Raw genomic sequence first — 57,338 nt, 5'->3', positions numbered from 1 at the left:
CCTATTCGCACAATATGGTACGTTTGATCTGGTTCAGCTATTCGGTGATAACGGCTTGGTATCACGATCTGTTATCGAAAACGGAATATGGATAGCACCCACCGGACAACTACCTGCCGTATGGCAATACGTAGCCTTTGCGGGAATATTTTTAGGCATGGCGGCTAAGTCGGCACAGTTCCCGTTACATACCTGGCTGCCCGATGCCATGGAAGGGCCAACCTCGGTATCAGCATTGATCCATGCCGCTACGATGGTGGCGGCGGGCGTTTTCCTGCTTGGCAGAGCATATCCATTGTTTACGCCCGGAGAGTTAAGCGTGTTTGCCGTTATAGGCTGCTTTACAGCATTTATGGCGGCAAGCATCGCCCTCACGCAAAATGATCTGAAACGTATACTGGCTTACTCCACCATATCGCAACTAGGCTTTATGGTGCTGGCTATGGGGGTCGGTGCTTATGCTTCGTCACTATTTCATTTGGCAACGCACGCTTTTTTTAAATGCCTGCTGTTCTTGGTAGCCGGTATTGTGATCCACGAAATGCAGCACATCAAGCACGAAAACCATCTCGATATCGATCCGCAGAATATTTTATACATGGGCGGCCTGCGTAAAAAACTGCCGCTTACGTTTATTGCCGCCGTTGTGGGCAGCCTGGCATTAATTGGTTTATTGTTCACCTCAGGCTACTTATCCAAAGATGGTATACTGATACAAGCCTTTGAATGGGCAGAGGGTAAATCATGGTATTATCAACTGGTGCCCGTTGGTGCATTATTAACCAGTTTGTTAACCGCCTTTTATGTGAGCCGGTTAATAGTAAAGGTGTTTTTTGGTAAATTCCGTTTGTTGGATGTTCATCCCGGTATTAAGCTGCATATAAGCGATGGTGGCTGGAATTATAAATTGCCGCTAATTATGCTGGCGCTGTGCAGCTTGTTCCCGCTGTTTTCGCTGCATCCCTGGTTGTATGAACATGCTTGGCTGTACGAGGGCTTCATCCCGTCAAATCACCTGGCGCGCGAAAACATTTACCACACACTCATCCCCATAGGAGTTAATATTTTTAGTGTGATGGTGATCTACCTGGCATATGCGCTGTACGTAAAACGTAACTATGTTGCCCCGCAAGCGGGATGGCTGTTTAAGCTATCATACAACCAATGGTATATTGATGCATTTTACCATAAAGTTATTGTAAATGGTGTGCTGGCATTAAGTCGCCTGCTTTACTGGTTTGACCGTACGGTTATTGACGGATTGGTAAACCTGCTGCGTAATATAGTTGGCTTACTCTCCTCGCTGGCCGAGTGGACCGACCGTTACATTGTAAACGGTGTTATCTACCTGATCACTGTTTTGGTAAGGCGTATTGGCAATCTGGCCCGCCTGTTTCAGGGTGGCAAAGTGCAATACTACCTGTACAGTATGCTGGCGGTAGTGCTTTTAGTGTTTATTTTTAAATTACTCATCTGAGAAACTGATGAACCTTTTAACAATACTGATATTCATCCCCGTAGTGTTCGGCGCAATTATATTGCTGCTGCCGTCGTCGTTACGGGCGAGCTTTAAATATATTACCCTGCTTGCTACACTCATTCAGTTCGCGCTGAGTATATGGATTTACCTCGACTTTAAAACAGGTGCCGGTTTTGGCGGTATCAACCACGAAGATCAGTTTCAGTTTGTACAAAAGCTGCCCTGGATACACCTTGACCTGGGCGCCGCCGGGGCTATGCAGATAGATTATTTTGTAGGTATAGATGGCATTTCGCTTCCGTTACTGGTGATGACCACGCTGGTCATGGTGATCGCTACCGTTGCCTCATGGGAGATAAACAGCAACGTAAAAGGCTTCTTCGCTTTATTTTTGTTGTTGGATATGGCCGTAATAGGTGTATTCTGCGCGTTAGATTTCTTTTTGTTCTATCTGTTCTATGAGTTGATGTTGTTGCCATTGTATTTCCTGATAGGCATGTGGGGCGGCGTTCGGCGTGAGTACGCGGCTATAAAGTTTTTCCTGTATACCCTATTTGGTTCGGTATTTATGTTGCTGGTGATGGTAGGTCTGTACCTGTCAGTAACTGATCCGGCTACAGGCAATCATACCTTTAATATCATTCAAATGATGAACCCGGCCAACTACAGTGCCGACTCAATATTCTCTACCGCCGCGCAGCAAACCATATTAGGTGTACCTGCCCGTGTGCTGGGCTTTGTGGTGTTATTCATAGCCTTTGCCATTAAAGTGCCGGTTGTACCGCTGCATACCTGGCTGCCTGTAGCCCACGTGGAAGCGCCAACACCCGTATCGATCATACTGGCGGGGGTATTATTAAAGATCGGGGGTTACGGCATTATCCGTATCTGTTTAGGTATATTCCCCGAAGTTGCCGCATCCGGTGCGTTCTGGCTGGGCTTACTCGGTGTCGTTTCTATATTATATGGAGCACTAAATGCCCTTGCCCAGCGCGACCTGAAACGCATGATAGCCTACTCGTCCGTATCGCACATGGGTTTTGTACTGTTGGGCATCGCCTCGCAAACTGCCGAAGGCATAAGCGGTGCGGTGTTGCAGATGATTAGTCACGGCTTTTTATCATCCATGCTGTTTTACCTGGTAGGGGTGGTTTACAACCGAGTGCATGACAGGGATATATATAACTTCCGTGGCCTGGGGAGCATCATGCCAAAATATACCGCTTTTGTAATGATCGCCTTTTTTGCTTCATTGGGTCTACCCGGTTTTTCAGCTTTTGTGGCCGAAGCTTTTACCCTGGCCGGAACATTTAAATCGTCAACTACCAACGGATTATTACCTTACTGGATGGCCATTGGCGGTTCAATCGGGATATTATTAAGCGCGGCCTATTTTTTATGGACGCTGCAACGCATGTTCTTCGGCCAAACCCTGTTAAAGGGCGGCGAGGTGTGGCGCACAGCACTTACAGATATCAATATGCGCGAAGCTTTAACGCTTGTGCCTTTAGCTGTTATGGCATTGGCGTTGGGCATTTTCCCGTCGCTGGTATTGGACATAGCCAACGGTAGTGTATTGGCTTTGGTGGAGTTTTTAAAGAAATAAGATCAGCCCATGCACGACCTGTTACCTACCATACCCGAGCAGCTAAGCAAAATATTAAGCGATGTGCACTTTTTTGTACCCGAGCTGTATTTGAGCGGACTGTTTGTGCTGGTTTTATTGGCCGACCTGTTTATTGGTAAGGGAGCTGAAAAATATTGCCGGGCAATAGGTATAGCAGGTTTGATCATCGTTTTTTTCAAGGACTATGAGCAGTATTCTCTGGCTGATGAGGCAAGGGGCGCGATATCTTTATTCAACGGAATGCTTCTGCTGTATGACAAAGCTGTTTCATTTAAAGTAGTTATTGATCTGCTTACCGTGCTGCTCCTGATTTATTTCCCGTGGGACAATAAACTCTCCTCGCATAAAAAGGGATTGTCCGATCTGTATACCATCACTATAGGTTCGGTTTTAGGTTTGCATTTAATGACGATGGCTACCAACATGTTGTCCATTTACCTGGCTATCGAGATGGTGTCCATCGCGTCCTATCTCATGGTTGCTTACCGTTCCGAAAACGGCTTTAGTGCCGAAGCAGGTTTAAAATACGTGTTATTTGGCGCGGCGTCATCAGCGGTCTTGCTTTATGGCATATCGTTGTTATACGGTTTAACAGGTTCGCTGGATATTTGGGATCCGAAATTCATGGTCAACCTTACGGCTACTGGTAGTGCTGGTGTCGGGCTGGCCTTAACACTGGTGTTGATCGGCATAGGTTTCAAGCTATCATTTGTGCCCGTGCATTTTTGGGTGCCCGATGTTTATGAGGGAGCATCCACGCCTGTTACCGCCTACCTTTCAAGCGTACCCAAAATTGCCGCCTTCGCCTTGCTTATAAACTTTGTAAACGCCTTTGTATCGGTAGTACCGCATCCCGATTTTGATTTCAGGCTGGTGCTGTCCGTAATTGGCATCATCACCATGATAGCCGGTAACTTTGCCGCCGTAGCGCAACAAAATGTAAAGCGTATGTTGGCCTACTCCAGTATCGGGCATACCGGTTTTGCGTTGATGGCAGTTGTTACCTACTCGCCACAAGGGCTAAACTCTCTGATCTATTACCTTGCAGTGTACGCGGTTGCCAACATAGCCGCGTTGCTGCTGGCAAGTTACTATACCAACCAAACCGGTGCCGAAAACGTGACCGAATATAAAGGATTGGGTTTTAAATACCCAATTGTGTCGGTTTGTTTTGTTGTTATACTGATTTCACTGACCGGATTACCTATTTCGGCTGGATTTACCGGTAAGCTATTTGTATTTTCTTCTGTTTATGCCGTCTATCAGCAAAATCATGATGTATGGTTGCTTGCTTTAATGATTACCGGAGCTATTATTACCGTGGTGTCGCTGTTTTATTATATTAAAATACCGCTTAACCTATTTCTTCGCAAAGGTTCCACATCGTTTGAGCATGATTATTCGGATAAAAAAATCATCGCATTATCCGTATTGTTGTCCGTATTGCTGTTTTTGTTCGGATTATTCCCTGATTTACTGTATAAAGTGCTTTAAGTTGAGTATGCGGTTGGTTAATTTTATAAATAATCTAAATTTAGTGGCGATTTCATAATAAAAATCATATTTTCACGCCATTCTAAATTTAATTATCTAAAAAGTTGATGAAACGGTACTTTCCTTTCCTTTTAATCCTGATTGCTTTAGTACTTACTTTTGTTTTTCCTTCCGTTGAGCTGAACACCACTGAAAAATCACAATTCAACGGTGCCGATATCGCCTGGATGCTGATGTCAACCGCGTTGGTGCTGATCATGACACCTGGTCTTGCCTTTTTTTACGGTGGTATGGTCAATAAAAAGAATGTGATTTCCACTATGCTGCAAAGCATCGTTTGTATGGTAATCATTACCGTGATATGGGGCATATTCGGTTTTAGTTTAGCCTTTGGCGATAGTGTAGGCGGGGTTATAGGCAATCCATCAACTTTTTTTATGATGAAAGGTATGCTGGGTACCGCTACCTGGCCGGCGGCGCCAACCATTCCGTTGTTGCTGTTTGCTATGTACCAGCTTAAGTTTGCTATTATCACACCTGCGCTTATCACCGGCGCTTTTGCCGAGCGGATTCGCTTCAACTCATACATCATTTTCCTGATTCTTTTTTCTATCTGCATATTCTCGCCGCTGGCGCACAGCACCTGGCATCCGGGTGGTATTTTAGCTAAAATGGGTGTATTGGATTTTGCCGGTGGTACGGTTGTCCATATGTCAGCAGGCTGGGCGGCTTTGGCATCAGCCATCTACCTAAAACGCCGTAATGAGGCTACGCATTCGCCTGCCCGTATCACTTATGTAATTATCGGCACAGGCTTGTTGTGGTTCGGTTGGTTCGGTTTTAATGCAGGTTCTGCGCTGGGTGCCAACCCACTTGCGGTAACGGCGCTGGCAACCAGTACTACCGCTTCTGCCGCCGCGGGTATCACCTGGATATTTTTTGATATGCTGCGCGGGCGCAAACCATCAGCCATGGGCACCTGTATCGGTGCCGTTGTAGGCCTTGTAGCTATTACACCGGCGGCCGGTTTTGTATCGGTACCACACTCATTAGCCATCGGTATCATATCAGCCATTGTAAGTAACCTGGTGGTTGAGTGGCGTACCCGTACTTCAATTGATGATACATTAGATGTTTTTCCCTGCCATGGCGTAGGTGGTATGGTAGGCATGCTGCTCACCGGTGTGTTTGCCCATCACAATGTTAACGCAGGTATGGCAAACGGTAACGGCCTGTTTTTTGGCGAAACTAAATTGTTCCTGATACAACTGGTGGCATTGGTCGGCACTTCAATATTCGCATTCTTCGGTTCGTTGTTATTGTTAAAGATTACCGATATGATATCACCATTGCGTGTATCTATGGAAGAGGAAATTGTAGGTTTGGACGTTAGCCAGCACGGCGAAAAATTGTAACAAACCGCCCACATACTACAATATTTAAATGCTTATGACTACTTTACAACGTCATAAGCATTTTTTATTTGATGAAACCCCATTACCCAATACTCGATGGATTGCGCGGTACAGCCGCCATACTTGTAGTTATTTTTCATATACTGGAAGTAAACTTTCCACCCGAAACACACCCCATGAACCATGGTTACCTGGCGGTTGATTTTTTCTATCTGCTGTCCGGCTTCGTAGTGGGCTATGCTTATGATGACCGCTGGAGCAACATGAGTGTTGGCCAGTTTCTGAAAATAAGGTTTGCGCGCCTGCATCCGATGGTGATATTTAGCATTACCGTTGGCGCGATAGCTTTTTGGTTCGATCCTTATCACGACAGCTCATTTAACATGAGCTTATTAAAACTGGTTGGTATTATGCTGATCGGTTATACCATTCTGCCGCATCCGGACGTTCGGGCATGGGGTGAAACCCATTCGCTGAACGGGCCGTGCTGGTCGTTATTGCAGGAATATGTCGCCAATATTATTTACGCGCTGATAGGCCGCAAATTAAATAAAGCCGCTTTAGTAATAGTGCTTGTTGTTGCCGGGTCAGCTTTGATCGTGATGGCCCTTAAACAAAACTATATGGGTTTGGGCTGGAGTTACGAAACCTTGTGGGCTGCACCCATACGTATGCTATTCCCGTTTTTTGCAGGTTTACTGTTGTTTCGTACAGGTAAGCTGATCAAAATGCCGATGGCCTATCCGCTGCTTTCATTACTGCTATTCGTAGTATTCTTTATGCCGAGGTTTCAATATAATGGGTTGTATGATGTGACCTGTGTTATTCTGCTTTTTCCGTTGGTGGTAGCTGCCGGTGCAGGAGGGCAGGTAAGCGGTACCTGGACAAAGGTTTGCAAGTTCGCCGGAGAGTTGTCATACCCGCTCTATCTCATCCATTACCCTTTCATCTACATTTACGGTTACTGGATAAGTGTGAAAAAGCCGGCTGTAGATCAGAATCTGCCCATTGCTGTTGGCCTTTTCGTTTTCTTTATCGTGTTTGCTTTCGCAACTTTAAAAGTGTATGATGAGCCGGTGCGCAAATGGCTAAAGCAAAAGCTGGTTCCCGTTCGTGCCATATAAAAGTTAAGGGAGTGTTAAATTTATATCAATATTAATGCTTTTTTAATGACAATAGGATAGGGGATTATCTCCGGCAAAAGTTTACCTTTGCAACCTCATTCCAAATCATGAGCGATCAGATTAAACATGAATGCGGTGTGGCATTTATCCGCCTAAGAAAGCCACTCTCTTATTATCAGCAAAAGTACGGCACTGCACTGTACGGCTTAAACAAACTGTACCTTTTAATGGAAAAACAACACAACCGCGGCCAGGATGGCGCAGGTGTTGCTACCATTAAGCTGGACATTGATCCCGGTAAACGCTACATCAGCCGTCACCGCTCAATGGCCTCAAATGCCGTTGCTGATATTTTTGAGTACATCCAGAAAAAATTTGCTGACATCGAGAAGGAGTTTCCGGATAAGCTTACCGACGCTGATTGGCTTAAAGAACATGTTAGCTTTACCGGCGAAGTGCTTTTGGGCCACCTGCGTTACGGTACGCATGGCAAAAATAGTATCGAAAACTGCCACCCCTTTCTGCGTCAAAACAATTGGAAAACACGTAACCTGGTAATTGCCGGTAACTTCAACATGACTAATGTTGACGAGTTACTGCAACAGCTTTATGATTTAGGGCAGCACCCTAAAGAAAAGGCAGATACCGTTACCGTGCTTGAAAAGATAGGCCACTTTCTGGATACCGAAAATCAGGGCTTGTTTGACCAGTACAAACGTGAGGGTTTGGATGATAATGTTGAAATCAGCAAGTTAATCGCCAACGATTTGGATGTTGCCAAAATACTCCGTAAATCAGCCAAAAACTGGGATGGCGGTTATACCATTGCCGGTATTATGGGCCATGGTGACGCATTCGTGATGCGCGATCCAAGTGGTATACGCCCGGCATTTTATTATTATAACGATGAAATTGTGGTGGCGGCCTCAGAGCGCCCGGCTATTCAAACGGCTTTTAACATTCCGCTTGAAGAGATCAACGAGATCAAACCCGGCCATGCCCTTATCGTTAAAAAGAACGGCGATGTATCTGAAGATATGTTTAGCGAACCGCTGGAAAAGAAATCATGTTCTTTCGAGCGTATTTACTTCTCCCGTGGCAGCGACTCATCTATTTACCGCGAACGTAAACAGTTAGGCCGTTTATTGTGCCCGCAAATACTCAACTCCGTTGATCACGACATCAAAAACACCGTATTCTCTTATATTCCTAACACTGCCGAGGTTGCTTTTTACGGCATGGTTGAAGGGGTGCATAAATACATCAAGAAATACCAGCGCGACAGGTTGCTTAACCGCGACGACAAAATAAGCGATGAGGAACTGACCGAGGTGCTGCAATTAGCTCCGCGTGTAGAGAAGATCGCGATAAAGGATGTGAAGCTGCGTACCTTTATTACACAGGATGCCGACCGTAGCGAAATGGTAGCCCACGTTTACGATACCACGTACGGTTTAATTAACCGTGGTACCGATAAACTGGTGGTGTTGGATGATTCAATCGTTCGGGGTACCACACTTAAGCAAAGCATCCTGAAAATACTCGATCGTTTAGGGCCTAAAAAAATCGTGGTAGTATCGTCAGCCCCGCAAATACGTTACCCGGATTGCTATGGCATCGATATGTCGCGCATGGGTGAGTTTGTGGCTTTTGAGGCAGCGGTAAGCTTGCTTAAGGATGCCGGTAAAGAGGAAATATTATTGAAGGTTTACCAGCAATGTAAAGATAGCGCCAAACTGCCTAAAGAGCAGGTGTTAAATTATGTTAAGGCTATTTACGAGCCATTTACCGATCAGGAAATTTCTGACCGTATCGCACAGATAATTACGCCAAAAAATACAAATGCAGAAGTTCAGGTGATTTATCAAACTTTAGATAACCTGCACATTGCCTGCCCTGACCATACCGGCGATTGGTATTTCTCAGGCAATTACCCAACTCCGGGTGGCAATAAGGTAGTTAACCGCGCTTTTGTTAACTGGATGGAAGGCAAAAACCAACGTGCTTACATGTAAGCTATGGCGTTAACCTGCACACAATTTACAAAACGCTCCGAAAATGGGGCGTTTTTTATTTATGAGCGGCTTCGAAGTTAATATTATTTGAGTTTTACGAATAATGCTTATGCGTAGATAAATGAAGAGCGCTTTGAATTTTATTTTAATCGCTATTCTGAATGTTTTGCTTTTTGCCTTAATGCAAATAACTGCCGTATTTGTTCATTTTTTTATTTACGGTGATGGGGCAGTAGGTGATAGTTATGGTTATCGGGTGCCAACATTTTTTGTGTTACTTCAATTGATTATACTGCTTGCACTGTTTTTGAAAAAAGCAGTCATCAAAACACATACAACGCTGATTGTAAATATATTAATTGTTGTTGGGCTGTACATTTGCTATCGCCTGTTACCGGAGGTATTAAATAATAATTAGTTAGATTATTTCAATTCAACCGTAATAATTAAGAAACCTTTTCCGGTGCGAAAACAAGGTGCGTAACCAGCCTGTCAAACAAAATAAACGAGGCAATTATAAGCGCGATGCCCGCTACCTGGTTAAGTTTATGCACCAGGGTAACCGATATACGGTCGCGTAATTTATTGGCATAAAAGGCCTTCAGCGTATCGAGCCCGAACTGAACGATCAGCACTGTTAAAAACATAATAGCGATCTTCAACTGGCGGTTGGGGATGCCCTCATGGTAGGTTGTGCTGGCTGTACCTATCACCATCATCCAGTGAAAAAGGATGGTGGGGTTAAAAATGCACATAAAAAAGCCCTTCAAAAAATAGCCGGTACGCTTAAGCTTTGAGGGGGTTGAGTTTTTATAGTTTACATCAGCCTTTTTAAAGATGTAGTATATACCAACGCCCAGCAGTATAACGCTGCCTACAACGCCTGCGTAAATTTTGGTTTGCGGGGTGATATCAACCAGTTGAGAGCCGAAAAGTATAGCGCCTACAAAAACCACATCGGTTGATACAACGCCCAGGGCAAAGGCAACACCCGCCTGAAAGCCTCTTTCGATACTCACCTTTATCAGCGAGAAAAATACCGGTCCGGTTATAAAAGTCAGTATTAACCCTATACCGATTCCTGAAATAATGGCTCCTATCATTAACTATATCTTGAGCGGCATATTTTGGCCATGCGAATATGCAATTTTATCTCATAACCAAAAGAAAAATGCGTTAGCCGCGGTAACAAAATTTAATCTTATAACAGGAAATTATAAAAATTGATTTATGTTAGTGCTTTAAACAAAATTTGTACAACCAACTTATAAAATGGAACAAAACAAAACGAAAAGCTACGGATCGGCGCTGTATACGATTATTACAGTGTTCTTTTTCTGGGGCTTCCTGGCAGCGTCTAACGGGATTTTTATCCCATTCTGTAAAGCCCACTTTAATTTAACCCAGTTTGAATCGCAGTTGATCGACTTTACGTTTTACGGGGGATATTTTATCGGCTCACTTATTTTATACTTTGCTTCAGCGGCTTCACGTATTGATATATTAAATAAAATGGGCTATAAAAACGGTATCATCGTAGGCCTTATTATATCAGCTGTAGGCGCGCTTATCATGATTCCGGCTATTAATTCAGGTTCTTTCGCGTTTATATTGTTTACGTTTTTTATTATCGCCTTGGGCTTTTCGTTACAGCAAACGGCAGCCAACCCTTTTGTTATCGCGTTAGGCAGCCCGGAGACAGGTACTCACCGTCTTAATTTTGCGGGTAGTATTAACAACTTTGGCAGCATCATGGGGCCGGTTATAGTTAACATTGTACTATTCGGTTCGGCCGCGGCAAAAATTCCGGCTTCTGAGGTTAAAATAGGGTCTGTCAATAGTTTATATTTAATTCTTGCAGGCTTATTTATCGCGGTAGCCATCTTTTTCTGGATATCGAAATTGCCAAGTGTAACCAGCGATGAAAAAATGGAGCCGAGCAACAAAGCTAACAAGCCATTAGGAATTCTTTTTATTGCTTTCCTGCTAATCCTGGCGGCTGATCCGTTGAGCGTTGCAACCGGTGTGCCTCAACCTTACTTTGTTTACGCCTCATTAGCTATAATTTTAATAACGCTTGTCGGTTCGGTATCGGCATCAAGTAAAAGTAAAACCGGGTGGGGCGCAATGCAGTATCCGCAGCTTGTTTACGGTATGATTGCCATTTTTACCTACGTAGGCGTTGAGGTAACTATACAAAGCAATATGGGCGCTTTGTTAGAAAGCCCGAATTTTGGGGGTTATACTACTGACCAGGTTGCACCATTCATTTCCTTATACTGGGGCAGTTTGATGGTTGGCCGTTGGACAGGCGCTATCGCGGCTTTTAATCTTTCAAAAACAGCTAAATTGATTTTAACCATCATAGTGCCTTTTGTTGCCTTTGGTGTAATATTGTTTGTAAACGGCGCTACCGGTACTGATGTTAGCAACCTTTATCCTTATGCTATCTGCGTAGCCATCCTTATAGTAGGCTTCCTTATCGGGCAGCAAAAACCCGTGCGCACACTGGCGTTGTTTGGTATATTAGGTGTTATTGCCATGATAGTAGGTTTAATGACTACAGGAATGGTAGCTATCTTCGCTTTTCTTAGCGGTGGCTTATGCTGTTCTATCATGTGGCCTTCAATTTTCTCATTATCAGTTACAGGTTTGGGTAAATACACCAGCCAGGGCTCAGCATTTTTAATTATGATGATTTTGGGCGGATCCATCATTCCGCCGGTTCAGGGTATTCTTGCCGATTCGGAAGGTATTCATTTTTCATATATCGTTCCGGTTATCGGTTTTGCTTACCTGGCGTTCTTTGCCTGGAAAGCAGGCGCCATACTTAAATCACAAGGCATCGATATTGACAGTGTAGAAGCCGGCGGCGGACACTAATATTAGCGAACAGTCATTACTCATTGGTCAGTTGTTGTTAATCACTATTTTTGTGATGATGATAACTGACCAATGCTTTTTAACAGAAGCTGAATGATGAGCAATTCATTGATAACTAATGAACTGTTCACTAATGACCAATCGCCATTGACACTCACCATTGACACTCGCCAAAATGAAACCCAGTTTTGATAATATATTTATGAATCTTGCGACCGACTTAGCCCGCCGGTCGCATTGTGTTAAAGCGCACGTGGGGGCGGTGTTGGTTAAGGATACGCGCATTATTTCCATCGGCTACAACGGGCCGCCTTCGGGCACGCATAACTGTGATGAGGAATGGCCTGACACCGGTTGCCCGCGCGATGCCCGTGGTAGTTGCTCATTGGCCCTGCACGCCGAGGAGAATGCTATATTATATGCTGTAAAGAATGGTGCGAATTTGCAGGGCGCTACATTATATACCACGCTGTCGCCATGCCTGCCATGTGCCAGGCTGATATTTTCGGCAGGTATAAAGCATGTATTTTACAATAAATCGTACGCGGCGTACAAAGGTTTGCCGAGCGATGAAGGGGTCGACTTTCTGAACCGCTTTGGTGTAGTTGCCGAGCGATTTGAAAATGAGATTATTCCTTAATAAAAGGCTTGATCTTATTCAACGCGAATTCGAGTTGCTCATCAGGCGTGAGGTAGCTGTTGTCTAACACTATCGCGTCGTTGGCCTGTACCAGCGGACTTTCCTTGCGGGTAGTATCGTCATGGTCGCGCAGGGCAAGGTTTTCAAAAACCTCTTCCATTGTAATGTCAGGCTGTTTAACTACCAGCTCTTTGTAACGGCGTTCAGCACGAATTTTCGGGTCGGCCGTCATGAATAATTTTACCTGTGCATCCGGGAAAACAGTAGTGCCTATATCGCGGCCATCCATAATAATATTAGTGGATTTGCCCATCAGTTGCTGCTGCTTTACCATAGCGTGGCGCACAGCCGGTATAGCGGCTATCTTGCTCACATTTGAGGCTACATGCATCTGCCTGATCTCCTCAGATACATCTTCATCATTTAACAAAATGCTGACCTGCCCATCAGTAGTTTTAAGGTTGATATGAATATTGTTGAGCGCGGTTTCAACTTGTTTTTCGTCGGCTACGTCAACCTCATTACGTAAAAAGTAGAGCGTAACGGCCCGGTACATGGCGCCGGTATCGATGTAAACGAAATTGAGTTTTTTGGCTAAGGCTTTGGCAATGGTGCTTTTACCGCACGATGAGAAACCATCAATGGCTACAACTATATTGTTATTCATATGCGCATCCAAGATACAAAATATAAGCGTTGCCCTGGTAAACAATTTATATTTGCCGCATGAATGCAAACAAGGCGGAACTGCAAAAAGAGGTGTTCTACAAAACCTCGCGCAGCGGTGGCAAAGGCGGGCAAAACGTTAACAAAGTATCAACCAAAGTGGAGCTGCTGTTTTCTGTAGAGGACTCATCATTGTTTAACGATGACGAAAAAGCGTTGCTAAATAGCCGTTTTCAATCACGCTTTAATAAAGATGGCTTGATACAGGTAGTGTGTGACGAGGAGCGCAGCCAGTATTTAAACAAAGAGAAAGCGCTCGAAAAACTGATAGCACTGCTGGGTAAGGCTTTAAAGGTTGATAAACCGCGTAAGCCAACAAAGGTAAGCCGTGCCGTTAAAGCCGCACGTGCCGAAAACAAACGCAGGCAATCAGCCCGAAAAGAGACCCGTAAACGAAACTTTGATTATTAATTAAACCGGTATAATATAGTTGCTGATCCCCACTGGTGGGCTTTGAGCATCTCCTTGGTGTCTTTCGTCTGGAAGATGGCCGATAAGTCAAATATCCAGCGCTCGCCGCCATAGGTAACGCCAAATTGCTGGCTAAATACTACGGGTTTACGTGTAAGCCTTACCTCAACACTATTATCAGATTTTGTAAACAGGCTGCCTTCAATCGTAGCATCGTAAGCCACGTAACGTAGGGTAGGGCGCAGATAAAAGAAGAATTCATGCTTATTTAGCGGTTCAAAACCACGTTGCTTAATGGCGGTACTTTGCATACTAACCGAATTAAATAACTGGTTAAACTTACCCAGCCTTACCAAAAAGCCCGCGCCCGCGCCTGTAAAGCCTGTACCCAGATTAGCGTAAGTGTTTAACGATATATCGGCATCCTTACCCGCTCGACCAAGCAACCGATTATATTCGCCCGATAAATTGAATTGAAAGTTGTTACGTATTTGGTATTCCCAACCTTGCAGTTCATAAAAGCCGAAGGTATTATGTATCACTTCCTGCGCCTGGCGGCCGAGCGCGGCAGGGCCTACCATACCTATTTGCGCACCCAGTTTAAGGTTGCTCTCGTTACTGTATAAGTAGTTAAGGTTAACTCCGGCATATAAATAACCGGCAAAAGGCCTGTCAACCATATCCCGGTCAGGCGTTTGGCCGCTTGCCGGGTTGAAGATTTTTTGACCCAGTTCGATGCCTAACACTTTGTTTTTAAAACGTGTGGTATCGTTAACATTTAATCCCCGCCTAAAGAATACGAATAAGCCGTTGGTATAATAACGGTCAGACCCCTGGGCCAGAAAAGAATCGTTATCGCTTTGAAAGCCAAACTCGTTGCGATGAGTTTGCGCCATGGTTTGCAGGCCCGATAACAGGCAAAGCAGGAGCAAGGTATGTTTGAGGTTCATTAAATCAACAGGGGGAATGTCAATAAAAAAGCCGGATATGTTTTATCCGGCTTTAAAGGTAATCTATATTTTGCTTAAAATTTAATTTAATACAGGTTTGATGTCCTCTTTTATGGTGAGGTCAAGCGGCTCTTTTACTTTCTCGTTAAGTAGTGCCAGATTTATTACCTCGCGCATATCTGTAACGTAATGGAAATTCAGGTCTTTAATGTAATTTTCCTTGATCTCCAATATATCCTTCTGGTTTGACTTACACAGAATGATCTCTTTAATATTGGCGCGCTTGGCAGCCAGTATCTTCTCTTTTATACCACCTACCGGCAACACACGTCCGCGAAGGGTTATCTCACCGGTCATGGCCAGGTTTTGCTTAACCTTGCGTTGCGTAAAAGCAGAGGTTAGCGCGGTTAGCATAGTGATACCTGCCGAAGGGCCGTCCTTAGGAGTGGCCCCCGCGGGTACGTGAACATGTACGTCCCATTGATCAAACAAGCGGCCATCAATATTAAAATAGGATGCGTGTGCGCGCAGGTAAGCTAAAGCTATAACGGCCGATTCCTTCATTACATCTCCAAGGCTACCAGTTAAGGTTAGCTTGCCTTTACCGGGGCTAAGGCTCGCCTCGATAAACAGGATGTCACCACCTACTGAAGTCCAGGCCAAACCGGTTACTACACCGGCAACATCGTTGCCTTCATACAGGTCCTTATCAAAAATAGGGGCACCCAGTATGGTTTCAATATCCTTTTTGTTAACGTTGGCATTATAAGGCTCCTCAAGCGCGATGCTTTTGGCAATGCCGCGCACAACCGAACCTATCTTTTTTTCTAAAGACCGCACGCCTGATTCGCGGGTATAATCTTCGATCACTTTTTCCAGAACGTCAGGTTTCAGCGTAATGTCTTTGGTTTTTAGGCCGTGCGCTTCACGCTGTTTTGGCAGCAGGTGCTGTTTGGCAATCTCAACCTTTTCCTCAATAGTATAACCGTTTACCTCGATGATCTCCATACGGTCGAGCAAGGCCGGCTGTATAGTACTCAGGGAGTTTGCTGTCGCGATGAACATTACGTTTGACAGGTCGAAATCAAGCTCAACATAATGATCATAAAATGTGCTGTTCTGTTCCGGGTCAAGCACCTCGAGCAAAGCTGATGACGGATCGCCGCGGAAATCGTTACCAACCTTATCAATCTCATCCAGAATAAACACCGGGTTAGCGGCGCCGGCTTTTTTGATGGATTGTATGATGCGACCGGGCATAGCACCGATGTAAGTTTTACGGTGACCGCGTATCTCTGCCTCATCACGCACGCCACCAAGGGCCATGCGTACGTATTTACGGCCAAGCGCTTTAGCAATTGATTTGCCCAGGCTGGTTTTACCAACTCCTGGCGGCCCAACAAGGCATAGTATAGGCGCTTTCATATCGTGCTTTAATTTCAGCACGGCCAGGTATTCAATTATGCGGCGTTTTACCTTGTCTAAACCAAAGTGATCTTTGTCCAATACCTTTTGAGCGCGTTTCAGGTCAAAGTTATCTTTGGTAAAATCGTTCCAGGGCAAATCAAGCAAAAGTTCCAGATAGTTCATCTGCACGGAGTAATCGGCAGCGGCAGGGTTAGTGCGTGCCAGTTTCTCCAGCTCTTTGCTAAAGTGGTCGCTTACTTCTTTGGCCCATTTTTTCTTAATAGCACGCTGGCGCAGATTTTCTATCTCAAGGTCAGGGCTGCTGCCGCCTAATTCTTCCTGTATGGTTTTAAGCTGCTGGTTTAAAAAGTAATCACGCTGCTGCTTGTCAAGGTCAACGCGTACTTTTGTTTGTATCTGATTTTTTAGTTCCAGCATCTGCAGGTCGAGCGTTAAATGCTCAAGCACCATATTAGCCCTTTCGCGCAGGCTCGATACTTCAAGCAAACGCTGTTTTGCCGCCATTTCGGCGTTCATGTTAGAGGCTATAAAATTGATAAGGAAAGCAGTGCTCTCAATATTTTTTATGGCGATACCCGCCTCGCTCGGAATGTTAGGCGAAAGCTGGATAATGCTCATGGCCATGTCCTTGATAGACGATATCATGGCCTTGAATTCCTTATCCTCTTTAAGCGGTGTATCCCGGTAAGGCTCTATAGTAGCTTTTATGTAAGGTTCGCTTTGCAGCTCTTCTTTCAGTAAAAAACGTTTTTTACCCTGGATGATAACTGTCGTGTTACCATCCGGCATTTGCAGCACCTTTATAATAACGGCTAAAGTACCTACGTGGCAAAGCTGGGTAAAATCCGGATCTTCAATAGATACATCCTGCTGGGCCACTACGCCAATCATACGGTCGCCTTTATTAGCGTCGCGTATCAGTTTAATGGATTTGTCACGGCCAACCGTGATAGGTATCACCACACCCGGAAAAAGCACGGTATTACGCAGCGGAAGTATAGGTAATGATTGAGGCAATTCCTCATTGTTCATCTCCGCTTCGTCTTCTGATGACATTAGCGGAAAGAACTCTGATTCCTCATTTATAATAGGTAAAGTATTTTTAAAGTCAAACGGGTCGTAACTCATCAAAATAAAATTTTAACGCCATATTGTCAGCCTGATTATATCAGTACGGATATTTAACGCGTTATTAAACAGTTATTATATATGTTTCAACTGCTGTGCCAATAATTACAATTTGTTAGCTAATTCATCATTCAGTGCTTAACCATCTGTAAATTAGTCAACAGTGTTAAGGCAGCTTTTTGGGCATGAAGCAACACCGTTTTAGCGTGACTGAAAAAAAGTCATCCGCTTTGTTATTTATACCCGGTATAAATAACTCAATTAGTGCACTTCGGTATAATATTTTGTTGCAAAGTTAGTTAATGTTATACTAATTTTGTTCACCCATTGGGCCATTGATGAGATTATCGGCTATAATATCATTATTACTCTTTTCAACCATCGAGACATCCCTGGCTCAAAGCGCTTACGTAAAACTTGGCGAGCAGGCCTTGTTAGATGGTAATTTTAAATCGGCTGTAAAGCAATTGGAAAAGGCTTGCCTTGTTGATTCAACCAATGCCAATGCCCTCTGGATGCTCGGGTACTCTTACTACCACAGCGAGAATTACAAAAAATCTATCGTAGCTTATTCAAAAGTTATCGCTATAAAACCGGTTGACGCGTCGGCATATTATTACCGTGCGCGGTCAAAAGCTTTTTTAGGGCGCGATGCATCCCTGTCTGCGCAAGAAAAGGAAAAGCATCTTTTAGGGGCGATACAGGATTTAACCAAAGCTATCGCGGTAAGTGCCGATCCGAACGATATGAAGCTTTATCAAAACCGAGGTATCGCCTATCGTGAATACGGCTTATTCAAATTAGAACACGCCGCTAACAACGCCGATCGCAACCGTGGTATAAATTCATTGCGGGCATCAATAAATGATCTGCAGAAGATAATGGATACCAATCCTGGCCGTAGCGATATCTCTACGCTAATCGACCTTTCAAAAGAAAAGCTGGCTACCGCTACAGGTAAGCGTGGCTAATTAAAAACGACTATCAATATCATAACTGTTTACGCCAAGCAGGCGAACATGCTGCATTTTGCTGATGTGATAAGCTGAGTCGGGGTAATAGCTCAATTTTTCGGTGCTGGTATAAAGCAGGTTGGATGTATGGTTTACAATATCAATTGATTGTACTTTGTTGCCACTGTTCACAATGGTGATGGATTGCGTTTTCAGCTCGGGCAATTTCGCTTTATAAACCGTTGTGTTGCCGCGTTTAATCACCTTATAGCTGTTGCGCCAGGCCGGTTTGTTAATGTCTGATCCGCTGAACAAGCCTAACTCATCGTTCCAACTGGATATACCCAGGTCACGGCTTTCGCTTTGCTTATTGTGCTTCACCGTTTTTTCAACATGCGGATGCAGTTGCGTGAGCCGTTCGGCTTCTTTACTAAAGTAACCTTTAATATCAAAATAGCGGTTATCGCCAGCCACCACATCCGGTTTGCAAGAGGCAAGCCCGGATGTAATGGATGCTGATAGTATGAATATTTTAATGTGTTTATACCAGTACATTGCCCGTCATTTCAGCCGGGATGTTTACGCCCAGTAATTTTAATACAGTTGGCGCAATATCACCAAGCTTGCCATCATTCACAGTTTTTACGTCGCTGTCAATTATAATACAAGGCACCAGGTTGGTAGTATGTGCGGTGTTCGGCGATCCATCGTCATTAATCATGTAATCAGCATTTCCGTGATCGGCGATGACGATGAACGAGTAGCCGTTTTTTAAACCGGTTTCAACCACCGCTTGTGTACAGGCATCAACCGTTTCGGCTGCTTTTACAACAGCTTCGAAAACGCCGGTATGGCCAACCATATCGGTGTTGGCAAAGTTTAGGCATACAAAGTCGGGCCACCTGTTTTCAAGTTCCGGAATAATGGCGTCACGTATACCTTGGGCGCTCATTTCGGGCTGCAAGTCATAAGTAGCCACTTTTGGTGACGGGATCAACAGGCGTTTTTCACCTTCAAACTCTTTTTCACGTCCGCCTGAAAAGAAGAAAGTAACGTGCGGATATTTTTCAGTTTCGGCAATACGTATCTGCGTTTTATCGGCATCCTGTAACACCTCACCAATGGTTTTGGTCAGGTCATCTTTACGAAAAATCACCTCAACATCCTTAAACGTGTCGTCATATGATGTCATGGTGACGTATTTAATCTTCAGCGGGTGCAGGTTATATTCCGGGAAAGGTTTTTGGGTAAGCGCCAGGCTGATCTCACGGCCACGGTCAGTACGGAAGTTGAAACAAATTACCACATCGCCTTCTTTTATAACAGCAACAGGCGCGCCGTTGGCATCAGTTTTTACCAAAGGCAAAACAAACTCGTCGGTCACATCTTGTGCATATGATTCCTTGATAGCTTCGGTAATGCTTTGTACCGGTTTTCCGGTACCGTTTACCAGCAAATCATAGGCTTGCTTTACGCGCTCCCAGCGATTATCGCGGTCCATTGCGTAGTAGCGGCCAATAGCGGATGCAAGTTTAGCCGATGTAGGCGCAATGTATTCTTCAAGCTCAGTAATAAAGCCTAAACCCGATTGCGGGTCGGTATCGCGGCCATCTAAAAAAGCATGGATGTAAACGTTATCAAGGCCATACTCACGGGTTACATCTACCAAACCTTTCAGGTGGTAAATATGGGAGTGCACGCCCCCGTCGGACACGAGGCCGATAAAGTGTACGTCTTTCCCGTTTTGTTTGGCGTAGTCAAACGCTTCTTTAATAACCGGGTTTCCGGCAAGTTCTTTCTCGTCAACCGCCTTGTTAATGCGGCCCAGTTCCTGGTAGACCACTCGGCCCGCGCCAAGGTTCATATGGCCAACTTCGGAGTTACCCATTTGCCCGGCAGGCAAACCTACAGCGGTACCCGATGCTTCGAGTTTAGAATTTGGATATCGTTGTAACAGCGAATCAAAAAATGGCGTATTGGCTGTATATATAGCGTTCGACTGATCCTGGCGGCCATATCCCCAGCCGTCAAGTATCATCAGTACAAGTTTTTTGTTAGTTTCCACATCGCAAATATAAAGGCCTCGTGTAAACTTTAACACTTTATGCGTATTAATATGCTTGTTTTATTGTAATAATTTGTTGTAACTTGCTATCGAGGATTATGAGAAAGCTCCAATTTTTACCGTTATTGGTGATGTTTTTTGTTTTACAGTCGGCAACCACGGTTGACCCGATAGACAGTATTGCCGAGCTTTTTAAGCAGGGTAACTCCGCCGAACTCACCAAACAAATGGCATCCACGCTTGATGTATCGTTACTTAGAAAGGAAGAAACTTACTCAAATACACAAGCTGGTATCATATTAGGTAAATTCTTCACACAAAATAAACCCAAAAGTGTTAAAGTGCTACATCGGGTTAACACAAGCAATGCGTACCGGTTGGGTGTATTATTGCTGACTACCGATAAAGGCGCTTTCCGTGTATCGTTCACTCTTAACGGAACAAAGGGTGTTTTACAGATCATAGATTTGCGTATTGAAGCTGAAAAAGCTTAATAATTGTCAATTGTTCTTATTTTTGAGGGCACTAAACACGCAATTTTGGACAAACAACTGATCAAAAACTTTATAATCAATTCATTACAGGAGGATGTGGGCGATGGCGACCATACTTCTTTAGCCACCATTCCGGCCGGAACTACCGGTAAGGCGCATCTCCTGGTAAAAGACGAAGGTATTTTAGCCGGTGTTGAACTGGCGCTCGAAATATTTAATACCGTTGACCCCGAGCTTAAGGTAACCACTTATTTAAAGGATGGCGACGCCGTAAAGCTAAAAGATGTTGTGTTGGTTGTTGAAGGCAGCGTACACAGCATACTGATAGCCGAACGCCTGGTATTAAACTGTATGCAGCGCATGAGCGGTATTGCTACCGTTACCCGGCAGATAGTTGATATGCTGGCCGGAACCAACACTAAAGTGCTTGATACCCGTAAAACTACGCCGGGCCTGCGTTACCTTGAAAAATGGGCCGTGCGGATTGGCGGCGGTGTTAATCACCGCTTTGGTTTGTATGACATGATATTGATCAAGGATAACCATGTTGATTACTCGGGCGGCGTAAGGCAGGCTATTGAGAATGCTTTGCAATACACGGCTACACATAAAAAGCTGGCTATCGAGATTGAGGTGCGCAACCTTGATGAACTTGAGCAGGTTTTGCAAACCGGCGGCGTTGACCGTATATTGCTCGATAATTTTAAATTTGATGATTTAAGGCAGGCTGTGGCTATTATTAACAGCCGTTATATTACCGAGGCATCTGGCGGTATTACCATTAATAACGTACGCGATTACGCCGCTTGCGGGGTTGATTACATATCAATGGGCGCCTTAACGCATTCGGTAAAAAGCCTTGATCTGAGCTTAAAAGCTATTAGTAAATGATATTGAACTTTACGCTTCACAACCTAAAATATAAAGCGGGTATATGATATCCATTTATTCAATTACAGCACTTATACTGGCTTACCTTTGCGGGTCTATACCAACGGCTGTTTGGATAGGTTTGTCGTTTTACGGCATTGATGTGCGTGAATATGGCAGCGGCAATGCCGGCGCCACCAATACATTCAGGGTATTAGGTAAGCAGGCAGGTATACCCGTAATGCTTATTGATATACTTAAAGGATGGACAGCCACCAACCTCGCCTACATCATAGGTGTATCAACCACTGGTCCACACAATTCAGTTGCTTTTACTAATTACGCGCTGGCATTAGGCATAGCCGCGGTTATGGGCCATTTGTTCCCAATTTTTGCCGGCTTTAGAGGCGGCAAGGGCGTTGCTACCCTGTTTGGAATGATATTAGCTATTAATCTGCATGCGGCCCTGCTTTGCGTAGTGGTGTTTATTGTTGTTTTGCTAATAACGCGTTATGTGTCATTAAGCTCAATAGTAGCCGGCTTTACATATCCCATCGGTGTAGCATTTATATTTCCGGTGTATATAAAATCGGTCATTATTTACGGTATGTGCATATGCCTGCTGGTATTGGTAACTCATCAAAAAAATATCGAGCGTTTATTGAAAGGCAAGGAGTCGAAGGTTAATTTATTTAAAAAAAAAGTCACTTAAACTCTATGAAATCATTTAAACCATTTGCAATGCTGGCCTTTGTAGCGAGTGTTGTTATTTATTCATGCTCCACTGTGCCGCTTACCGGCCGTAAACAACTTAGCTTAGTTAGCGACGACCAGATCAACCAGGCGGCGGCGCAAAGCTACCAGCAACTACTTTCCGATCCGAAAACAAAAGTGATTAGCGGTACAAGTGATGCGCAGCGCATTAAAACAATTGGTAGCAGGCTTGCCGTAGCAATTGAGAAATATCTGAAAGATAATGGTTACGCCGATCAGTATAATTTTAAATGGGAATTTAACCTGATACAGAGCCCGGAGATAAACGCCTGGTGTATGCCGGGTGGTAAAGTGGCCGTGTACAGTGGCATACTGCCGGTTACAAAAACCGATGCCGGTTTAGCCGTAGTAATGGGCCATGAGATAGCGCACGCTATAGCCCGTCACTCTGCCGAGCAAATGTCAAAACAAATGGCGGCACAAGCCGGCGGTGCCGTAGTAGGCGCAGCAACCGGTGGCCAATCGCAGGCCACCCAGGCTATAGTTGGGCAATTGTATGGCGTAGGCGGGCAATTAGCCATGCTGAAATATTCGCGTGATAACGAATCAGAAGCCGACAGGCTCGGGTTGATCTTTATGTCGATGGCTGGTTATGATCCTAACGAGGCAGTAGCTTTTTGGCAACGTATGGCGGCGTCAAAGCAAGCTGGCGGAGCGCCACCGGAGTTTTTAAGCACGCACCCGTCTGACGCTACCCGTATACGCAACATACAGAACCGCATACCCGAAGCGATGAAGTATTACAAGAAATAAAGTGTTTGCATCCCGCCCCTCATAAGAGCGGGATTTTTAATGATGGCTAAGATAAATTCCTTACCGCCGCCTGGAAGAACCTGTTAATGATCAATTACGAGGTCGATCCGGAATACTTAAACCATATTTACCCGCCGCTACCGAACTTGATTTGTGGCAGGGCAAATGTTTGGTGAGCATGGTAGGCTCCCGTTTTTAAAATACGCGGGTGCTTGGCGTTAAATGGCCGGGCCACGTCAACTTCGAGGAGGTAAACCTGCGCTTTTACGTACGGCATTGATGGTAAAGAATGGAAGCGCGGGACTGTTTTTGTAAGCGAGATAGTATCGAAAGCTACGATACCGATCATAGCCAATACGCTTTATAAGGAGCATTATCGGCTCTTGTCTATGCGGCATCAAATAGCAAGTGTTGATGCTGATCATACCTCATACCTTTACGAATGGAAACTCAACGGCCGCTGGAATAAATTGGGTGCAACGGTAAACTCTGATTTTGTGCCGATGAAACCAGGTAGTGCCGAAGAATTTATTTTGGAGCATTACTGGGCTATAACCGGCGAAGCGATGTTAACTAGATGGAATACGAGGTGGAGCATGTGCCATGGCGTATAGGCGAGTTTACCGACTTTGTTTTTGATGCTGACGTTAAAGAGTTATACGGCGAAGCATTTGGGCCGTTCCTGACGGTGAAGCCCTATTTGGTATTTTTTGCCGAGGGGTCGGAGGTTAGCGTTCGGGCGGCAAGTCGGTTAATAATTGAGAGAGTGCCTCCAAAATAGCCTTCGCTTTCAGTAAACATTCCTCATATTCTTGTTCCGCATCGGCATTAAAAGTAATGGCGCTGCCGGTTTGGAAGGAGAGGTATTTGTTGGTAGCGTTATACAGCAGCGTACGGATCACCACATTAAAATCAAAATCTCCATCCGCGCTAAAATAGCCTATCGCGCCGGAGTATACGCCTCGTTTGCTGCGCTCGTATTGTTCCATCAGCTGCATTGCGCTTAATTTCGGCGCACCGGTCATACTCCCCATCGGGAAGGTGTTTTTTATGGCCTGCACGTTGCTGATGGTTTTATCCTTTTCACATACCACGGTCGAGATCATTTGATGCACTTGTTTAAAACTGTACAGTCCGAAAAGTTCTTCTGTTTTAACCGTGCCCTGTTTTGCCGAGCGAGTTAGATCGTTACGTACCAGGTCAACGATCATCACATTCTCCTGCAACTCTTTAATTTGCGATCTTAGTAATGCTTTGTTGGCTTCATCCTCGGTAGGGTTGTCGCTGCGTTTTGCGGTGCCTTTGATGGGTTGCGATATCAGCTTATCGCCACGCTTAGCCATAAAGCGCTCCGGCGATGCGCATGTCATATATTTGTCCTTCAGCTTGAAGTAAGACGAGAAGGGATTAGGGGAGATGTTATTAAGTTTACTATATATGCTAAGCGGATCGATCAGTGCATCTTCAGCGTAAAATTCCTGGCAAAAGTTAGTTACGTAAATATCGCCGCGGGCAATGTGCTGTTTTATTCTATTGGCCGTTTGCAGATATTCATCTTTACTGAAACGGGTTTTTATATGGGCTGACACAGGCTGATCGGTTAAGTGTATTGAAGCCTGCTCAATACTTTTTAATACACTATTCGCATCGTCGCTGATTACCTCTGCCTCATTTCCTTTTATAATAATGATATGCTGCGGCGCGAAGAAATACATATCCGGAAAATTCAGGCCATCATGATTTGCGGAGGACAGGTTTTCCACCTCATTCTTCAGATTGTAGCCAAAAAAACCGGTTATCCAACCAGGATGTTTTTGCCTGAAGTGTGTTAGTTGTTCAAAGGCATTACCTGCATTGGCTGTCAATTCACCCTTTATACCTGCCGCTATCAGCGCTTCAAACTTACCGTATTTATCTGTAAAGTTATTTGAATTTAGACAACAGGCCACATCGAAACTATTGGCCCAGGCAATTGCTTTTTGCTTAAATTCTTCCGGATTATTGAGTGCGACGATCACTATACAAAAATAGTAAAACAAAAGGCCGGATTAACCGGCCTTTCCATATATCAGTATTATTAGTTTTAATCTTAGTGTAAAACCAAGGTCTGTACCCTGTCGGGGCCTACAGAAAGATATTTAACCGGAACGCCTAACTCAGCTTCCAGGAAATCAATATATGAGGCCAGTTTAGCAGGGATCTGGTCAAGCTCGGTAATGCCGGTAATGTCCTCATGCCAGCCATCAATTTCCTTTAAAACGGGTTTTGGCTCAATGGTACAAATATCATACGGCATGTAGTCGATAGTTTCGCCGGCGTAATCATAATGTGTGCAGGCATATATCTTCTCAAAACCGCTCAATACATCGGCCTTGGTCATTACCAGTTGGGTAACGCCGTTAAGCATAATGGCGTATTTTAAAGCTGGCAAGTCAATCCAGCCGGTACGGCGTGGCCTGCCGGTAGTTGCGCCAAATTCATGACCTATCTTACGCAGTTCTTCGCCGGTTTCGTCGTGCAGTTCGGTAGGGAAAGGGCCACCGCCAACACGTGTACAATAAGCCTTAAAAATACCTATTACATCACCAATCTCTTTAGGAGCAATACCCAAACCGGTACAAGCCCCCGCGGCGGTAGTGTTTGATGAAGTTACAAAAGGGTACGAGCCAAAATCGATATCCAGCATGGCGCCTTGTGCGCCTTCGGCCAATACTTTTTTACCTTGTTTAATGTAGTTGTTAACCAAATGTTCTGAGTCAACCAGTTCAAACTGTTTAATCAGGTCAATAGCTTCAAAAAATGCCTGTTCGCGTTCGCTGAAATCAGCCACTTCGCCGTAAAGCGATTGCAGCATCGATTTGTGCTTTTCAACCAAACGATCATAACGTTCCTTAAAGTCCGGCAGCGTTATATCGCCAATACGCAACCCGTTGCGGCCGGTTTTGTCCATGTAAGTAGGACCGATGCCTTTTAAGGTTGAACCAATTTTACCTTCGCCCATTTTCTTTTCAGATGCGGCGTCAAGCAGTTGGTGGGTAGGCAATATCAGGTGCGCTTTTTTAGCGATCACCAGGTTCTTTTTAGCCAGCAGATCGTGCCCGGCATCTTTTAACTTATCAAGTTCTTTTTTAAGGGTGATGGGGTCAATAACTACACCGTTACCTATCAGGTTAAGCGTGTTATCAAAGAAAATGCCCGATGGGATAGTGTTCAATACAAACTTTTTACTATCAAACTCAAGCGTGTGGCCGGCATTGGGGCCGCCCTGAAAACGTGCTATCAGATCATAGTCGGCGCTTAATACGTCAACTATCTTACCTTTACCTTCGTCGCCCCATTGGAGGCCTAATAAAACATCAACAGCCATTATTTAAATTGCAATATTGTGTGAAAGGCGGCAAAGTTAAACTTTTCTGTCACAAACACCTTCTTTTAATTTAACACAATTTCCGTATAGGTTTAACGAGTGGTGTTTAATGTCGAATTTAAGGATATCACCCATCATGCTTTGTATCTGCTGAATGCGCGGGTCGCAAAACTCAACCACCTTGCCGCAGTCAATACAGATGATATGGTCGTGCTGCTTAAAGCCGTACGATTTCTCAAACTGGGCCATGTTCTTGCCAAACTGGTGTTTGGTTACCAAATCGCATGATACCAATAGTTCGAGCGTGTTGTATACCGTAGCGCGGCTAACGCGGTACTTTTTATTTTTCATGTGGATGTATAGCGATTCCACATCAAAATGGTCATTACGCGAGTAGATCTCCTCTAAAATGGCAAAGCGCTCAGGTGTTTTGCGCAGGCTTTTATTTTCAAGATAAGCCTCGAATATCTTTTTTACCAGTGCTATAGTTTCCTGTTGGGGCATAATTTAGTAGTGCAGTAAAATAAAAAGTAAAGGTATTAATAAAAGGTGATTAGTAGTTAGTTATTAGAGATTAGTAAATAATTATGATTTTGAATTGAAAAATAGGGATAACGTTAAGCAACTATTTCTAATACCAAAGAATAACCATTTACTAACCACTAATGTCTAACTACCGATCTCCTACCACCAATCTCTAATCCCTATCCTGCCGCTTTCTCAACTGCCGAATCAAAGCGGTCAACGGACGTTACGCCCCGTACCTGTTTCAGCTTTTTAACCAGGTCTTCCAGGTGCTGTGTGTCATTCACGTAAACCATTATCGAGCCTTCAAAAATACCGTTGTCGCTATCCACCGTGATAGAACGCATGTTTACTTTAAAGTCGTTTGATATTACGGTTGTCAGCTTATTGATCAGCCCGACATCATCAATACCACGTATGCGCAAGCCGGTTAAAAATGCCAACTCCTGCTGATTTGTCCAACGTGCTTTCACAATACGGTAGCCGTAATTGGCCATTAGCTTTGCCGCGTTAGGGCAGTTGGTACGGTGTATCTTTATGCCCTCACTCACGGTAATGAAACCAAACACGTCATCGCCGGGGATAGGGTTGCAGCAATTAGCGAGTTTATAGTCAATCTTCTGCATATCCTCGCCAATCAGCAGCATGTCGCTGTCCTTGGCCTTGATGCTTTTGATCAGGTTTTGTACCTGGTCGGCTTCTATTTTATCCTGCGGTTTATTCTCAATTATTTTTTCTGATGCCTGGTATTCCTTCAGGTCCTTCATGTCAATAACCCCCTTGGCTACATTATAAAAAAGATCTTGGGTTGATTGTAGCTTGAAAAAATAGCTCAGTTTATGCAGGTTGTCAGAGTTGTAAGTGATCTTGAGCGATTTCAGCTTCCGCTCCAGTATCTCCTTGCCATCCTCGGCAATCTTACGTTTTTCTTCTTTTAAGGCTGATTTGATCTTGGCTTTAGCCTTTGCGGTAACCACAAAGTTGAGCCAGTCCTCTTTCGGGGTTTGCTTACTGGAGGTAATGATCTCCACCTGATCGCCGTTTTGGAGTTTGTAGTTAAGCGGCACCAGCTTATGGTTCACCTTTGCGCCGATACAGCTTGCGCCTACATCGGTATGTATCTCAAAAGCAAAATCGAGGGCGGTAGCGTTAAGCGGCAATTGTATCAACGCGCCTTTCGGAGTAAAGATGAAAATCTCGTCCGAAAAGAGGTTCATCTTGAAATCGTCAATAAAGTCAAGCGCGTTCGAGTCAGGATTCTTTAACAGCTCCCGCACTTTTGTTACCCATTGGTCGAGCCCGCTGTCGCTGCTCGATTCCTTGTATTTCCAGTGCGCGGCAAAACCCTTTTCGGCAATCTCGTTCATGCGGGTAGTACGGATCTGTACTTCCACCCATTGGCCTCGCGGCCCCATTACCGTGGTATGTAACGACTCGTAACCGTTTGCCTTTGGCGATGATATCCAGTCGCGCAACCGGTCAGGGTTAGGGCGGTACAGATCAGTCACGATGGAATAGGCCTTCCACGAATCGGACTTCTCACTTTCCGGCGGACTATCCAAAATGATACGAATAGCGAATAAATCATATACCTCCTCAAAAGGTATCGATTTCTTTTTCATCTTATTCCAAATGGAATGGATGGATTTTGGCCGGCCAAAAACGTCTGCCTGTAACCCCTGGCTTTCTAATGTACGTTTAAGCGGTTCAATAAAGTCACGAATAAATTTTTCGCGCTCGGCCTTCTTCTCGTTTAGCTTACGCTTAATGAGCTGGTAGGTATCCTTCTCCATGTATTTCATGGAGAGATCTTCCAGTTCAGATTTTATAGCATATAAACCCAGGCGGTGCGCTAAGGGTGCATACAGGTATACAGTTTCTGATGATAGCTTAAGCTGCTTGTCGCGCGGCATAAACTCCATGGTACGCATGTTGTGCAGCCTGTCGGCCAGCTTTATCAATATTACCCGTACGTCATCGGCCAGGGTAAGCAGCATTTTACGGAAGTTCTCGGCCTGCAGTGAGCTGTTGGTGTCAAAAACGCCCGATATTTTGGTCAGCCCGTCAATTATCTTGGCTACCTTTTTACCAAACTCACGCTCAATGTCATCCAGTTGTACATCAGTATCTTCAACCACGTCGTGCAGCAGCGCGCATACAATTGACGTAGTGCCCAGGCCGATCTCTTCGGCAGCTATTTGCGCTACCGCGATAGGATGATATATATATGGCTCGCCTGATTTGCGGCGCATATCTTTATGGCTTTCCAAAGCCATATCAAAGGCCTTGCGTATCATGCGCTTATCACCCTTTTGCAGGGTTGACTTGCTGGCACGCAGCAACGCCCGGTAACGTTTTAGTATCTCTTTTTTCTCAGCTTCCAGGTCAATCACCAAATCTTTCATGTATAGCCTTGCAGTGTAAGTATTTATAATTATTTTGTAACAAAAAATGTAAATTGCGGGTAATAACCAATTACCTGAAAATTTGCACTAATTTTGTGTACAAGTAAATATATGAAATTTATCGGTTTAATACTGTCATGCTTTTGTTGTTTGCCTATGCTGGCGTCGGCGCAGGCAGATAGTGCTAAACCACAAATGGTGATTGGCAAAAATGATACCATCAAAACTTATCTGACCGAGAAAGACGGACAGCTTATCCCCTGGATAGTTTTAGCCGACGTTAAGATAGTTGATACCCGCATTTTTGCCAGCGAAGAGGACAGGCTGAAGTATAAGCGCTTACGCTATAACGTAATGAAGGTGATGCCTTACGCCCGCTACGCGGGCGAACGTTACAGGCAGTTACAACGAGACATCGCGCTTACATCCGACAAGAAGAAACAAAAGGAACTGGTTAAAGCTTGCGAAAAGCAAATTAAGGATTTGTTTAACCGCGAGATCAAGAACATGACAATCAGTCAGGGTGAGGTGCTCATTAAACTTATTGACCGCGAAACAGGTAACAGTAGTTACGCGATGCTTAAGGAGTTGAAAGGCGGACTTAACGCATTCATGATGCAATCAGTAGCCCGGCTGTTTGGCCATAATTTAAAACAAGAGTACGACCCTGAAGTTGAGCGCGATATAGAAGAGATCATCCGAACATCCGGATACGACAGGGCTTATTATTAAAATGACCGAAAATACGATCTACCAATATGATATTCCGAAGCTGAACGGCGATCAAATCAATCTCTCAGCCTTTAAAAATAAGGTTTTACTGATCGTTAACACCGCTTCGCAGTGTGGTTTTACGCCTCAACTTAAGGATCTGGCCGCGCTGAAGGAAGAGTTTACCGGTAAAGACTTTGAAATTCTGGCTTTTCCTTCAAATGATTTCGGCAGCCAGGAGCCACTGGAGGGCGAAGCGCTGAAGCAGTTTTGTGAAGTGAACATCCCCAACTACATGGTTTTTGATAAGCTGCGGGTGCGCGGGCCTTACGCTCATCCGTTATTCAAGTTTCTGGCAGATAAAAAACAGAACGGTGTAGTGGGCTCAACCCCGAAATGGAATTTTCATAAATACCTGATAGACCGTACCGGCAGGGTGGTTGATTTCTTTTATCCTTTTACCAGCCCAACATCATCCAAAATCCGCAAAAAAATAACCCGGTTGTTAGAGGCCGGCAGCAAATAGTTATATGTTAAAATTAGATATACTGGTATTGTCTGTACATCCTGACGATGCCGAATTGGGTTGTGCCGGGGTTTTGCTTAAGCACATCGCCATGGGTAAAAAAGCAGGCATTGTTGATTTAACCCTTGGCGAACTGGGTACCCGCGGCACGCCGGAAATACGCGCGGCGGAAGCCGCGGCATCAGCCGAAATTCTGGGGCTCGCGGTACGCGAAAACCTGGAGATACCCGACGGTTTTTTTGAGAATACCAAGCCTTACCAATTAAAGGTTATAGAGGCCATACGTAAATATCAGCCGGAGATTATCATCACCAACGCTTATCATGACCGTCATCCGGACCATGGGCGTGCCAATCAATTGGTGGAGTCGTCAGTGTTTTTGTCAGGGCTGCGCCGCATTGAGACTTTTAACGAGGGAAAACTGCAGGATGTATGGCGCCCGAATTTATTACTACACTTTATACAGGACAGGTACATTCAGCCGGATATTGTGATTGATATTACCGAACACTGGAATAAAAAGATTGAAAGTGTGCTGGCGTTCGGTTCGCAGTTCCATAACCCGGACTGGGACCCTAATGAACCGCAAACCTATATTTCATCGCCCGATTTTATAAAGGTAGTTGAGGCCCGCGCTTTGGAGTTTGGTAAAAACATTGGGGTTAAATACGCCGAAGGATTTACCTCGACAAAGATATTGGGCGTTGATAACTTGTTCAACTTACGTTAAGGCTTAAGCCTTAACGTAATCAAAACGATTATTATCTCGGCTTTTTTCACGTCGCAGTTTTTGCTCGTTAACCAGCTTTAACAGGATGCCCGAAAGTTCGGATGTTTTAAAGTCCGAATCGTAATTGTCTTTACAATAATTGGCTATGGCTGATATGGAGCGTGGTATATCAAAAAAATCGGTAGCTAATAATTGGTTTAGTACACGTGTGGCTCCCGGTTTTTTACGGTAGGGAAAGGCACCCGCGTTTTCGCCGTCAGTTTTAAAGCGCTGCGCACGTTTGCTGAATTCACCATCCTCAAGCCTGTCAGTATCAATCAACACGTCAAACAGCTTCTCGGCTATACGCACTTGCACGGCTTCTGATTTGAACGTATTTACAACTTCAGATATTTCTGCCAGTTGTCTCTTCAGCTTCTCCATTTGTTTGTTCATGACAGGGATCGGGTTTATATGATCGGTGAACTTCAAGTTATTCAAACCGTAATTCACTTAATTATTACAATAATTTTATAGCCTAAAGGCATATTTTAAATAACGAATTTTAACGATTATAGTATTTTTAATACAAAAAAAACGCCCTTTTGATGTCAAAAAGGCGCTTGTAGCAATATTATTACACTTTCGTTATAATACACCGCATATTTCGTCGAGCACGTTCAGCCCTTTATCAATGTCGGCTTGCTGTATAATCAGTGATGGCCTGAAGCGGATGGTACGCTCGCCGCAGCCTAAAAACATCACATCCCGGTTAAGGCCTTCCTGTAAAAAATTGTTACGCGTTTCCTGATCCGGAAAATCAAATGCCGATAACAAACCTTTACCCCGGATGTTACTGATAACGCTCCTTTTACCGGCTATTTCTGTCAGCTTGGTTTGCAGATAACTGCCCATTTGCGCCGCTTGGTTACAAAGATCATCTTCGGCAATGATATCCAATATTTTTGAGGCGCGCACCATGTCAGTAAGGCTGCCGCCCCATGTGGAATTCAGGCGTGATGATGTATTAAAAGTATTATGTTCTACCTCGTCAACGCGTTTACCGGCCAGTATGCCGCATACCTGCATTTTTTTACCAAAGGCAATTATATCAGGGCGGGCGTTTTCGCCGAAGTGTTCGTGGCACCAGAATTTTCCGCTCAGGCCTACACCGGTTTGTACTTCGTCATATATCAATAAAGCCTCATGCTCGTTGGCCAGTTGCCGCAGTTGCCCGGCAAATTCCTTGCGCATGTGGTTGTCGCCTCCTTCGGCTTGCACAGGCTCAACTATAATAGCGCAAATATCATCCTTATTATCCGCGAATGCTTTTTTTATCTGTTCCATCGAAGCGGCCTCGCGTTTAAGCAAGGCATCATAATTAGCATCGGTTAGCGGGTATTCCACATACGGGAACGATACCCGCGGCCAATCAAACTTGGCAAACCATTTGGTTTTTACTGCCTGCGTATTGGTTAAGCTCAGGGTATAACCGGAACGGCCATGAAAAGCATGTTCAAAATGCAAAACCTTGTGGCCTTTCTCCTGCGTGTACCCCTTGGCAAAGTTCTTCTGCACTTTCCAGTCCATAGCCACTTTCAGCGCGTTTTCAATGGCCAGCGCGCCGCCCGATATAAAAAATGCATGCGGCAGGTAATCAGGTATGCCAACGCGAGCAAAGGTCTCTACAAACTGCGCATATTGTTCGGTATATATATCAGAGTTTGACGGGTTGATGAGTGCCGCTAAAAGCAGGTTTTTTTTAAACTCCTCGTCGTTGAGCATTTTAGGGTGGTTGTACCCCAGGGGGATGGACGCGAAGCACGAAAAAAAGTCGAGCAGGGTACGTTGATTTTTTGAATCGAAAATGTAAACACCCTTACTTTTTTCCATATCGAAAGTAAGGTCAAATCCGTCGGCTAAAATATGTTTGGCCAAAACGTTGTGCACGTTTTTAGGGGCTACATTTAAATGGTACATAACTAAATAGGTTTATAAACAAACATACTAAAAACGCCTAAATAATTAAATTCAAGCGGTTTTTGAACCCGATGCATTAAAAGTAAGTTTAAAATGTTTAAACCTGTATTTTGTACCGGATGGTGATTTGGTTTACGGGTTTAAAATTTATCGGCCATGCCAAAAAGACCCATTATGCCGCCGGTGTGTACCACAAGTATACGGCTGCCCGTGGCAAACTCGCCGCGCTTTATCATGTCAAATAAAGCGTATAGCATCTTGCCGGTATACACCGGCTCAATCAAAACACCGGTTGAGGCGGTAAACATTTTGATAAAGTCAATCAGCTCCGGTGTGGTTTTGGCGTAGCCGCCAAAATGATATTGCGTATGCAATTGATAGGGGTGCGGTTGGACAAGATATTGATCAATTTCATCCCTTAAAAAAGCTCCGTTCTTCAATGCGGGTATGGCATGAAATTCGGTATTTAGCTGATTTTTATGTAACCCGTTGATTATACCCGCTGCTGTGGTTCCGGTTCCGCAGGCGCAAAATATATGGTCGAACGCAAACGGTAGTTCATCAACCAGTTCGGTGCATCCTAATGCGGCCTCAGGGGAGGCGCCGCCTTCGTCAATAAAAAACGCATCACTGTCTTCGGCAAAGTGTAAATCAAACAGCGTGGCCTTGTCACGATAGCTTTCACGGTTGGTAAATATAAGTTGCATACCATGTAAACGGCATAGAAACAGCGTATTGTTCTGCACTTCCTCGCCCCGCACAAACCCGGTAGCTTTTAAGCCGAACTTAGCGGCTGCTGCGGCTGTAGCCAGCAGGTGGTTGGAGTAGGCTCCGCCAAAAGTAACCAGGTGTCTCTTGCCTTCGGCCTCTGCCTTTTTTAACAGATATTTGAGCTTGCGCCATTTATTGCCTGATATCAGCGGATGGATCAGGTCGTCGCGCTTGATATACACCTGTACGCCATGCGCTGTAAATAAAGGCAGGTTTATTTGCTCTAACGGACTAAATATCTCCAAATCCATAAATTGTAATGCGTATTGAACCGGGTTACAATATTACACATACAATTAGTAAACCTGATTTAACCGCGTTGTAATCTTTGAGCTTAGGTCAACAAAAAATTGAATGCGTAACAAATTGGTTAAAAACGGTTACTTTTGCGCCAATGGCCGAGGATATAGAACTGATAGAACAAGAAGAGCAGGATTTGTACGAACACCTGCGCATTGTGGTTGACAAGGGTCAATCGCTATTGCGTATTGATAAGTTTTTGATGCACAGGGTAGAGAACGCATCCCGTAACCGCATACAAAACGCTATCGATCTGGGTAATGTGCTGGTTAATGATAAAGCCATAAAATCGAGCTATAAAGTAAAGCCGCTTGATGTAATATCTGTTGTGCTGCCGCATCCGCCGCGCGATACCGAGGTTTACCCGGAAGATTTACCGATCAACATCGTTTACGAGGATGATGATGTGCTGATTGTAAACAAAGAACCCGGTATGGTAGTGCACCCCGGATATAATAACTACACCGGTACGCTGGTTAACGCGCTGGTACACCACTTTCAGCAATTGCCAACTATGCCGGGCAATGATGGCCGCCCCGGATTGATCCACCGTATTGATAAGGATACGTCGGGTTTGCTTGTGATCAGTAAGAACGAGCGGTCAATGAATTACCTGGCCAAACAGTTTTTTGATCATACTATTACCCGTAAATATATTGCCTTGGTATGGGGAGATATTGCCGAGGATGGCACAGTTACGGGCTACATAGGCCGCAGCCATAGCGACAGGCGGGTGATGGATGTTTATGATACAGAAGAGAAAGGTAAATGGTCTGTTACGCATTACCGCGTATTAGAGCGTTTAGGTTATGTTACACTGATTGAATGCCAGCTGGAAACCGGCCGCACGCACCAGATACGCGCGCACATGAAACACATAGGACACCCACTCTTTAGTGATGCTACCTATGGCGGCGATAAAATTTTAAAAGGTACTGTTTTTACCAAATACAAGCAGTTTGTTGAGAACTGCTTTGAGATGATGCCGCGGCAAGCCCTGCATGCCCAAACATTGGGATTTAAGCATCCAACACAAAAAAAATATGTAGGGTTTGAGGCCGCTTTGCCTACTGATTTTGAGTCGGTTTTGCAAAAATGGCGCAAGTATGCCAACACTAATAACCAAAATCAGGACTAATCGAACTGAAACAATATAGGGCAGGAGTTGTCTAAAATCACATCTTAACATTAAATAGTTTACCTACAGGCATGCCTTTGTATATCAATTTTAATGGCGAAATTGTACCTGCCGACTCCAAATTGCTAACTACTGCCAACCGTGGCTACCGTTACGGGGATGGTTTGTTTGAGAGTATGCGCATGATGAAGGGTAAACTCAAATTTACCGATCTGCATGCCGACCGCTTGCAGCGCGGTATGAAGGCGCTTAAGATTGACGGCTACTCGCAAACCGATGCCTGGTTCCTGAAAACTAAAGCCGAAGAACTGGCCACTCGCAATAAGGCCAAGCATGCGCGTTTAAGGTTAACCGTTTATCGCGATGCGGATGGTTTATATACACCCTCGCAAAATAAAATGGGTTACAGCCTTGAGTTACAGCCTATGGATGAGCCCCGTTATTTTTTAAACGAGAAGGGCCTTATTATGGATGTATTTACTGAGCTGCCCAAGCCTTCAAATTACTTGTCCGGCATAAAAACCTGTAACTCGCTGATATACGTTATGGCGGGTATTTATAAGGAGCAAAACCGTTTGGATGATGTGTTTTTGCTCAACCAAAATGGTTATCTCTGCGAAGCCAGCAGCTCTAATATCTTCATTTGGTATAACAACCATTTGTACACACCTGCTTTAAGCGAAGGATGTGTTGAAGGGGTAATGCGTCAGGTAATTATCAATGTGGCTAAGGCAAACAATATCGGCGTTACCGAGGCGCAGATAAACCCTGAGATTTTATACGAAGCCGATGAGGTTTTTTTAACCAACGCCGCACGTGGCATACAGTCGGTTATGGGTTTTGGTGTAAAGCGCTATTTTAACCGCCTGAGCAAAGGTTTGCTTGACGAACTGAATAAACTTTAGCCTTTTACCTATTTAAAGCGGATAGCCTTAACCGGTAATATCTTGCTAACCAGGGCTGATGGTATAAGCAATACCAATAAACAAACCACCAGCGTACCGGCGTTAAGTAAAACTACATCGAGCCAGTTTATTTGCACGGGTACGAAGGCCATGTAATAGGATGCAGGATCTAATTTAAAAAAATGGGTTTGATGTTGAAAGAGGCCTAAACCAACGCCAAATAAATTTCCTAATATCAACCCAAGGCCAATGAGGTAAAACGCGTTGTACAAGAATATTTTTTGTATGCGCCAGTTTGTCGCCCCCAGCGCTTTTAGCATACCAATCATCGAGGTTCGCTCCAGGATCATGATCAGCAAAGCCGAGATCATATTGATAACAGCTACGATCAGCATCAGTATTAGCATCACACGGGCATTAACATCAAGCAACTGCAGCCACTCGAATATAGTAGGATAGTTTTGCTGTATGGTATATGATTTAAGGCGAACAGGTATTACCGTATCCATGTAAGTGTCGGCCTGGCTCAGCTTATCAAAATCCGCTACACGAACTTCATAACCGCCAATTTCATTAGCTTCCCAGTTGTTTAAACGCTGAATGAGCGGCAGGCTGCCTATCACAAAAGTTTTATCAACCTCGTCAACGCCTGAGCTGTAAATACCGCTTATGGTTAGCTTGCGCTTGCGTAGCGGCTCCTGTACAAAATACATCAGTATATCATCGCCGGCCTTAAGCTTAAGCCTGTCGGCCGTATGGCGCGATATCATTACCTGCTCGTTTGCCTTAGTCGAGTCGCTAAAATCAATGTATTTACCCTCCAGTAGAGTTTTGGCAAATACTTTCCAGTCATACGTTTTATCAACGCCCTTCAGCACTATTCCCTCAATCTCATCATTCGCCTTTATAATGGCCGGTTTGGTGGCAAACGGTTTAATGCTGACGATTTGTTTATCCTGTAACACTTGCTTAACAAAGTGATCATCCTTTACAAAGGGCGAATTTTCGTACGAGTTGTTCAGGTCGAACTTAACTACCTGCATATCCCCGGCAAAGCCGCGGATTTTTTCGCGTATCTCCTGCTTAAAGCCTTTTACAATGGCAATGGAGAGTATCATTACGCCAAGGCCCAGCATAATGCCTACCACGGCAATCCGAACGATCAGTTTTGAGAACGTACGTTTTGATTTAAAGGTAATACGGCCGGCAATAAACGACGAAAAATTCAAAGCAGTATGATTTTTGTAACTTCGCAAATATGCGGTTTTACCGCTAAAAAACGTTTACTTAAATTACCAACAGAAAAACATATATATGATAACTGCCACTATATTTTTACGCTTAGCTACCACGGGCATGCTGCTGGGAGCTACAACATGCGGCCAACCGGTAACCGAAAGCTCAAAACCGGCTGCCAAAGCTGATACTGTTGCCGTTAAAAAAGAGGACGCTCCCGCAAAGATCGTTACCGCCGCAGATCGTACTGAGGCCTACATAGACCAGCTTAAGGGTAAAAATGTGGGCATGCTGATCAATCAAACATCGATAATTGGCACAAACGGCAAGTTAACCGTTGATAGTTTACTGAAAAGGGGCATCAACGTTAAAAAGATATTCGGGCCTGAGCATGGCTTTAGGGGAAATGCGGCCAATGGCGCCAAGGTAGGCGATGAGGTAGATCCATCTACAGGCTTACCCGTTGTTTCGTTATATGGCAAGCACTATAAGCCCACAGCGGATGACTTGAAAGGCATAAACATAATGGTATTTGATATACAGGACGTAGGCGCGCGCTTTTATACATACATATCAACCCTGCACTACCTGATGGAGGCCTGCGCCGAGAATAATATTCCGCTGATGGTGCTTGACAGGCCAAACCCCAACGGTTTTGTTATTGACGGGCCGATAATGGAGCCTGCCTATAAATCATTTGTCGGGATGCACCCGATACCCATCAGCCATGGCATGACGATGGCCGAGTACGCCCAAATGATCAACGGTGAAAAATGGCTTAACAACGGTGTACAATGCGATTTGAAGATTGTAAAAATGGAAGGCTATACCCACCAGTCGGATTATACCTTGCCAGTGCATCCATCGCCCAACTTAAATACGCAGCAATCCATTTTACTATACGCAAGTACCTGTTTATTTGAGGGTACTACCTTCAGTTTGGGCAGAGGCACGCCATTCCCTTTCCAGGTAGCCGGCCACCCGTTGCTCAAAGGCAAGTTTGATTTTTCGTTTACGCCGGTAAGCATTCCGGGAGTGAGTGATAATCCACCGCAAAAAGGCAATACCTGCTACGGTATCGATCTGCGAAATTATAATGCATCGGTGTTTAAAAAAACAGGCAAGCTGAACCTGAATTGGCTGATAGATATGTACAAGGCATTTCCGGATAAAACTAAATTCTTTAACGCCTATTTTTTAAAACTGGTAGGCACCAAGGTACTGCAACAACAAATAGCGGCTGGAAAAACTGAGGACGAAATAAGAGCCACCTGGGAGCCGGGTTTAAGCAAGTTTAAACAGGTACGTAGTAAATATCTCTTATATCCGTAAAATGGCATAAAACTGATTTTTGTTGTAAAACTTTTCGGGCATGATGCTTATTTTTATGCAATACATCTAAAAAACAAATACCATGAGAATTGTATTTATGGGCACTCCCCAGTTTGCCGTGACATCGTTAGACGCTTTGATAACCTCAGGCTGCGATATAGTAGCCGTAGTTACCGCGCCCGATAAACCTGCAGGCAGGGGGCAAAAGGTAAGCGAGAGTGCCGTAAAGCAATATGCCGTTGCCAACGGTATTAAGGTATTACAACCCGAAAAGCTAAAAAGTCCGGAATTTTTAGAACAGCTTAGCGCGCTGAAAGCTGATTTGCAAGTGGTGGTAGCCTTCCGTATGTTGCCTGAGGTGGTGTGGAGCATGCCGCCAAAAGGAACCATAAACCTACATGCCTCGTTGCTACCACAATACCGTGGTGCGGCGCCTATTAACTGGGTGTTGATAAACGGTGAAAAAGAAACCGGCGTTACTACCTTTTTTTTAAAGCACGAAATTGATACCGGTGATGTTTTATTCACTGAAAAAATAACCCTTACAGGCCAGGAAACTGCCGGCGAGCTACATGATCGTTTGATGAACAAAGGCGCGGGATTGTTGGTGAAAACGGTTAAGGCGATTGAAAGCGGCCGCTATCACGAGCACCCGCAGCACCAGCTGAGTACCGGCGAGGAATTGCAGCACGCGCCAAAACTCACCAAAGAACTCGGCGCGATAGACTGGACGCAGCCGGTGCTTAAAATATACAATTTGATACGTGGTCTTAGTCCGGTACCAACCGCTTATACTACGCTCAACGGTAAAATATTAAAAATATTCAATGCAGAATATACGGAAACCGAACCCGGCATACAACCCGGCGGCTTTTTAACCGATAATAAAACCAGCCTTAAATTTGCCGCCCCCGATGGTTTTATCAGCCTTACTGATGTACAACTGGAAGGTAAAAAGCGTATGGGTATCGAGGAGTTTTTAAGAGGGGTAAGGCTTTAGGGTCTAATTTTTATTTAGCTTTTTAATTTGATCCTCTGTTATAGCCTTGGTTTTATTTTTCAATGCGGATGCTGCACTATCCAGGTGTGTAACATTTTGAAATTTAGATAAGTTTTTGCGCTGATAGCGCTCTAACACAGGTAGTGTTGCTGCTATTTTTAAGGCTGTATAATAGTCCTGCATTGTAGTATCATTATTCTTAATGTTTAATACAGATTCATTTAATGCCTTTGTTCGTTTTTGATAACGCTGCTCGCTTAGCGTAAGCAACTGTAAAATTCTTTTTTTCAACAACGAATCTTTGATGTTTTTTGTAGCTTCGGCACCGGCAGTATAGTAGTTAGCCGACTCTTCGTTGAACAATAAATAGTTTCTTAAGCTATCAATCTTTGCCTGGTTGAAATCATTAATCTCATTACTAAGATTATTTAAAACGGAGTCCTTTTTAATAACGTCTTTAAAAATGTTATCAATCGGAGAGTGATATTCTCTTTTGCTTATAAGTCCTGATTCATAATCATCTGATACAATAGGCTGAACATCGTTTTTATCTTCTCGGTTAGCTGATGAGCAGGACATTAGTAAAGCTGCAATAGTTATAAATACAGAATGTGATAATGGTTTCATGCATTAAAAATAAAAAAGCGATAGTATTAATACCATCGCTTTGCAAAATTAATTTTATTTGGAATGATATGTTATGAACCGGTTCGCTCTTCAACGGCCGCGTCGCTGTCACTGTACATAGGTAATATGCGTGCTTCTTCCCGCAGGTGTTTAAGGCGTTTCTTCATGTATGTAAAGCCATTGAGGCGATAGATGTACAGGAAAATAAATGATGTAGCTATAGCTCCGAAGGTGTGCCATAAAAAGTGCGTCCCCATCGGCAATAATGCTTCGGTATCAATTATCCTGAAAAATAAGGCTAAGCCGAAACTTGCAAAGGCGGCTACTACTAATGAGCCGTTTTTCCAGCCGGTTTTTATAAGCAGGATAAGCAATGGTACTACAATCATCATCACCATTACGCCATAGTTTATACTGAACATGATATGCTTATCATAAACCATATAAAGCTCGCGTAAGCCAACTTCAACAGCGCCGAAAGCAACCAGCGCAATTACCGCCGACTGCCACTTACCCGTTACTTTAATAATGAAGTACATGCTGGCCAGCATGCAAAGCAGCGCTATAGGTACCCAATCCAGATACATAAAAAAACGCCATTGCCTAAAGCCATGGTAAACCGTGCTGCCTATACAGCCGGTTAACATCAGCATGGTGGCTATACTTAGAAATGCGTGACGCTTGTTAAAGCCGCCCAGTTTATTGAGCCAATATATACCCGGAATTAAAAACAGTGCTGATGAAACCATGTTCCACGGTTCAGGGAACAGGTTATGCATATTGGTTTCAGTGTACAACGCTGAACCATCGGCCGGTAAAATATCTGTCAGCATGAAGTGTAAATTTTATACTTCTTCAACACCGCTGTGCAAAAAATGTTGTGCTGATATCCCAATTTATAGTCCTTCCGAATAATGACATATAAATAATATTTTACCTGTTAAATTTGCCCGATGATGTACACGGAACGGATTGAACAGTTGAAGCAGGAGATAACGCCTTTACGCGCGCAGTTAATCAATCATGCATTATATAAACAAACGCAAAGCGCTGATGATCTGCAGGTTTTTATGGAGCATCATGTTTTTGCCGTTTGGGATTTTATGTCGCTTTTAAAAGCGTTACAGCAAAAATTAACCTGTACCAATGTGCCTTGGGTACCGGTCGCCAGTGCCAATACCCGTTACCTGATTAACGAAATTGTTACCGGTGAGGAAAGTGATGTTGACCAGCACGGCAACCGTATCAGTCATTTTGAGCTATATGTACAGGCGATGGAACAGGCCGGTTACAACGTACAACCGGTTAATGAACTATTGCAGCAGTTAGCACAAGGCAACAGTGTAAACAATGCCTTGAATGCCGATAATATACCAGCAGCAGCCGCCAAATTTGTAAGGCATACTTTTGATGTTATCGCTACCGATCAGGAGCATTTAATAGCCGCCGTGTTTACTTTTGGCCGTGAGGACTTGATTCCGGGTATGTTCATCAGTATGGTGAAGGGCATAAGCGATAGCGCGCCGGGCAAGATAGACACCTTTGTTTATTACCTTGAGCGCCATATTGAGGTCGATGGCGATCATCACTCGCACCTTGCTTATGAAATGACTGCCGAGCTTTGCGGTGATGACGATGAGAAATGGAATTCAGCCACCGAAGCGGTTAAGCAAGCCTTACAGGCACGTATTGATCTATGGGATGGTATACTTGCTGAAATCAATGCCCTCAGGCAGGAAGCGTAATTTTAGACATCCTTTTTGGCGGCGGTGAAAAGTGCTTTAAGTTCCGTAGCATCATCCGGGTGCATACGGCCTGCAAGTATTAGGCGTAGCTGCCTGCGGCGAAGCGCGCCGTTGTAAAGTTCTATCTCCTTTTCGGTTTGCGGTTCAATTTCGGGTACGGCTATGGTGCGGCTATTTTCATCTAGCGCCACAAAAGTATAATAGGCCTCGTTGCATTTTATATTAGTTCCAGATGGCATGTTTTGCGCCCAAACATCCAGCTTAACTTCCATTGAGGTGGTGAACGCGCGGGTAACCTTGGCCTCAATATTAATTACGTCGCCCAGCTTAACCGGTTGCTGAAAAGATACATTATCAACCGATGCGGTAACCACAATACGATTGCAATGCTTTTGTGCCGATATGGCGGCGGCAATGTCCATCCAATGCAGCAGGCGGCCCCCCATAAGGTTGTGCAGGTAATTGGTATCATTGGGTAATACCAACTCATTCATTATGGTCAGCGAGTCTTGCGGAGTCTTTAAAGTCATATACAATTGGGCGATGTTGCTGCAAATATAGCAATTAACGCAAGCTACCGGTTTTGGTTTTTGGTTGTGCTTATTTGCTGTAGGCCGGCCAGCTCTTCCCAGCGGGCACCGGGCGGGCGGTAATAAATAAACAGCTGATAGTCGTTCCCCGTTTCAAAATGGCTGCCCTCAATAACGGTATCATCCGCTTTTTTAGTGGCGTTATCCATCCAGACATAATCATAATCATATACGCCTTGTTTTAAAAGCAACATGGTGGTGAACCGGCCACTGGCTGCGTCAAACTTTAATGTGCTGTTAGCATCAGGCTTAAAATTGTTAAAGCGGCCAATTACATAAGGGGTGCCTTCTGCAGCGCTTCTACGCGCATCGAGACTAAAATATACACGGGCATAATCCGCATCAACCCGAGGGTCGGTACCGTCCTGGTTCAGAATAAAAAAGTTGCCGTTGTTGTCAAACTGAAACTCGTAAGGCTGTCCGTTGCGGTTAGCATCAGTATTTAATTGAACTGAAAAGCCGGTGTCCTGATAAATGCGGTTTATGCCATGTGCGCCGGTTTTAAGCGAGCGCATATCAAAATACCTGAACTCGTTGCGGCCCGCAAAATCATTCGTGTTAACGTTATTGTAAACCAATTGCGTACCGCGGATGGTGTTAGGTTCGCGGTTTAAAACACTGGCATCGCTGCGGTAATTCTGCATCACTAACACCCGCATATCCGTAGCCGGGTTTTGTATGCGTAGCTGACCGTAATCAACCGTGAAATTCAGCTTTTGATTAGTTTGCCGGTATTGTACATTGTTTGATGGTACCACATTGGCGCTTACAGATACCCTTGAGTTGAGCACATATAATTTGCGGGTAAACACCAGCTTTTGCTGATCGCCATCCTCATACACCTTTAAAATGTAGTTGCCCGCATATTTGGGGATGACGTTATTGTTTGGGAAGATGATCTCATAATGCACATATTTTTGGTAGGTGCCCGAGGAGTATTTATAGTTTATAATCTGATCTTCGGTAAAGCTTTGCAGGTATTCGGCAGGAGCGAGGCGAGAGGAGTTCCATAACGCATCGCAATGCTCCAGGGTATAATAAAAATTACTGGTTTGGCCGGTCAGATCGTCAAAACCAAGCACAAGTTTATCACCCGAGTTAAGGTTAATAACCGGCAATGAACCCGCCTTGCCCTGGTTATAAAGCTCAATGCTTTTTATACTAGGGCGATAAACGCTATCAGTATATTGTTGAGCATAAGCAGTTAAGTGAAAAAGAAAAACAGATAAAAAAAATACTAATCCTTTCATAACTGCAAACAAATAAAGCCTCCCCTTGGGGAGGTTTGGAGGGGCAATCTTTTTGGAGGGGTTTGAGCTTTACTCCAACTCCAATATCTGCTCAGCTAAAGCTTCCCATTTTTCTTTTACAGTGCTCAGTTCATTCTTTTTTTGCTGATACGCTGTGTTGGTTTGCTTTAAACGGTTTTGGTCCGAATAAATTTTATCGTCGGCAAGGTGGTTCTCCAGTTTCTTTACTTCGCTTTCAAGGTCGGCTATTTGCTTTTCCATTTTGCCCAGATCCTGGTTCAGCTTTTTTAACTGCTGGTTTTTGTCGTCGCCCTGTTGTTTAACCGGTTCAGGTTTTTTCTCTTCCTTTTTAGGTTGAGGGGTGGTAGGTGCCTTTTCAAACTTGCGTTTTGAGTTCCATTCCTCGTACTCGGCATATGTGCCAGGATAGATCTTGATCTTTTGATCCTCAATATACCAGATCCGGTTGGCTACGTTATCCAGGAAATACCTGTCGTGCGATACCACTACCACCGTACCTTCGTACTGTTGTATGGCCTGTATCAATATATTTACCGACTGTATATCCAGGTGGTTGGTGGGCTCATCCAGTACCAAAAAGTTGGCATCGGCGGTAAGCGCTTTGGCCAAAGCCACGCGCGATTTTTCACCACCCGAAAGCACTTTGATCTTTTTAAATACATCATCACCCGTAAACAGGAATGAGCCTAAAATGGTACGCAGTTCTGTATCGGTATGCTTTGGCGCGAATGATTGCAGCTCGGCCAGTATCTCATTCTCCAGGTGCAGCGATTCTAACTGGTGCTGCGCGAAGAAGGTAGTAGTAACATTATGGCCGGTGGTTACCGTTCCGGTATAATCTTTATCGGCATTGGCAATAATGCGCAGCAGGGTTGACTTACCACGGCCGTTAGCACCAATCAGTGCTATTTTGTCGCCTTTTTCAATCACCGCCTCTGCATGATCTAAAATATCGATAGCCGGGTATTTTTTAGTGATATCCTCAAGGGTTACCACGTGCCTGCCCGATTGCTTGGAGAAACGGAAGGTGAAGTTAACCGTTGGATTATCATCATCCACATCGTCCACACGCTCCATTTTATCAAGCATCTTGATGCGTGATTGTGCCATTTTAGCTTTGGATGCTTTAGCACGGAAACGCTCGATCAGGCGCTCTTCCTGACGTATTTTTGATTGCTGGTTTTTAAATTCGCCACGCTGAATTTCCTCACGCAACGCTTTTTCTTCCAGATAAAAAGAGTAGTTACCAGCATAAACGGTAAGCTTACCTTTGCGCGATTCAACGGTACGGTTAATTACTTTATCTAAAAACCACCTATCGTGCGATACGATGATCACAGCGCCTTCAAAATCTTTCAGGTATTGCTCTAACCATTGTATAGAGGGTAAGTCCAGGTGGTTGGTAGGCTCATCCAGTAACAAAATATCCGGAGCTTGCAACAGAATTTTAGCCAGCATCACACGCATACGCCATCCACCTGAAAAGGTGCTGAGCTTGCGGTGTGTATCAGCCTCGCTGAAACCCAAACCCGCTAATATTTCGTGGGCTTTGTATTCAATGTTATAGCCATCAAGCGCCTCAAATTCAGTCTGCTTGTCGCTCAGTTTATGTAAAAGATCTTCGCTGTAATCTGTTTCCAGCTTTTTGAGCAGATTCTCAATTTCGGTATGCAGTTGATTTTGGCGTTCAAAAGCCTCCATAGCCACATGCAGAATATTCTTGTCTGACGCGTACGACAACAGATCCTGGTTCAGATAACCCAGCGTCAAATCCTTCGCCATTGATATAGTGCCTGATGTAGGTTTATACTCACCCACTATCATACGCAGCAGCGTGGTTTTGCCGGTTCCGTTAGCGCCAATAAGGCCTATTTTTTCACCGGGTTTAATATGCCAGTTAGCTTCGTCATACAATTTCCTTGCACCTATCTCAAACGTAAGATTATTTATCGCGATCATTTGGGCGCAAAGATACGATTTTTGAGGCAGTCTATAATAGAAAGCTGAAAGACCAAAGATGAAAGCTTTTTGAGTAGTAAAAAACCTCATAACAACTCGTAGCTTAATTTTAGATATTAGCTTTCGGCTTTGGTCTTTTAGGTTTATGCTCTCTTTTCCTTTTAGCTTAAAGCATAATACAATACCTTTGCGGCATGTATAGTTTACTTAAGCCATTGCTTTTTCAGTTTGACCCGGAAAAGGTACATTACTTTGTTACCCGCAACCTGCGCAGGTTCAATAAATTTCCCGGCGGAGCGGCTGTTAGTCGTGCCACTTGGGATATGAAGGATAAGCGCCTGGAAAAAGAAGTGTTTGGCTTAAAATTCATTAATCCGGTAGGCCTTGCGGCGGGGTTCGATAAGAATGGGGAAGTAATAGCCGAAATGGCCAACTTAGGTTTTGGCTTTGTTGAGGTAGGTACGGTAACGCCGTTACCGCAGCCGGGTAACCCTAAGCCGCGCATGTTTCGCCTGCCGCCAGATGAGGCGCTGATAAACCGTATGGGTTTTAATAACCTGGGTGTTGATGTGGTTGCCGCTCGTTTGGCCGCCTACCGCAAAAACCGACCAAAGGGGCAGGAGGGAGTTATTATCGGCGGCAACATCGGTAAAAATAAAGTTACCCCTAATGAGGATGCGGTAAGCGATTACATCAAATGCTTCGACAGGCTTTTTGATGTGGTTGATTACTTTGTGGTGAATGTAAGCTCGCCCAATACCCCCGGTTTACGTGCGCTGCAAGAGAAGGAGCCGCTGATGCATATATTAAATACCCTGCAACAACGCAATAATAAAAATAGTATCAGCAGACCAATATTACTAAAAATAGCACCTGATTTAACCGACGATCAGCTAAACGATATTGTTGAGATAGTTACCGAAACTAAAATAGCGGGCGTTATCGCTACCAATACCACCATCAGTCGTGATGGGTTGAGAGGAAAATATAAAGGTGAAACCGGTGGTTTGAGCGGCAAGCCCTTAACCAAACGCTCAACTGAAGTGATCTCTTATCTGCATAAAAAATCAAACGGCGCTTTTCCGATTATCGGAGTAGGAGGTATACACTCTGCGGATGACGCTATAGAAAAGCTGAATGCCGGCGCTTCGCTGCTGCAGTTATATACCGGCTTTATATACGAGGGGCCGGGGCTTATCAAGCGTATCAACAAAAAAATCCTGTCGGTATAACCAACAGGATTTCTTTATTTCAATAAGGTATCTTTTACTTATTTGCTCAGGCTTGCTAAAACTTCGTTGTTTTTAGCTAACTGATCTTTAGTTGATTGCGCTGAACGGCTGCCTGGTTGCAGGTTAGTAGCCAGTTTCAGGAATTGAACTTCCAAACGTGAGAAAGTTTTATTTCTTCTATCTTTTCTTTTTAAACGAGTAACGCCCATGATACTTAATTTTTTAATACTTTAATAATCCTGTGAGGTCGGGAGCGGATTCGAACCGCTGTAAAAGGTTTTGCAGACCTCTGCCTAGCCACTCGGCCACCCGACCATTTTTTAAGGAACGCAAAAGTAGCAAATATTTTTATTGACTACCAACTTTATTTCAATGTATTTCTTTTTATTTCTGAACAAAATATGGCCGTGGCTATGCCAACGTTCAATGATTCAGCCTGCCCGGCCTTTGGGATGGTTATCGCTTTTTGTATTAATCGTTCAACCGATGGCCTTATTCCGTTACCCTCGTTGCCCATAATCACCAACCCTTCGTTGCCAAATTGAGTGCTGTAAATGTTGCTGCCGTTCAGCAATGCGCCGTATATAGGTAGTTGCGTTTGCTTTAAAAATGCTTCAATATCAACGTAATGTACTTTAATGCGCGATAATGAGCCCATGCTGGCCTGTACTACTTTGGGGTTATAAGCGTCCGCTGTATCTAACGAGCAGATCACGTCGGTGAAGCCAAACCAATCTGCCGTGCGTATAATGGTGCCCAGGTTACCGGGATCCTGTATACCATCTAAAACAATTGAAAACTTTTTGCCTAAGCTTTGGTTACTAAGTGCGGGCCAATCGGGTATTTTTACCAGCGCGACAATATCCTGCGGCGTTTTTAACGAGCTGATTTTTTCAAGGTCATTTAGCGATATTTGCTGGATGTTTATTTTTTGCGATAAATTCAGCAATTTTGGGTCGGATGTATACGTTTGAAAAACCGTGTCAATCTGATAGTGCGAATTGGCAAATTCATTAACCGATTTGTGGCCCTCAACAAGGAACAAGCCATGCTCGGTTCTAAACTTTTTATGTTGTAAGGATTTTAATAAATTGATCTGAGATTTTGAAAGCATACATTCCCCCTGCTAATTATCGCCTTACAATATTAACCATTCTTTTGCTCATAATATCTTCGGGCTGTAGTTTAACCCGTAAGCTGAAGGACGATCAGGCACTCGTGCGTAAGATCACCATAAAGGGTGTTGATGATGACTATAAGGACCTTGCGCTGAATTATGTTGATAAAGAACAGCAGCCGAATAACTGGCTTAACCTGCAATTTTATTACCTTTTCAGCAAAAACGGAAAAAAGAATATTGGCGAACCCCCAGCGATATTGGATAGCAGCCTCGTTGAGTACTCGCGCCTGCAAATGGAAAAGTTTTTGCAGAATAAGGGCTACCTAAAAGCCAAGGTTAAGGATAGCATCCATATTAAAAAGAAAAAAGCAGAGCTGATTTTTACTGCCGAACAGGGGCCGATGTTCCATGTACGTAATTATAAGGATAGCATTGGCGATAGCCGCGTACGCTCGTTATACGAAGGTTACAAAGCCAAAGCCCACGTAAAACCGGGAAGCCGGTTTGATAGGGATAGCCTGGCTTACGACCGTGACGAGCTATACACCGTTATGAAACGTAACGGATATTATGATTTTTACCGCCAATATATCAGCTACGATTATGACTCAACCTATAATAACAGTGTTGTTGATGTTAAAATGATTATTGATAACCCGGCGGGAAAAAAGGAACATCCCATATATAAGATCAATAACACGCTGATAACCATTGCGCGAAGTACCGGGCGTACAACCGGGCAGGCAGATACATTACAGGTTGACACGCAGTTCAGGTTTGTTGATTACTCCGGCCGCTTTAAACCGCGAACCGTAACCGATTACGTTTTTCAGAAAAAAGGCGAACTGTATAATATAGACCGCCAGCAGCTTACCACGGCTCGTCTTTCTGAACTGAACGTTTTTCGTAACGTGCCTAACCCTACCTATACCAAGTTGGCTGACAGCAGTAACCGCCTGGATACCCGGATAGACATTATCCCGCTTAAGCGGATGAACGACCGTATTGAGGGCGAATTTCTGTTTAGCAGCGGGCGGTATGGTTACAACATTGGTAATACATTTACCAACCGTAACATGTTTAAGCAGGCCGCTATATTGCAGCTTAAAATAAACTGGAGCGTGTTGTTTGATAATGGTAGTAATTCCGCGTCGCGGGGTAGTATCGAGAATCAGGATTTCAAAGTCGGTTTGAGCTTGAGCTACCCAAGGCTGATATTGCCTTTTAGGGCGCCGATATTAGGCAAGTACGGGGTGCCGCACACCACCTTTGCCAGTAACTATCAGCTATTCTACCAAAAGGGCCTTGTTAAACGGCAAAGCTTTGTGAATTCCATCACTTACGATTTCTTTGAAACGCCCGACAAGCGCCATACCATTACGCCTTTATTTATTGAGTTTTCACGCGGTACTATTGATCCAACTGCTTACCGGCTGTTGCTGAGTCAAAACAGGTTTTCCTATATTTATCTTATCGGGCGTACCATACTTACTTCGGGAAGCCAGTACACCTATCAGCTTAATGCCAACAAGTTAAACTGGCTGACGGATTTTCTATACTTCAGGGGGAGCCTCGATGTAGGTGGAAATGCGTTCAGTTTGCTAAGCCATGTGTTTAACACCAAGCCCGATAGCACCGGCCGCCGCACCTTATTCGGGTATAATTACGCGCAATATGCCAAAACGGAGGTTGACCTGCGTTTATACCGTAGCTTTTCGCACGAGCGGCAGTTTATCTTCCGTATAAACCCCGGCGTTGGTATACCCTATGGCAATAGCGACGAACTGATATTCGAAAAGAACTTTTATGCCGGGGGCGCAAACGACATACGAGCGTGGTTGCCGCGTACTTTAGGTCCCGGGCAATTTAACCGCGCCAGCTACGGCAGCAACGCCATTGCCGATACGCTGCGCAGCCAGTTACGGTACATTGACCAGGTAGGCGAGGTGAAAATTGTAGGCAATGCGGAGTATCGCTATCTGCTGGCAAACAACTTCTTTGGCTCAAAGTTGAAGGGCGCTTTCTTTATGGATTTTGGTAACGTTTGGCGATTGAAAAAGCAGGAAGAGAGTCCGAATGGTGAATTTCGTTTAGGTAACCTTTGGAATTCAACTGCCATTGGCATTGGTACAGGTTTGCGTTTTGACTTACAATTCTTCGTATTTCGTTTTGATATTGGCCTGAAGTTTAAGGATCCGCAGTTCAGCGGGTCAGACCAATGGGTGCTGCTTAAACATGGCGACGAACTGTTCCGTACCGGCGACTTTAAGCGGGCTTACAAAGAGGCCAATAAAACCGGTGTTGATACGGATGGTAACATTCTGGGCGACGGATACAGTTTTATGCAGCTGAACTTTGGTGTAGGGTTGCCATTCTAAAGCAAAGATTTGTTAAAACAAACCTTTAAGGCCATCCACTATACTTTCAAAAAAGCGGCCCATGCTTAAACCATTATGGTGGTTAAAGTAAAAGAAGATTATGAAGATGATGACCGCGATAATGATAAAACGCTTAAACATATAAGCTAACAATATCAGCGCGCAAGGTATAGCCAGCAGCAATACCCAGCTTATATGCCACGGAGCCAGTTTACTGCCATTTTTATAAACATAGTATAAAATGGAGTGGGTGCCGTTATCGTTAACATGCTTGGCATATAAAAAGGTGGATTTATCTATTTTATGGCGGTAAAATGCAGTGCCTTTATCAAACTGTAACGTCTCATTAAACCCATTCATTGTAAAGTTGAAGGTGCCGTTAATACTCTCGCGCACTTTACCTAATGAATCTGTAGCCTGAACGGCCACTTCATCCTGTGCGAAAGGGTTTTCTACAATCGCAAAGTGATCTATGGATATGGTATCAGCAAATGAGGTAGTAAACGCCAATAATGCTATGCAAAGGAGTAGTAGTTTTTTCATGTATGCAGCCGGCTGGTTTCGGCAACTAAAAATAGTGTTTTGCGCTATTTGTTAAGCAAATAAATACTAAAATTCAATACCGAGGCAAAGCTCACCCATAAAAGGTAGGGTATAAGCAGCAATGCCGCCGTTTTGCTGAAATGCGAAAAGTACACCATGCAACCTATAATGCTGATGAGTAACAGGATGATCACCACAAATGCACCCAACATTTGGTGCAGGCCGAAAAACACTATCGACCAAGAGAAGTTAAGCGCAAGCTGAGCTATATAAATCTTGCGGGCATTGCTATAGGCTGTGCTGCCGTCGCGGCGTTGCCATACAAGGTAAGCCGCAATACCGATGAAGATGTAAAGCATTGTCCACACCGGGCCGAACAGCCAGTTAGGCGGACTGAACGATGGCTTTTGTAAACCGGCATACCATCCCGGAATTTCGGGCCGGGTAAAGTAAGAAGCCGTAAAGCCTATGGCCAGCGTTATCGCTATGCTAATAATGAGCGCGCTCCATTGCAGGCCGCGCGGTTGTTGTTGCGCTAATGTGTTCATACTATAATTTTATTCAACAGATGGTGCCCTACTTAAGTTTGCGGTATTATTGTACTTTAGCATTAGTAATATTTTAAGCATGATAAGGGCTATTAAACTCTATACCGGCGATGACGGACATTCGCATTTTATAAAGGGTACTTTAGTTGAAAATGAATTACACCAGGCGGGCAGCATACGCTTTCGCGAAACCGCGCCAGGTTCATCATATGATTGGCATAACGCGCCTACCGAGCAATACGTAATTACGCTGACCGGTACGCTGGAGTTTGAAACACGATTAGGCGAAAAGTTTACACTCTCCCCCGGTGAGGTGCTCATCGCATTGGATACCACCGGAACGGCTCACCGCTGGAAGATGCTGGGCAACGACCCATGGAAACGGGCGTACATTGCTTTTGATAAAAATGATGAAATAAACTTTGTTCCCGATAAATAAGTAAAGGCTTGCATCTTTCTCCGTATGAAGATATTTAATATCATATTTATTATACTATTCGTGGTCTCTGCCGGCTTACAGTATAATGATCCTGACCCTTATTTATGGGTGCCATTGTATTTGTACCCGGCATTGATATGCTTTTTCGCCATTAGGGGAAACTATTATCCGGCAATGTATTACATAGGGCTAACCGGTTACCTGGCTTATGCTATATACAAGTTGTTTGACAGCAACGGCGTAATAGATTGGGTAACACAGCACGACGAGGAAAGCCTAGTACAAACCATGAAAGCCACCAAGCCCTGGATTGAGGAAGCGCGTGAGTTTTTTGGCCTGATTATCTGCTGGGTGGTATTGCTCATTAATTTTATCCATTATAAAATTAAAAGCAGGCGATTGCCCGGAAACAAGTACTCCTTTTAACTATAGCTGATGCCCTGCATGCTGCCCTGGGTGTAGTAAAACGGAACAAAGCCATCGTCGGCAAGCGTGCAGTTAACCAGCATGGTGTTAAAATTTATCTCGCCGAATATATTGGCTAACGCCGCATCGGCAGCATCGCGGCCGGTGGCTAACTTCACCATTCCGTTAAGCGGCACCAGTTTAGTGGCATCAAATAATATCCAGTTGCCGCCTATGTAGGCCTCGAAACAGGCATGAAAATCTGCCGGGTAAAGTTTGTATGCATAACCGGTAAAATAGCGTGCGGGAATGGTAAGCGCTCTGCAAAGCGCAATGCCTAAGTGCGCAAAATCACGGCAAACGCCGGCCTGCTCGGTAACCGTATCAAAGGCTGATGTTTCTGAATTGGTTGAGCCGCTAAGGTACTGTACATTGGTATAAATCCACTCCGCCATGTTAAGCACGGTTACAAACGGGTTATCTACATCACCAAACATATTATGCGCCAGCCTGAATAATTTGTCGGATTGGCAATACCTGCTGGGATGCAGGTAGGTTAATACCTCCGGCGGCAGTTGATGTACGGGTGTTTCCTTTACGCCGGTCATATCAACCAGTTGCCAATGGTTATCAACTGTGGCGTGATAGCTTATGGCAATATTACCAGGCTCATTTATTTGCAGGCGTGCCAGCCGGTTTTCTCCGGCAATATCTTTCAATTCTTCATGATCTATCTGCGGGGCAATGCTTAACTCTTCAATCAGGATGCTTTGTGAAAGAGTATTTAAGGCATGGATATTTAATATAAGCGTACCGGCTGTATTTGCCGTGTAGGTCATTTCAGCCTGTACTTTAAATTTCATGTTGTCGTAATGCTTAATGTGTATTTTTGTTTTCTATCGGTAGTTTATCAAAGGCTATATTCATCCAGTCTTCAGATACATTTACCAGGGCATTCTTCAGTTCGTCATCCCATTGTGCCGATATGGCGTCCAGATCACGCGATTCATAGCGTTGTTCAATCAGTTCGTAACTGTCCTTTTTATATAGAACAACGTCAATCGGATAATCAACATTATTGGAACTTACGCGGGTTGAATCAAACGACAAAAAACCGGCTTTAAGCGCCAGCCGCATACTTGAATTTTCGCTCAGCACCCGGTTCAGTATTGCTTTGCCATGGCCGGAGTTGCCGATCACCACATATGGCGCGCCCTGCCCAAGCTCTACCCAGTTACCTTCAGGGTAAAGCAGGTAAAGCTTATGCTCGGCGTCATCCTTCAATTGTCCGCCTATGATGGTATTCAAATCAAATTTGAAACCCGCCTTTTCAAGTGCGGCGCCATCCTCAAATGCAACGCGTTTTACCTGCTCACCAAAGGCGTTAACGGCCTTGTATAGTTTGTTAAATTCCTGCGTGTCCAGCAACTCGTTAAAATATACCATGGCCTTGTCTCGTACGGAGCGCAGGCCGCTGGTCATTATAAAAAGCGAAAAATCATCCCGTTGTTCAATCGTAACTTTCTTTTTGTTAGTAGTTTCTGTACCTGATGTAATACGGGTATCGGCTATAGCTACCAGCCCTTCCTTAACTTTTATTCCTAAGCAGTAGGTCATGTAATAATATGCGTTTGGTGCTTAGCCCAAATTAACGATTTAAACTTAAAAAAGATGATTTTATTAACGATGTAACATCGCGCCCGAACGGCTATCTAAAAAGTAAGCCGGGTCAGGCGGGACCCGGCTCGGTATTGCGTGCTTTTATGAAAACAGAAAAAACACAATCCAAAGATACAGATTAACCGTTTTATTAAAATAGTAATCAGTAATTTTACATATGAAGCATATTCTGATACTCATAGCGGACGTAATACTTGCCACCCTGTTCTTCTCCTGGGCAGCTGCAAACATATCAAAGCCGAGCAATTTATATGTGGGCATAGGCATATTTCAGGCGCTGGTTGGGTTGTTGTTTGTGGCTTACATTATTCGCTATATCTATCGTAAACTAACTTAATAACTTATATTTTACTTTTTTAATGGAACCTAATAACCTTAAACGCGTGTTTCGCATTGGCGGTGTAGTGATTTTACTTGTTGTCGCCCTGTTTATTCAACCTTTTACTTACGAAAACATTGATGCCGGTAACGTGGGCATAAAAATTAACCTGTACGGTACCGACAGGGGCGTGGATAACATCACTATTGTAACCGGCCGTGTGTGGTATAACACCTGGACAACCAAGATTGTGGAATTTCCGACTTATACGCAAAATGTGGATTATGAGCCCTTTGTTATTACTACTAAAGATGCCGCCGAGTTTCAGGTAGACCCTAAGCTAAATTACCATGTTAACGCTAACCTGGTACCACAAATTTACAGGCAGTACCGCAAGCCGCTTGGCGAAATTGAGCAGCAATTTATGCGCAACACTATATATGATGCTTATCGTATAGTGGCCAACAGTTTTACATCAGACAGTGTGATGAGCAACCGGGAGCGCTTTGAAGATAAGATTCAAGCGCTGCTTACCAAAAACCTGGCTAAGGATGGTTTTGTGTACGATCAGCTTACTTCAGCCATTACGCCGCCGACATCATTAAGAAGGATGATCGACGAAAAGAATGCCTCGATACAAGCGCGTTTAAAAGCCGAGAACGAAGCCAAACAAGCCATTGCCGAAGCGCAGGTAAGTAAGGCTAAGGCCGAAGGAGAAGCCGCGGCATTGCTAATTAAAGCGCGCGCCGAGTCAGAAGCCAACAAACTCAGGCAGCAAAGCCTTACACCGCTGCTGGTACAAACCCGCATGATTGAGAAGTGGAACGGCCAGCTGCCCACTTATGGTACCGTACCGCAATTGTTTAAAGATATTACTAAAGAATAAACACTTAGGAGCTCCGGATAAACCCGGAGCTTTTTAATTTAACGGGATTTGGAAAGAGAAGGTAGCGCCATGCCCTAACTGGCTGTTTACCGAAAGATGGCCGCCGTGCCGGTTGATGATCTCGTTGCAGATGTATAAGCCTATACCAAGGCCGGATATATGCGCTGCTACATGCTCCACCCGGTAAAAACGGGAGAAGATGTGCTTTTGATCATTAGGATCGATACCCATACCGAAATCCTGAACCGAGACAGTGGCCTGTCCGTTATTATGGTTTAGCTTAACGAGGACCTCGTTAGCCTGCGGCGAATATTTAATTGCGTTTGATAACAGGTTGACGATAACCTGCTCAATACGCTGCTGATCGGCGTTAACAATAATGGGCTCTTCAGGCTGTTCAACAGTTATATTGTGCGTAGTGCAGGTTTGCTGCATAACCTCGGTACACTCCGCCAGTAAATCCGTTAAATTAAATGTGGCGTATGATAGGGGTAACTGCCCTGTTATGATTTTTGATACATCAAGCAAATCCGAAATCAGATTACTTAGTTTGCCTACTTGCACCCGTGCCTTTGTTATAAAACCCGCGTTGCGGTCGCTGCCCGCTAATGATCTTTCGATTATTTGCAGGTAGCCGTTGATCGTCGTAACCGGCGTTTTTAACTCGTGACTGGCCAGGCCGATAAATTCATCTTTACGGGCATTAATTATGCTGATCTCTTCGTACAACTTAGCATTATCTAAAGCAATCGCAGCTTGTGCCGCGATGCCATCAACCAACTGCTCATGCTCCTGTGTAAACATAGCGGGTTTACTATGGCCGTATAGTAAGCCACCTATTACACTGCCATGTTTAGATATTACCGGTACCGCCAGGTAACTCGTAACAGGTAAATGCCCTTTCGGCATACCGTGGTGCGGGGCGTATTTTCCGTATCTTTGGTCTTTAGTTATATCATCAACGCGGATAATACCCTCGCCCCTGAACGTAGTTTTAAATACATCCGTATTGCGTGGCATGCCCAGTTTTTCAAATGCTTCTTTGGGTGCGCCTGATAGCGTATACAGCATATACGCCTCGCCGTTCTCGTTCAGCTTGTTGTAAAAGAACGCGCCATACTCTGCTCCGGTTAATTGCGTAGTGGCATCGGTAACCTTTTGCAATATGGTTTGTACATCAAGGTTTTCAGCCACGGATTTTCCGAAAGAATTCAGTATTTCCAAGTTTCGGGCGTAATGCTGCAACTGTTGCTCTGCCTGCTTTTGCTTGCTGATGTCGCGCGCTATTTTTGATGCGCCGATAATGTTACCGCTGGTATCTTTAACCGGAGATATGGTTAGCGAAAGTGGTATAAGCCTGCCGGTTTTATGCTGTCTCAGCGTTTCAAAATGGTCAACAATCTGGCTGCTGCTTACCTGGTTTATAATATGTTCTTCCTCGCTCAATCTATCGTCAGGTAT

The 57,338-nt window shown here is 44.3% G+C and carries 57 protein-coding genes and 1 tRNA gene (2 of these 58 running past the window's edge); 30 read left to right on the top strand and 28 right to left on the bottom strand.

Annotated elements, in window-relative coordinates; genetic code table 11:
- From ABD960_RS13570 to ABD960_RS13540, 7 genes are all read left to right on the top strand, one after another.
- Positions 1 to 1,477: the 3' portion of an NADH-quinone oxidoreductase subunit 5 family protein gene (locus ABD960_RS13570; RefSeq protein ID WP_345331696.1), read on the top strand. The gene continues 581 nt to the left of window position 1, outside the view; 1,477 of the gene's 2,058 nt are visible here — the last part of the coding sequence; its start codon lies off the left edge, out of view; the stop codon is at positions 1,475 to 1,477.
- A gap of 7 nt (positions 1,478 to 1,484) precedes the next feature.
- Positions 1,485 to 3,086, top strand: a complete 1,602-nt coding sequence (locus ABD960_RS13565) for a complex I subunit 4 family protein (protein ID WP_345331695.1) — start codon at positions 1,485 to 1,487, stop codon at positions 3,084 to 3,086.
- 9 nt (positions 3,087 to 3,095) lie between these two features.
- A complete protein-coding gene (locus ABD960_RS13560) occupies positions 3,096 to 4,601 on the top strand; it encodes an NADH-quinone oxidoreductase subunit N (RefSeq protein WP_345331694.1) in 1,506 nt (501 codons plus the stop codon).
- A gap of 107 nt (positions 4,602 to 4,708) precedes the next feature.
- A complete protein-coding gene (locus ABD960_RS13555) occupies positions 4,709 to 6,016 on the top strand; it encodes an ammonium transporter (RefSeq protein WP_345331693.1) in 1,308 nt (435 codons plus the stop codon).
- A gap of 71 nt (positions 6,017 to 6,087) precedes the next feature.
- Entirely contained in the window at positions 6,088 to 7,140 is a 1,053-nt protein-coding gene (locus ABD960_RS13550; protein ID WP_345331692.1) for an acyltransferase family protein, read from the top strand.
- A 107-nt stretch (positions 7,141 to 7,247) separates the two neighbouring features.
- The gene (locus tag ABD960_RS13545) at positions 7,248 to 9,155 is read left to right on the top strand and encodes an amidophosphoribosyltransferase (RefSeq protein ID WP_345331691.1); all 1,908 of its coding nucleotides are present in this window, start codon (positions 7,248 to 7,250) and stop codon (positions 9,153 to 9,155) included.
- 121 nt (positions 9,156 to 9,276) lie between these two features.
- On the top strand, positions 9,277 to 9,573 hold the full coding sequence (locus tag ABD960_RS13540; protein WP_345331690.1) for a hypothetical protein: 297 nt from the start codon (positions 9,277 to 9,279) through the stop codon (positions 9,571 to 9,573).
- Between the two features lie 28 nt (positions 9,574 to 9,601).
- On the opposite strand, the gene ABD960_RS13535 is transcribed toward ABD960_RS13540, so the two are convergent.
- Positions 9,602 to 10,258, bottom strand: a complete 657-nt coding sequence (locus ABD960_RS13535; protein WP_345331689.1) for a LysE family translocator — start codon at positions 10,256 to 10,258, stop codon at positions 9,602 to 9,604.
- 169 nt (positions 10,259 to 10,427) lie between these two features.
- On the opposite strand from ABD960_RS13535, the gene ABD960_RS13530 reads away from it, so the two are divergent.
- Both ABD960_RS13530 and ABD960_RS13525 read left to right on the top strand, forming a co-directional pair.
- Positions 10,428 to 12,038: an MFS transporter gene (locus tag ABD960_RS13530; RefSeq protein ID WP_345331688.1), complete on the top strand. Its 1,611-nt coding sequence runs from the start codon at positions 10,428 to 10,430 to the stop codon at positions 12,036 to 12,038.
- 175 nt (positions 12,039 to 12,213) lie between these two features.
- Entirely contained in the window at positions 12,214 to 12,678 is a 465-nt protein-coding gene (locus ABD960_RS13525) for a deoxycytidylate deaminase (protein WP_345331687.1), read from the top strand.
- Here the strand turns inward: ABD960_RS13525 and cmk are convergent.
- Positions 12,668 to 13,345 carry a (d)CMP kinase gene (gene cmk, locus ABD960_RS13520; RefSeq protein ID WP_345331686.1) on the bottom strand — a complete coding sequence of 226 codons (678 nt, stop codon included), beginning with the start codon at positions 13,343 to 13,345 and terminating at the stop codon, positions 12,668 to 12,670. The genes ABD960_RS13525 and cmk overlap by 11 nt on opposite strands.
- Before the next feature lie 59 nt (positions 13,346 to 13,404).
- Between cmk and arfB the strand changes: the two genes are divergently transcribed.
- Positions 13,405 to 13,815, top strand: coding sequence for an alternative ribosome rescue aminoacyl-tRNA hydrolase ArfB (gene arfB, locus ABD960_RS13515; protein ID WP_345331685.1), 411 nt, complete (start codon positions 13,405 to 13,407; stop codon positions 13,813 to 13,815).
- Here arfB and ABD960_RS13510 read toward each other — a convergent pair.
- Both ABD960_RS13510 and lon read right to left on the bottom strand, forming a co-directional pair.
- Complete coding sequence (locus tag ABD960_RS13510) at positions 13,812 to 14,765, bottom strand: lipid A deacylase LpxR family protein (RefSeq protein WP_345331684.1); 954 nt, start codon at positions 14,763 to 14,765, stop codon at positions 13,812 to 13,814. The two genes, arfB and ABD960_RS13510, sit on opposite strands and share 4 nt — an antisense overlap.
- 81 nt (positions 14,766 to 14,846) lie before the next feature.
- Positions 14,847 to 17,321, bottom strand: coding sequence for an endopeptidase La (lon, locus tag ABD960_RS13505; RefSeq protein WP_425563471.1), 2,475 nt, complete (start codon positions 17,319 to 17,321; stop codon positions 14,847 to 14,849).
- A gap of 338 nt (positions 17,322 to 17,659) precedes the next feature.
- Here lon and ABD960_RS13500 point away from each other — a divergent pair, with 338 nt between their 5' ends.
- Entirely contained in the window at positions 17,660 to 18,292 is a 633-nt protein-coding gene (locus tag ABD960_RS13500; protein ID WP_345331682.1) for a tetratricopeptide repeat protein, read from the top strand.
- On the opposite strand, the gene ABD960_RS13495 is transcribed toward ABD960_RS13500, so the two are convergent.
- Positions 18,293 to 18,829 carry a hypothetical protein gene (locus ABD960_RS13495; protein ID WP_345331681.1) on the bottom strand — a complete coding sequence of 179 codons (537 nt, stop codon included), beginning with the start codon at positions 18,827 to 18,829 and terminating at the stop codon, positions 18,293 to 18,295.
- Positions 18,816 to 20,339 carry a 2,3-bisphosphoglycerate-independent phosphoglycerate mutase gene (gene gpmI, locus ABD960_RS13490; RefSeq protein WP_345331680.1) on the bottom strand — a complete coding sequence of 508 codons (1,524 nt, stop codon included), beginning with the start codon at positions 20,337 to 20,339 and terminating at the stop codon, positions 18,816 to 18,818. The genes ABD960_RS13495 and gpmI overlap by 14 nt, the downstream gene beginning before the upstream one ends.
- A gap of 98 nt (positions 20,340 to 20,437) precedes the next feature.
- On the opposite strand from gpmI, the gene ABD960_RS13485 reads away from it, so the two are divergent.
- Genes ABD960_RS13485 through ABD960_RS13470 form a run of 4 tightly spaced genes read left to right on the top strand, consistent with a single transcriptional unit; the run spans position 20,438 to position 23,230 of the window.
- Entirely contained in the window at positions 20,438 to 20,833 is a 396-nt protein-coding gene (locus ABD960_RS13485; RefSeq protein ID WP_345331679.1) for a DUF4783 domain-containing protein, read from the top strand.
- Positions 20,834 to 20,878: 45 nt separating this feature from the next.
- Positions 20,879 to 21,724: a carboxylating nicotinate-nucleotide diphosphorylase gene (gene nadC, locus ABD960_RS13480; RefSeq protein WP_345331678.1), complete on the top strand. Its 846-nt coding sequence runs from the start codon at positions 20,879 to 20,881 to the stop codon at positions 21,722 to 21,724.
- Between the two features lie 43 nt (positions 21,725 to 21,767).
- Entirely contained in the window at positions 21,768 to 22,415 is a 648-nt protein-coding gene (gene plsY / locus ABD960_RS13475; RefSeq protein ID WP_345331677.1) for a glycerol-3-phosphate 1-O-acyltransferase PlsY, read from the top strand.
- Positions 22,416 to 22,420: 5 nt separating this feature from the next.
- On the top strand, positions 22,421 to 23,230 hold the full coding sequence (locus ABD960_RS13470; RefSeq protein WP_345331676.1) for a M48 family metallopeptidase: 810 nt from the start codon (positions 22,421 to 22,423) through the stop codon (positions 23,228 to 23,230).
- Between the two features lie 127 nt (positions 23,231 to 23,357).
- On the opposite strand, the gene ABD960_RS13465 is transcribed toward ABD960_RS13470, so the two are convergent.
- Positions 23,358 to 23,579, bottom strand: a complete 222-nt coding sequence (locus ABD960_RS13465) for a hypothetical protein (protein WP_345331675.1) — start codon at positions 23,577 to 23,579, stop codon at positions 23,358 to 23,360.
- Between ABD960_RS13465 and ABD960_RS13460 the strand changes: the two genes are divergently transcribed.
- Positions 23,506 to 23,844, top strand: coding sequence for a DUF2071 domain-containing protein (locus ABD960_RS13460; protein WP_345332822.1), 339 nt, complete (start codon positions 23,506 to 23,508; stop codon positions 23,842 to 23,844). The genes ABD960_RS13465 and ABD960_RS13460 overlap by 74 nt on opposite strands.
- A 114-nt stretch (positions 23,845 to 23,958) precedes the next feature.
- Here the strand turns inward: ABD960_RS13460 and ABD960_RS13455 are convergent, their stop codons facing one another.
- The 4 genes from ABD960_RS13455 to ABD960_RS13440 all read right to left on the bottom strand — a co-directional run bounded on the left by ABD960_RS13455 (position 23,959) and on the right by ABD960_RS13440 (position 29,527).
- Positions 23,959 to 25,248: an anthranilate synthase component I family protein gene (locus ABD960_RS13455; protein WP_345331674.1), complete on the bottom strand. Its 1,290-nt coding sequence runs from the start codon at positions 25,246 to 25,248 to the stop codon at positions 23,959 to 23,961.
- Positions 25,249 to 25,319: 71 nt separating this feature from the next.
- Positions 25,320 to 26,597, bottom strand: a complete 1,278-nt coding sequence (locus ABD960_RS13450) for an adenylosuccinate synthase (RefSeq protein ID WP_345331673.1) — start codon at positions 26,595 to 26,597, stop codon at positions 25,320 to 25,322.
- Positions 26,598 to 26,633: 36 nt separating this feature from the next.
- Complete coding sequence (locus tag ABD960_RS13445) at positions 26,634 to 27,101, bottom strand: Fur family transcriptional regulator (RefSeq protein WP_232178143.1); 468 nt, start codon at positions 27,099 to 27,101, stop codon at positions 26,634 to 26,636.
- A 200-nt stretch (positions 27,102 to 27,301) separates the two neighbouring features.
- On the bottom strand, positions 27,302 to 29,527 hold the full coding sequence (locus tag ABD960_RS13440; RefSeq protein ID WP_345331672.1) for a RelA/SpoT family protein: 2,226 nt from the start codon (positions 29,525 to 29,527) through the stop codon (positions 27,302 to 27,304).
- 111 nt (positions 29,528 to 29,638) lie between these two features.
- Between ABD960_RS13440 and ABD960_RS13435 the strand changes: the two genes are divergently transcribed.
- The 3 genes from ABD960_RS13435 to bshB1 are packed head-to-tail and all read left to right on the top strand — an operon-like array spanning position 29,639 to position 31,494.
- Positions 29,639 to 30,259 (top strand): DUF4294 domain-containing protein, encoded by a 621-nt coding sequence (locus ABD960_RS13435; protein ID WP_232178141.1) that lies wholly within the window; start codon positions 29,639 to 29,641, stop codon positions 30,257 to 30,259.
- A gap of 1 nt (position 30,260) precedes the next feature.
- Positions 30,261 to 30,764 carry a glutathione peroxidase gene (locus ABD960_RS13430; protein WP_345331671.1) on the top strand — a complete coding sequence of 168 codons (504 nt, stop codon included), beginning with the start codon at positions 30,261 to 30,263 and terminating at the stop codon, positions 30,762 to 30,764.
- A 4-nt stretch (positions 30,765 to 30,768) separates the two neighbouring features.
- The gene (gene bshB1, locus ABD960_RS13425; RefSeq protein WP_345331670.1) at positions 30,769 to 31,494 is read left to right on the top strand and encodes a bacillithiol biosynthesis deacetylase BshB1; all 726 of its coding nucleotides are present in this window, start codon (positions 30,769 to 30,771) and stop codon (positions 31,492 to 31,494) included.
- 3 nt (positions 31,495 to 31,497) lie between these two features.
- Here bshB1 and ABD960_RS13420 read toward each other — a convergent pair whose 3' ends face one another.
- The 3 genes from ABD960_RS13420 to ABD960_RS13410 form a co-directional block, all read right to left on the bottom strand.
- Positions 31,498 to 31,929 carry a hypothetical protein gene (locus ABD960_RS13420; protein WP_345331669.1) on the bottom strand — a complete coding sequence of 144 codons (432 nt, stop codon included), beginning with the start codon at positions 31,927 to 31,929 and terminating at the stop codon, positions 31,498 to 31,500.
- A gap of 192 nt (positions 31,930 to 32,121) precedes the next feature.
- Positions 32,122 to 33,453 carry an L-lysine 6-transaminase gene (gene lat, locus ABD960_RS13415; protein WP_345331668.1) on the bottom strand — a complete coding sequence of 444 codons (1,332 nt, stop codon included), beginning with the start codon at positions 33,451 to 33,453 and terminating at the stop codon, positions 32,122 to 32,124.
- Positions 33,454 to 33,593: 140 nt separating this feature from the next.
- Positions 33,594 to 34,475, bottom strand: coding sequence for a 1-aminocyclopropane-1-carboxylate deaminase/D-cysteine desulfhydrase (locus tag ABD960_RS13410; protein WP_345331667.1), 882 nt, complete (start codon positions 34,473 to 34,475; stop codon positions 33,594 to 33,596).
- Between the two features lie 143 nt (positions 34,476 to 34,618).
- On the opposite strand from ABD960_RS13410, the gene ABD960_RS13405 reads away from it, so the two are divergent.
- Positions 34,619 to 35,662 (top strand): RluA family pseudouridine synthase, encoded by a 1,044-nt coding sequence (locus tag ABD960_RS13405; protein ID WP_345331666.1) that lies wholly within the window; start codon positions 34,619 to 34,621, stop codon positions 35,660 to 35,662.
- Between the two features lie 71 nt (positions 35,663 to 35,733).
- A complete protein-coding gene (locus ABD960_RS13400; protein WP_345331665.1) occupies positions 35,734 to 36,567 on the top strand; it encodes an aminotransferase class IV in 834 nt (277 codons plus the stop codon).
- Between the two features lie 8 nt (positions 36,568 to 36,575).
- On the opposite strand, the gene ABD960_RS13395 is transcribed toward ABD960_RS13400, so the two are convergent.
- Positions 36,576 to 37,796, bottom strand: a complete 1,221-nt coding sequence (locus ABD960_RS13395) for an ABC transporter permease (protein ID WP_345331664.1) — start codon at positions 37,794 to 37,796, stop codon at positions 36,576 to 36,578.
- 85 nt (positions 37,797 to 37,881) lie between these two features.
- Here ABD960_RS13395 and ABD960_RS13390 point away from each other — a divergent pair, with 85 nt between their 5' ends.
- A complete protein-coding gene (locus ABD960_RS13390; protein ID WP_345331663.1) occupies positions 37,882 to 39,135 on the top strand; it encodes an exo-beta-N-acetylmuramidase NamZ family protein in 1,254 nt (417 codons plus the stop codon).
- 82 nt (positions 39,136 to 39,217) lie between these two features.
- Positions 39,218 to 40,135 (top strand): methionyl-tRNA formyltransferase, encoded by a 918-nt coding sequence (gene fmt, locus ABD960_RS13385; protein ID WP_345331662.1) that lies wholly within the window; start codon positions 39,218 to 39,220, stop codon positions 40,133 to 40,135.
- 3 nt (positions 40,136 to 40,138) lie between these two features.
- Here fmt and ABD960_RS13380 read toward each other — a convergent pair whose 3' ends face one another.
- Together ABD960_RS13380 and ABD960_RS13375 are read right to left on the bottom strand one after the other, a co-directional pair.
- A complete protein-coding gene (locus tag ABD960_RS13380) occupies positions 40,139 to 40,762 on the bottom strand; it encodes a hypothetical protein (protein ID WP_345331661.1) in 624 nt (207 codons plus the stop codon).
- Between the two features lie 71 nt (positions 40,763 to 40,833).
- The gene (locus ABD960_RS13375) at positions 40,834 to 41,595 is read right to left on the bottom strand and encodes a hypothetical protein (RefSeq protein ID WP_345331660.1); all 762 of its coding nucleotides are present in this window, start codon (positions 41,593 to 41,595) and stop codon (positions 40,834 to 40,836) included.
- Between the two features lie 120 nt (positions 41,596 to 41,715).
- Between ABD960_RS13375 and ABD960_RS13370 the strand changes: the two genes are divergently transcribed.
- Positions 41,716 to 42,507 carry a DUF3050 domain-containing protein gene (locus ABD960_RS13370; RefSeq protein WP_345331659.1) on the top strand — a complete coding sequence of 264 codons (792 nt, stop codon included), beginning with the start codon at positions 41,716 to 41,718 and terminating at the stop codon, positions 42,505 to 42,507.
- A 2-nt stretch (positions 42,508 to 42,509) separates the two neighbouring features.
- Here ABD960_RS13370 and ABD960_RS13365 read toward each other — a convergent pair whose 3' ends face one another.
- The 3 genes from ABD960_RS13365 to abc-f form a co-directional block, all read right to left on the bottom strand.
- On the bottom strand, positions 42,510 to 43,037 hold the full coding sequence (locus tag ABD960_RS13365) for an acyl-CoA thioesterase (RefSeq protein WP_345331658.1): 528 nt from the start codon (positions 43,035 to 43,037) through the stop codon (positions 42,510 to 42,512).
- Between the two features lie 44 nt (positions 43,038 to 43,081).
- Positions 43,082 to 44,347: a type IX secretion system plug protein gene (locus ABD960_RS13360; protein ID WP_345331657.1), complete on the bottom strand. Its 1,266-nt coding sequence runs from the start codon at positions 44,345 to 44,347 to the stop codon at positions 43,082 to 43,084.
- A 69-nt stretch (positions 44,348 to 44,416) separates the two neighbouring features.
- On the bottom strand, positions 44,417 to 46,327 hold the full coding sequence (abc-f, locus tag ABD960_RS13355) for a ribosomal protection-like ABC-F family protein (protein ID WP_345331656.1): 1,911 nt from the start codon (positions 46,325 to 46,327) through the stop codon (positions 44,417 to 44,419).
- 194 nt (positions 46,328 to 46,521) lie between these two features.
- Between abc-f and ABD960_RS13350 the strand changes: the two genes are divergently transcribed.
- The gene (locus ABD960_RS13350; RefSeq protein ID WP_345331655.1) at positions 46,522 to 47,559 is read left to right on the top strand and encodes a quinone-dependent dihydroorotate dehydrogenase; all 1,038 of its coding nucleotides are present in this window, start codon (positions 46,522 to 46,524) and stop codon (positions 47,557 to 47,559) included.
- 38 nt (positions 47,560 to 47,597) lie between these two features.
- Here the strand turns inward: ABD960_RS13350 and ABD960_RS13345 are convergent, their stop codons facing one another.
- The 3 genes from ABD960_RS13345 to ABD960_RS13335 form a co-directional block, all read right to left on the bottom strand.
- Positions 47,598 to 47,768: a spore protein gene (locus tag ABD960_RS13345; RefSeq protein WP_228950374.1), complete on the bottom strand. Its 171-nt coding sequence runs from the start codon at positions 47,766 to 47,768 to the stop codon at positions 47,598 to 47,600.
- A gap of 35 nt (positions 47,769 to 47,803) precedes the next feature.
- A tRNA-Cys gene (locus ABD960_RS13340) sits at positions 47,804 to 47,874 on the bottom strand.
- Between the two features lie 49 nt (positions 47,875 to 47,923).
- A complete protein-coding gene (locus ABD960_RS13335) occupies positions 47,924 to 48,673 on the bottom strand; it encodes a TrmH family RNA methyltransferase (protein ID WP_345331654.1) in 750 nt (249 codons plus the stop codon).
- A gap of 44 nt (positions 48,674 to 48,717) precedes the next feature.
- Between ABD960_RS13335 and tamL the strand changes: the two genes are divergently transcribed.
- Complete coding sequence (gene tamL / locus ABD960_RS13330; protein ID WP_345331653.1) at positions 48,718 to 51,057, top strand: translocation and assembly module lipoprotein TamL; 2,340 nt, start codon at positions 48,718 to 48,720, stop codon at positions 51,055 to 51,057.
- A gap of 12 nt (positions 51,058 to 51,069) precedes the next feature.
- Here the strand turns inward: tamL and ABD960_RS13325 are convergent, their stop codons facing one another.
- Positions 51,070 to 51,600 (bottom strand): hypothetical protein, encoded by a 531-nt coding sequence (locus ABD960_RS13325; protein WP_345331652.1) that lies wholly within the window; start codon positions 51,598 to 51,600, stop codon positions 51,070 to 51,072.
- Positions 51,601 to 51,644: 44 nt separating this feature from the next.
- The gene (locus ABD960_RS13320; protein ID WP_345331651.1) at positions 51,645 to 52,148 is read right to left on the bottom strand and encodes a TspO/MBR family protein; all 504 of its coding nucleotides are present in this window, start codon (positions 52,146 to 52,148) and stop codon (positions 51,645 to 51,647) included.
- Positions 52,149 to 52,227: 79 nt separating this feature from the next.
- On the opposite strand from ABD960_RS13320, the gene ABD960_RS13315 reads away from it, so the two are divergent.
- Positions 52,228 to 52,587: a cupin domain-containing protein gene (locus ABD960_RS13315; RefSeq protein ID WP_345331650.1), complete on the top strand. Its 360-nt coding sequence runs from the start codon at positions 52,228 to 52,230 to the stop codon at positions 52,585 to 52,587.
- Positions 52,588 to 52,611: 24 nt separating this feature from the next.
- On the top strand, positions 52,612 to 53,013 hold the full coding sequence (locus tag ABD960_RS13310; protein ID WP_345331649.1) for a transmembrane 220 family protein: 402 nt from the start codon (positions 52,612 to 52,614) through the stop codon (positions 53,011 to 53,013).
- Here the strand turns inward: ABD960_RS13310 and ABD960_RS13305 are convergent.
- Positions 53,010 to 53,855: a transglutaminase-like domain-containing protein gene (locus ABD960_RS13305; protein WP_345331648.1), complete on the bottom strand. Its 846-nt coding sequence runs from the start codon at positions 53,853 to 53,855 to the stop codon at positions 53,010 to 53,012. The genes ABD960_RS13310 and ABD960_RS13305 overlap by 4 nt on opposite strands.
- A 13-nt stretch (positions 53,856 to 53,868) precedes the next feature.
- On the bottom strand, positions 53,869 to 54,609 hold the full coding sequence (locus tag ABD960_RS13300; protein ID WP_345331647.1) for a proteasome-type protease: 741 nt from the start codon (positions 54,607 to 54,609) through the stop codon (positions 53,869 to 53,871).
- Positions 54,610 to 54,829: 220 nt separating this feature from the next.
- Between ABD960_RS13300 and ABD960_RS13295 the strand changes: the two genes are divergently transcribed.
- Positions 54,830 to 55,009 carry a hypothetical protein gene (locus ABD960_RS13295; protein ID WP_345331646.1) on the top strand — a complete coding sequence of 60 codons (180 nt, stop codon included), beginning with the start codon at positions 54,830 to 54,832 and terminating at the stop codon, positions 55,007 to 55,009.
- 22 nt (positions 55,010 to 55,031) lie between these two features.
- On the top strand, positions 55,032 to 55,877 hold the full coding sequence (locus ABD960_RS13290; RefSeq protein WP_345331645.1) for an SPFH domain-containing protein: 846 nt from the start codon (positions 55,032 to 55,034) through the stop codon (positions 55,875 to 55,877).
- Positions 55,878 to 55,910: 33 nt separating this feature from the next.
- Here the strand turns inward: ABD960_RS13290 and ABD960_RS13285 are convergent, their stop codons facing one another.
- On the bottom strand, positions 55,911 to 57,338 hold the 3' portion of the coding sequence (locus ABD960_RS13285; RefSeq protein WP_345331644.1) for a PAS domain S-box protein. The gene runs 561 nt beyond the window's last position; the window shows 1,428 of its 1,989 coding nt (coding positions 562–1,989); the start codon falls outside the window, past its right edge; its stop codon occupies positions 55,911 to 55,913.

It is taken from the genome of Mucilaginibacter defluvii (assembly GCF_039543225.1).
In the GTDB taxonomy this organism is placed as follows: Bacteria; Bacteroidota; Bacteroidia; order Sphingobacteriales; family Sphingobacteriaceae; genus Mucilaginibacter; species Mucilaginibacter defluvii.
The sequence above is the reverse complement of the archived record's forward strand: the minus strand, read 5'-3'. Positions and strand labels throughout refer to the sequence as shown.

Bases quoted from the DNA above. Each gene is read 5' to 3' on its own strand.
- ABD960_RS13400 (WP_345331665.1), top strand. From the start codon at position 35,734: ATGCCTTTGTATATCAATTTTAATGGCGAAATTGTACCTGCCGACTCC.
- plsY (WP_345331677.1), top strand. From the start codon at position 21,768: ATGATATCCATTTATTCAATTACAGCACTTATACTGGCTTACCTTTGC.
- ABD960_RS13435 (WP_232178141.1), top strand. From the start codon at position 29,639: ATGAAATTTATCGGTTTAATACTGTCATGCTTTTGTTGTTTGCCTATG.
- ABD960_RS13360 (WP_345331657.1), bottom strand. From the start codon at position 44,347: ATGAAAGGATTAGTATTTTTTTTATCTGTTTTTCTTTTTCACTTAACT.
- ABD960_RS13540 (WP_345331690.1), top strand. From the start codon at position 9,277: ATGAAGAGCGCTTTGAATTTTATTTTAATCGCTATTCTGAATGTTTTG.
- ABD960_RS13320 (WP_345331651.1), bottom strand. From the start codon at position 52,148: ATGAACACATTAGCGCAACAACAACCGCGCGGCCTGCAATGGAGCGCG.
- ABD960_RS13530 (WP_345331688.1), top strand. From the start codon at position 10,428: ATGGAACAAAACAAAACGAAAAGCTACGGATCGGCGCTGTATACGATT.
- ABD960_RS13485 (WP_345331679.1), top strand. From the start codon at position 20,438: ATGAGAAAGCTCCAATTTTTACCGTTATTGGTGATGTTTTTTGTTTTA.
- ABD960_RS13300 (WP_345331647.1), bottom strand. From the start codon at position 54,609: ATGACCTACTGCTTAGGAATAAAAGTTAAGGAAGGGCTGGTAGCTATA.
- ABD960_RS13420 (WP_345331669.1), bottom strand. From the start codon at position 31,929: ATGAACAAACAAATGGAGAAGCTGAAGAGACAACTGGCAGAAATATCT.
- ABD960_RS13500 (WP_345331682.1), top strand. From the start codon at position 17,660: ATGAGATTATCGGCTATAATATCATTATTACTCTTTTCAACCATCGAG.
- ABD960_RS13375 (WP_345331660.1), bottom strand. From the start codon at position 41,595: ATGCTGACAGATATTTTACCGGCCGATGGTTCAGCGTTGTACACTGAA.
- ABD960_RS13550 (WP_345331692.1), top strand. From the start codon at position 6,088: ATGAAACCCCATTACCCAATACTCGATGGATTGCGCGGTACAGCCGCC.
- ABD960_RS13450 (WP_345331673.1), bottom strand. From the start codon at position 26,597: ATGGCTGTTGATGTTTTATTAGGCCTCCAATGGGGCGACGAAGGTAAA.
- ABD960_RS13565 (WP_345331695.1), top strand. From the start codon at position 1,485: ATGAACCTTTTAACAATACTGATATTCATCCCCGTAGTGTTCGGCGCA.
- ABD960_RS13335 (WP_345331654.1), bottom strand. From the start codon at position 48,673: ATGCTTTCAAAATCTCAGATCAATTTATTAAAATCCTTACAACATAAA.
- ABD960_RS13495 (WP_345331681.1), bottom strand. From the start codon at position 18,829: ATGTACTGGTATAAACACATTAAAATATTCATACTATCAGCATCCATT.
- abc-f (WP_345331656.1), bottom strand. From the start codon at position 46,327: ATGATCGCGATAAATAATCTTACGTTTGAGATAGGTGCAAGGAAATTG.
- ABD960_RS13535 (WP_345331689.1), bottom strand. From the start codon at position 10,258: ATGATAGGAGCCATTATTTCAGGAATCGGTATAGGGTTAATACTGACT.
- lon (WP_425563471.1), bottom strand. From the start codon at position 17,321: ATGAGTTACGACCCGTTTGACTTTAAAAATACTTTACCTATTATAAAT.
- ABD960_RS13510 (WP_345331684.1), bottom strand. From the start codon at position 14,765: ATGAACCTCAAACATACCTTGCTCCTGCTTTGCCTGTTATCGGGCCTG.
- ABD960_RS13525 (WP_345331687.1), top strand. From the start codon at position 12,214: ATGAAACCCAGTTTTGATAATATATTTATGAATCTTGCGACCGACTTA.
- ABD960_RS13405 (WP_345331666.1), top strand. From the start codon at position 34,619: ATGGCCGAGGATATAGAACTGATAGAACAAGAAGAGCAGGATTTGTAC.
- lat (WP_345331668.1), bottom strand. From the start codon at position 33,453: ATGTACCATTTAAATGTAGCCCCTAAAAACGTGCACAACGTTTTGGCC.
- fmt (WP_345331662.1), top strand. From the start codon at position 39,218: ATGAGAATTGTATTTATGGGCACTCCCCAGTTTGCCGTGACATCGTTA.
- ABD960_RS13310 (WP_345331649.1), top strand. From the start codon at position 52,612: ATGAAGATATTTAATATCATATTTATTATACTATTCGTGGTCTCTGCC.
- ABD960_RS13440 (WP_345331672.1), bottom strand. From the start codon at position 29,527: ATGAAAGATTTGGTGATTGACCTGGAAGCTGAGAAAAAAGAGATACTA.
- bshB1 (WP_345331670.1), top strand. From the start codon at position 30,769: ATGTTAAAATTAGATATACTGGTATTGTCTGTACATCCTGACGATGCC.
- ABD960_RS13470 (WP_345331676.1), top strand. From the start codon at position 22,421: ATGAAATCATTTAAACCATTTGCAATGCTGGCCTTTGTAGCGAGTGTT.
- ABD960_RS13465 (WP_345331675.1), bottom strand. From the start codon at position 23,579: ATGATCGGTATCGTAGCTTTCGATACTATCTCGCTTACAAAAACAGTC.
- ABD960_RS13325 (WP_345331652.1), bottom strand. From the start codon at position 51,600: ATGAAAAAACTACTACTCCTTTGCATAGCATTATTGGCGTTTACTACC.
- ABD960_RS13345 (WP_228950374.1), bottom strand. From the start codon at position 47,768: ATGGGCGTTACTCGTTTAAAAAGAAAAGATAGAAGAAATAAAACTTTC.
- ABD960_RS13410 (WP_345331667.1), bottom strand. From the start codon at position 34,475: ATGGATTTGGAGATATTTAGTCCGTTAGAGCAAATAAACCTGCCTTTA.
- ABD960_RS13430 (WP_345331671.1), top strand. From the start codon at position 30,261: ATGACCGAAAATACGATCTACCAATATGATATTCCGAAGCTGAACGGC.
- ABD960_RS13305 (WP_345331648.1), bottom strand. From the start codon at position 53,855: ATGAAATTTAAAGTACAGGCTGAAATGACCTACACGGCAAATACAGCC.
- ABD960_RS13290 (WP_345331645.1), top strand. From the start codon at position 55,032: ATGGAACCTAATAACCTTAAACGCGTGTTTCGCATTGGCGGTGTAGTG.
- cmk (WP_345331686.1), bottom strand. From the start codon at position 13,345: ATGAATAACAATATAGTTGTAGCCATTGATGGTTTCTCATCGTGCGGT.
- ABD960_RS13350 (WP_345331655.1), top strand. From the start codon at position 46,522: ATGTATAGTTTACTTAAGCCATTGCTTTTTCAGTTTGACCCGGAAAAG.
- ABD960_RS13365 (WP_345331658.1), bottom strand. From the start codon at position 43,037: ATGACTTTAAAGACTCCGCAAGACTCGCTGACCATAATGAATGAGTTG.
- ABD960_RS13315 (WP_345331650.1), top strand. From the start codon at position 52,228: ATGATAAGGGCTATTAAACTCTATACCGGCGATGACGGACATTCGCAT.
- ABD960_RS13390 (WP_345331663.1), top strand. From the start codon at position 37,882: ATGATAACTGCCACTATATTTTTACGCTTAGCTACCACGGGCATGCTG.
- arfB (WP_345331685.1), top strand. From the start codon at position 13,405: ATGAATGCAAACAAGGCGGAACTGCAAAAAGAGGTGTTCTACAAAACC.
- ABD960_RS13295 (WP_345331646.1), top strand. From the start codon at position 54,830: ATGAAGCATATTCTGATACTCATAGCGGACGTAATACTTGCCACCCTG.
- ABD960_RS13445 (WP_232178143.1), bottom strand. From the start codon at position 27,101: ATGCCCCAACAGGAAACTATAGCACTGGTAAAAAAGATATTCGAGGCT.
- ABD960_RS13370 (WP_345331659.1), top strand. From the start codon at position 41,716: ATGATGTACACGGAACGGATTGAACAGTTGAAGCAGGAGATAACGCCT.
- ABD960_RS13555 (WP_345331693.1), top strand. From the start codon at position 4,709: ATGAAACGGTACTTTCCTTTCCTTTTAATCCTGATTGCTTTAGTACTT.
- ABD960_RS13545 (WP_345331691.1), top strand. From the start codon at position 7,248: ATGAGCGATCAGATTAAACATGAATGCGGTGTGGCATTTATCCGCCTA.
- ABD960_RS13380 (WP_345331661.1), bottom strand. From the start codon at position 40,762: ATGAAACCATTATCACATTCTGTATTTATAACTATTGCAGCTTTACTA.
- ABD960_RS13560 (WP_345331694.1), top strand. From the start codon at position 3,096: ATGCACGACCTGTTACCTACCATACCCGAGCAGCTAAGCAAAATATTA.